The following is a 55389-nucleotide window of genomic DNA, read 5'->3' on the forward strand; positions in this document are numbered from 1 at the left end:
ACGACGCCCTCGCTGCGGGGCGGCCCTTGCTCGGCATCCCTGGCATCGGCCGCGCCCCGTCTCACAGAATACTGACGAGGAAGCGACATGCTTTATCTTTCCACGCGCGGCCACGCGGACCGCAAGCGCTTTTGCGACATCCTGCTCGAGGGCCTGGCGCCCGATGGCGGGCTGTACCTGCCCGAGCACTATCCGCAGATCGATGCCGCCCGCCTGGGCGAGCTGCGCAGCATCTACAAGGAGCAGGGCTACGCGGCGCTGGCCTTCGAGATCCTGAGCCTGTACATCGACGACATCCCGGCCGAGGATCTGCGCGCCCTGTGCGCCAAGACCTATACGCAGCAGGTGTTCGGCACGGCCGAGATCACGCCGCTGCGCCCGCTGGAAGACGGCCTGTGGCTCGAAGCCCTGTCCAACGGCCCCACGCTGGCCTTCAAGGACATGGCCATGCAGCTGCTGGGCAACCTGTTCGAGTACGAACTGGGCCGCCGTGGCGAGGAGCTGAACATCCTGGGCGCCACCAGCGGCGACACCGGCAGCGCCGCCGAGTACGCCATGCGCGGCAAAAAAGGCGTGCGCGTGTTCATGACCAGCCCGCGCGGCCGCATGAGCCCCTTCCAGCAGGCCCAGATGTTCAGCCTGCAGGATGCCAACATCCACAACATCGCCATCGAAGGCGTGTTCGACGACTGCCAGGACATCGTCAAGGCCGTCTCCAACGACCACGCCTTCAAGGCGAAGTACAAGATCGGCACGGTCAACTCGATCAACTGGGCCCGCCTGCTGGCCCAGGTCGTCTACTACTTTGCCGGCTACCTGCAGGCCACGCAGAGCAATGACCAGAAGGTCAGCTTCACGGTGCCCAGCGGCAACTTCGGCAACATCTGCGCCGGCCATGTGGCGCGCCAGATGGGCCTGCCGATCGAACGCCTGGTGGTGGCGACCAACGAGAACGACGTGCTCGACGAGTTCTTCCGCACGGGCGCCTACGTGGTGCGCGGCAGCGAGCACACCTACGAGACATCGAGCCCCTCGATGGACATCTCCAAGGCCAGCAACTTCGAGCGCTTCGTGTTCGACCTGCTGGGTCGCGATGGACAGGCCACGCGCGAATTGTTCGCCGAGGGCGTGGCACGCCAGGGCCGCTTCGACCTGGGCGGCAACCCGCTGTTCCAGGAAGCTGCTGCCCGCTACGGCTTCGTCAGCGGCAAGAGCACGCATGCCGACCGCCTGGCCACCATCCGGGATACCTTCGAGCGCTTCGGCACCATGATCGACACGCACACGGCCGACGGCGTCAAGGTGGCGCGCGAGCAGCTGCAGGCCGGCGTGCCCATGATCGTGCTGGAGACGGCACTGCCCATCAAGTTCGCCGCCACCATCGAGGAGGCCCTGGGCCGCCTGCCCGATCGCCCGGCCAAGTTCGAAGGCATCGAGGACCTGCCCAAGCGCGTGACCGACTTGCCGGCCGACGCCGAGCAGGTCAAGGCCTACATCGCCCGGCATTGCGACTGATGCCACGGCCGGGCTGTCCGCAGGTCCGCAGCTGGAGTGCATGGCGATGAAGGTCATCGGCTTTGCCGGCTACTCCGGCTCGGGCAAGACCAGCCTGGTGGAGCTCCTGATCACGCTGATGCGTGCGCAGGGGCTCAGCGTTTCGGTGGTCAAGCATGCCCACCACCATTTCGATGTCGATCACGAGGGCAAGGACAGCTGGCGCCACCGCAAGGCGGGTGCCTATGAGGTGGTGCTGGCTTCCGATCGCCGTCTGGCGCTGATGCGCGAATTCCCCCGGCCCACGGAGCTGTCGGTGCACGACATGCTGGCCGAGCTGGACCCCCTCGTGGACTGGGTGCTGGTAGAGGGTTTCAAGCACGCCGACCTGCCCAAGATAGAAATCTGGCGCGAGCAGCCCGAGCGCACCAGCGCCGGCAAGACCCAGGCGCCTTTGTTCCCGCACGATCCCCATGTGCTGGCCGTGGCAACCGATGCGCCGGCCCGCCTGCCCGAGCCGCCGCGCCAGCCCGTGCTGGACCTCAACGCGCCAGTGCAGATACTGCAATGGCTGCTGGATCAGGGGGAGCGCCTGCGCTACCGTGCACCTGACAGCGGCCAAGACTAGGAGAAAAACCATGCGAGCCCCGCTCAAGCCCCTCGATGAAGCGCTGGCCGAACTGCTGGCCCAGGCACTGCCGCTGGCTGGCGATGACACCGTGGACTGCTTTGACGCCGATGGCCGCGTGCTGCGGGCCGACGCCGTCTCGCCGCTGCAGGTGCCGCCCCAGGACAACAGCGCCATGGACGGCTACGCCGTTCGCAGCGCCGAATGCACGCAGGGCAATGCCGAGCTGCCCGTCTCGCAGCGCATCCCCGCAGGCGCCGTGGGCCAGCCGCTGGCCGTGGGCACGGTGGCGCGCATCTTCACGGGGGCTCCGGTGCCCGAAGGTGCCGATGCCATCGTCATGCAGGAAGACTGCGAAGTCCTGGAAGACGGTCGCGTGCGCATCAAGGCGCGGCCCGAGGCCGGGCAATGGATACGCCGCTCGGGCGAGGACATCCGGCGCGGCGCCACCGTCATCGCGGCCGGCACGCGCCTGTCGCCGGCCGAGCTGGGCCTGGCCGCCAGCATCGGCCTGGCCTCTTTGCGCGTGGCATGCAAGCCGCGCGTGGCCCTGTTCTCCACAGGTGACGAACTGGTCATGCCGGGCACCGTGGCGCCCGAGCAGATGCCGCCCGGCAGCATCTACAACAGCAACCGATTCTTCCTTCGCGCCCTGCTGCAGCGCATGGGCTGCGAGGTCACCGACTTCGGCATCGTCCCCGACCGGCGCGAGGCCACTGTGGATGCTTTGCGCGAGGCGGCCCGCGCGCATGACCTGATCCTGACCAGCGGCGGGGTGTCTGTCGGCGAGGAAGACCATGTCAAGCCCGCCGTGCAGGCGCTGGGCCAGCTCGACCTCTGGCAGATCGCCGTCAAGCCCGGCAAGCCCTTCGCCTATGGCCGCGTGAACCGCGAGGGCGAAGGCTTTGCCCACTTCATCGGCCTGCCCGGCAACCCGGTCTCCAGCTTCGTCACCTTCCTTTTGCTGGTGCGCCCCTTCGTGCTGCGCCTGCAGGGCGTGCAGCAGGCGCTGCCGCGCTCGGTCGAGGTGCGCGCCGACTTCCATTGGCCGCGCGGGGACAAGCGCCGCGAATTCCTGCGCGTGCGCTACAACGAGGGCGGTGGCCTGGAGCTGTTCCGCAACCAGAGTTCGGGCGTGCTGACCTCGGCAGCCTGGGGAGATGGCGTGGTGGACAACCCGCCAGGCCAGGCCATAGCGCCGGGCGACCGGGTGCGCTTCATCGCCTTTTCGGAGCTGCTGTCATGAGCCAGGCCGTCCCCATCGCCATCACCATCACCGTGCGCTATTTCGCCTCCATCCGCGAAGCCCTGGGCACGGGCAGCGAAACCCTGTCCACCGAGGCCGCCACCGTGGGCGCGCTGCGTGAGGAACTGATTGCGCGTGGCGGTGCAGCCGCCGAAGCGCTTGCCCCTGGCAAGGCCGTGCGCATGGCGCTGAACCAGGTCCTGTGCGATGCCGGTGCCGCCATTCGCCAGGGGGACGAGGTGGCTTTCTTCCCTCCCGTGACCGGAGGTTGACCCAAATGACCACCGACAAGCCCGTGGACCAGGCCATCAGCGCGCGCACGCGCAAGGCCCTGTCCGAGGCCAAGGCGCGCGGCGTGCAACTGGGCCGCGCAGGCGCAGACAACCTGCGCGCCACCGTGGAAAAGCGCAAATCCACGGCCGATGCCTTCGCCCAGCAGCATGAGGCGCTGTTCGCCGAACTGCAGGCGCGCGGCCTGACGCACCGCGCCATGGCCGCCGAACTCAATGCGCGCGGCATTGCCGCGGCCCGGGGTGGCGAGTGGACGCACGGTCAGGTGCAGCGCATCCTGAACCGCTACGCCGACCTGCGTTCGGCAACACTGTCTGCGGACGGCAGCAGCGGCAGCTGAATCCCGGCCAGCCGCTGCGCCAGCGCGGCCGATGCCGGCTGCATGGGCGCCCGCAGCGTTGCCCGCATTCGGCCCTGCTGCGCCAGCAAGGCCTTGATGGGGGCGGGGTTGGGCTCGGCAAAGCAGGCGGCGATGTGCGGCTGCAGCGGCTGCCACAGCGCACGGGCAGCGGGCAGGTCGCCGCGCTCCAGGCATTGCATCAGCTCGACGAAGTGCCCTGTATGCGCGTGCGCGCTGGCAGCAATCGCTCCCGCGCCGCCCAGGGCCAGCGTGGAAAAGATCTGCGCGTCTTCGCCGGCCAGCACCTGCAGTTGCCCATCGGCGATCAGTGCCTGGGTCTTGGCGGCATCGCCCCCGCAATCCTTGATGGCCACGATGCGCTCATGGGCGGCCAGCGCACGCAGCGTGGACAGTTCCAGCACCACGCCGGTGCGGTAGGGAATGTCGTAGACGATGACCGGATGGGCGCTGCGCTCGGCAATCGCCGTGAACCACTGCAGCAGGCCTGCCTGCGACGGGCGTATGTAATGCGGCGCAGGCACCAGAATGCCGGCCAGCGGCAGGGCGTTCAGTGCCTGAACGCGGGCCAGCGCATGCCCCAGGTGGCAGTCCGAAACTCCCATGACCACGGGCATGCCATGGGCCGCTGAGAGGATGGTGGACAGGGCGGCATCGTGCTCCGCTTCGCTCAGCGCGGCGGCCTCGGCGGTCGAGCCGCAGGCCACGTAGCCGGCGATGCCGGTGGCGTTGTAGTGCTGCACCAGGGCGCGCAGCGCCCCGTGGTCCACCGCCGCCTCATCTCCAGGAAGAAAGGGCGTGACCAGCGGAAGCCACAGCCCCTGGAATCGGGCCTGCGGCGAGGTGGTGGAAGGCAAAGACATGGAAGATCCCTTCGGGTGATTCAAACAATGAACGACCGGACGCAGCCACCGGCCAGACCGAGGGCGGAAAGGCAGGCGCCTGAAGGGATGCGGGAAGGGGGGATGGAGGCTGCCGGGCCGGTTCCGTCGCTCATCTGGACGGAACCTCAGCTCCGGTCAGACGAGCTGGGGTTTGCAGGCTTTGCCCAGGCACAGGCACACGGCATCGCCGTGGCATGTGGGGAAGGCAAAGATTGCAGGCATGGCGCGCAGTGTAGCGCGCCTGAGCGCCTGGGTGGTGGCCTTCAGGCTGCGCCTTCGGCGCCGGTAGGGGGTGATGCATCGGGCAGCAGCGGTGCCTGCCACTCCAGCAGCTCGGCCAGGCGCTGCACGATCCAGCGTGCCTCGCCGGGGCTGACGATGGAGCCTTCGGCCGCCAGGCCGGCGTGCATGCCCAGCAGCACGCCTTGCTCCGAAGAATTGCCCGAGTGGTAAAGCGTCTGTGCCTGCTCGACCAGGTGGCTGGCCAGGTCCTCGCACAGTTCATAGCGCCCGACCACGTCTGCAATGGATGCCTTGAGCCGGCCGTGCCGGTCGGCATACAGGGCGGCAAAGCTCGGCGGCGGCTGTATCTGGCTGGTGTCGTCCATGGCGCGCCTCAATCGGGTTCGAACAGGCGTTCGAAGCGTGCGATGTCTTCGGCCAGCTCGCAGCTCACCAACTGGCCCATCTTGCCGTCGCCCAGCCGGTGGGCTGCAAACAGCGTGGCCTTGCCGCGAAAGCCGTAGTCGGGCAGGTGGATGATGGTGTAGGGATGGGGCACGAACAGCTGGTGCTCGTAGACCACGCGCTGCTCGTTGCGCGGCGAGGGATAGAGCGTGTATTCGGGGGTGGTGATCGTGAGTGTGGCCATGCGTGGCCCGCCGCAGCAAAAAAGCGCTGGGGGCGGGGGAGGGCAATGCTACCGCGTTCATCGCCTTCTGGCGCGCCGCCGCCCTGCGACAATGCGGGCATGCAAGCAGCCCGTGTATCCATCCAGACCGAGGATTTCGACGTATCGGCCGAACTCGCCGCCCTGCGCTCCGGCGACGCCCGCGTGGGGGCGGTCTGCAGCTTCATAGGCACCGTGCGCGACCGCAACGAGGGCGCCACCGTGGCCAGCATGGAGCTGGAGCACTATCCGGGCATGACCGAGAAATCCATCGAGGCCATCATCGACGAGGCCGTGCAGCGCTTCGGCATCCATGGCGCGCGCGTCATCCACCGCATCGGCCCGCTGCAGCCCATGGACCAGATCGTGCTCGTGGCCGTCACCGCATCGCACCGGGGCATGGCCTTCCAAGCCTGCGAATACATCATGGACTACCTCAAGTCGCTGGCGCCTTTCTGGAAGAAGGAACAGACGCCCGAGGGCGCGCGCTGGGTGGACGCGCGCGTCAGCGACGAAGAGGCGCTGGCGCGCTGGCGCCAGTGAGCTGACGCTTCAGGCCCTGCGCAGTGCGGCACCCCGCAACCATTGCGGCGGCCGGAACACCAGCAGGTTGCCGAACATCACCAGCAGCAGGCCACCCACGGCCAGCGGCGTCCACACATAGCCTTCGAAAAGTGCCGAGATACTGAGCGCAACGATGGGGAACAGCACCGTCGCATACGCCGCCTTCTCGGGGCCCAGGCGTCCGACCAGGGTCAGGTAGGCCGTGAACGCGATCACCGAGCCCGGAATGGCCAGGTACAGCCAGGAGCCCACATAGGTCCAGCTGGCATCGAAGCGCCAGGGCAGGCCTGCCACCAGCGCATAGCCTGTCAGCAGCAGCGTGCCGGCCAGCATGCCCCAGGCATTGGTCTGTGCGGGCCGCCAGCCCATGGACTGCAGCGAGGCCGACAGCATGTTCCCGCAGGAAAAGCACAGCGTGCCCAGCACCGCCCAGGCCAGGCCGGGCAGGCTGGCATGCCGGCCTGCGCGCAGCTCGGGCCAGAACAGCGCCACCAGGCCTGCAAGGCCGAAGAGGCTGCCGGCCAGCACATGGGGCGCCAGCCTGCGGCCGTGGATGATGCGCGCCAGCAGCGCGTTCCAGAGATTGGCGCTGGAGAACACCACGGCGGCCAGGCCGCTGGCCAGCGTCTCGCTGGCATGCATGAAGCACACGAAGTTGAAGCTGAACAGGCACAGGCCCTGGGCCAGCACGCGCGGCAGCGCCGGGCCGCGTGGGACGCGCAGCTGGCGCGACCAGGCCAGCCAGGCGAACATCAGCACGGCGGCCAGCGCAAAGCGGTAGGCAATGGACAGCTCCACGGGCACGGCGCCCAGCTGCAGTTTCAGGGCGATCCAGGTCGAACCCCAGATCAGCACGACCAGGGCATAGAGGGTGGCAGTCATGGCCGGTGATGATGGCGCCGCAGGCTGGGCGGGCATGGCAGATTCCTGCGGTTTGATGGCCTGGCGCCATGCGTCGGTATGGCCGCGGGACCACAATCGCTGCCATGACGCCCACGCCGCTGCCCGAGCTGCCATCCAGCCACCTGTGCCAGGTGCTGTCACGCTCCAAGGCCCGGCTGCAGCGGCGCGTGCGCCTGAGCGAGGGGGTGGAGCTGGCCGTCTGGGCCAATGTGGACGACGAGGTGCGCTACTGCCAGCCAGGCCACCACACCTTGTCGGTCTACCTGGCCGGCGGCGAGGGCTCGCAACTCAAGGCGCGGCCCGAGGCCATGGGGGCGCCGGGGCGCATCTGCATCTTCACGCCAGAGGACGAATCGCACTGGCTGGTGCGATCGCCCGTGCAGTTCCTGCACCTGTATGTGTCCGACCTGGCTTGGGCGGGGCGCGTGGTCCGCATGCTGGATGCCGAGCCCCGCTCGCGCACCTTGCGTGCGCAGATCTACGGGGACGATCAGGCCTTCCACGCCGGTGCCCGTGCGCTGATGCAACTGGACTGGCAGGACCCGCAGCAGCAACTGGCGGCCGATGCCATTGGCCAGCAACTGGTGGACCGGCTGGTGCTGCAGTCCGCCACGCCGCGCCAGGTGCAGGCGCTGCAGCGGCCGCTGGGCGGGCTCTCTGCGGCCGTGCGGCGCAGGGTGCTTGCCCATATCGAGGCGCATCTGCATGACTCCAAGGCCGTGTCGCTGCCGGCACTGGCGAGACAGGCCTGCCTTTCGGAATTCCATTTCGCACGCATGTTCCGCCAGAGCATGGGCTGCACGGTGCACGAATGGGTGCTGCAGCAGCGCCTGGCCCGGGCACGGCGCGCCCTGTCTGCGCGCAACGTGCCGCCGCTGGCCGAGCTGGCGCTGGATTGCGGCTTTTCCAGCGCCAGCCACCTGGTGCGCAGCTTCCGGGCGCATTTGGGCGTTACGCCTACGCAGTTCTCGATCTTTCAGCGCAATGCTTGAGAAGGATGGCCGGCCTCGCCGGCCTTGATCTGGCGCAAGCGTCTGTCCTTGCGGGCCGGGCATGGCTTGAAATTTGCCCTGCCGGTATCAGATAAATCGCAATGACCCTGTTTCAGGAGCGAAAAGAAACACCATGCGAATCGACAAACTGACAACCAAGTTCCAGGAAGCCCTGGCCGACGCGCAAACGCTGGCCCTGGGCGGTGACCAATCCAATATCGAACCCCTGCACCTGCTCGTGGCGCTGCTGCGCCAGGACGACGGTCCGCGCTCGCTCTTGCAGCGCGCCGGCGCCAACGTGGGCCAGCTGCAGGCCGCGGCCGAGAAGGCCCTGGCAGACCTGCCGCGCGTGCAGCACCAGGACCAGGTGCAGGTCGGCTCCGAGCTGGGCCGCCTGCTGCAGGTGACCGAGAAGGAAGCCCTCAAGCGGGGCGACCAGTTCATTGCCAGCGAGCTGTTCCTGCTGGCGCTGACCGATAGCAGCGGCGCCTCCACGCGTGCGGGCCAATTGCTCAAGGAAAGCGGCGTGACGCGCTCCACGCTGGAGTCCGCTATCAACGCCGTGCGCGGCGGCCAGACCATGGACAGCGCCGAAGGCGAAGGCCAGCGCGAGGCCCTCAAGAAATACACCATGGACCTGACCGAGCGCGCGCGCATCGGCAAGCTCGATCCGGTGATCGGCCGCGACGACGAAATCCGCCGCTCCATCCAGGTGCTGCAGCGCCGCAGCAAGAACAACCCCGTGCTCATCGGCGAGCCCGGCGTGGGCAAGACCGCCATCGTCGAGGGCCTGGCCCAGCGCATCGTGGCCGGCGAGGTGCCCGAAAGCCTCAAGAACAAGCGCGTGCTGTCGCTGGACATGGCGGGCCTGCTGGCCGGCGCCAAGTACCGCGGCGACTTCGAGGAACGCCTGAAGTCCGTGCTCAAGGAAGTGGCCCAGGAAGAGGGGCGCATCATCCTGTTCATCGACGAGATCCACACCATGGTCGGCGCCGGCAAGGCCGATGGCGCCATGGACGCGGGCAACATGCTCAAGCCTGCGCTGGCGCGCGGCGAGCTGCACTGCATCGGCGCGACCACGCTCGATGAATACCGCAAGTACATCGAAAAGGATGCGGCGCTGGAGCGGCGCTTCCAGAAGGTGCTGGTCGAGGAGCCCTCGGTCGAGGACACCATCGCCATCCTGCGCGGCCTGCAGGTGCGCTACGAGGCCCACCACGGCGTGGACATCACCGACCCGGCCATTGTGGCCGCGGCCGAGCTGAGCCACCGCTACATCACCGACCGCTTCCTGCCCGACAAGGCCATCGACCTGATCGACGAGGCTGCGGCCAAGATCAAGATCGAGATCGACTCCAAGCCCGAGGTCATGGACAAGCTCGAGCGCCGCATGATCCAGCTCAAGATCGAGCGCGAGGCCATGAAGAAGGAAAAGGACGAGGCCTCGCAAAAGCGCCTGCAACTGATCGAGGAGGAACTCGGCAGCCTGGAGCGCGAGTACGCCGACCTCGAAGACGTGTGGAAGAGCGAGAAGGCCAGCGCCCAGGGCTCCGAGCAGATCCGCAAGGAGATCGACCAGATCCGTATCCAGATCGACGAGCTCAAGCGCAAGGGCGACTTCAACAAGGTGGCCGAGCTGCAGTACGGCAAGCTGCCCTCGCTGGAAAAGCAGCTCAATGAAGCCCAGGCCAGCGAGCAAGGGCAGGGCGGTGCGCCCGCCCACAGATTGCTGCGCACCCATGTGGGCGCCGAGGAGATTGCCGAGGTGGTCAGCCGTGCCACGGGCATTCCCGTGGCCAAGATGATGCAGGGCGAGAAGGACAAGCTGCTGCGCATGGAAGACCGGCTGCATGACCGCGTCGTCGGCCAGGACGAGGCCATCTCGGCCGTGGCCAACGCCATCCGCCGTTCGCGCTCGGGCCTGTCCGATCCCAACCGGCCCACCGGTTCCTTCCTGTTCCTGGGCCCCACGGGCGTTGGCAAGACGGAACTGTGCAAGGCGCTGGCCGGCTTCCTGTTCGACAGCGAAGACCATCTGGTGCGCATCGACATGAGCGAGTTCATGGAAAAGCATTCCGTGGCCCGCCTGATCGGCGCGCCGCCCGGCTATGTGGGCTACGAGGAAGGCGGCTACCTGACCGAGGCCGTTCGCCGCAAGCCCTACAGCGTGCTGCTGCTCGACGAGGTGGAGAAGGCCCATCCCGACGTCTTCAACGTGCTGCTGCAGGTACTGGACGACGGCCGGCTGACCGACGGCCAGGGCCGCACCGTGGACTTCAAGAATACGGTCATCGTGATGACGAGCAACATAGGCTCTTTGCTGATCCAGGCCATGGTCGGCGAGGATTACGATGATGTGAAAGACGCGGTCTGGGGGGAACTCAAGAACCATTTCCGACCCGAATTCCTCAACCGCATCGACGAGACCGTGGTGTTCCACGCGCTCGACGCGAAGAATATCGAGTCGATCGCAAGGATTCAGCTCAAGCTGCTGGAGCGGCGTTTGGAGAAAATGGACCTTGCGCTGCAGGTGTCCGACCAGGCACTGGCCGAACTGGCCAAGGTGGGCTTCGATCCCGTTTTCGGGGCCCGGCCGCTCAAGCGCGCGATACAGCAGCGGATCGAGAATCCGTTGTCGAAACTGCTGCTTGAAGGGCGCTTCCCGCCCAAGAGCACGATTGCGGTGCATGTGGACCCGGTACAGGAACCGGGCGTATTCCGGTTCGATGCGGCAGACTCCGCCTGACGCACCGGGCCAGCCAAGAAAGGCTTTGCTTTGAACGATTTCGTCGCCACCCTGACCCGCTGGGCCGTTCGCATCCTGCTGATGCTTGTGGGCCTGGTCTTCTTTGTCAGCCTGCTCACCGCAGCGGCGCTGCTGGCCCTGGTCTGGGCCGTGCGGGCGCTGTGGGCCAGGCTCACCGGCCAGCCGGTCATGCCCTGGGCCATGCGCATGAGCCCGCGGGCTGGCTGGCAGACCGTCTACCGCTCCGGCTCCGAGTGGATGGCCCAGCGCCCGCAGCGCGCCTACGGCGCGGCTGAAGGCGGTGGCCGTCGCGCAGGTGCAGGCGCAGGCGTGCTGCCGGGAGCGGGCGAGGTGACCGACGTTCAGCCCCGTGAAGTGCGCGAGCCCTGAAGCGTCTTGCTGCAGCCTTTACGCGGCCTGCGCATCTTCGCGCCCAGGCCGCGCATATCGGCCCGTATAGTCTGTAACCCTCGGGAGCCCGTGCAAGGCTCCCTTTTTTTTCTCCGAGCCGTTCTGGCTGCTTGCCGCCGTATCCAGCCAACCCGCAGGCGGCCTGTGCAGCATGAGAGCGTCTGCCGCGTCTTCTTACCATTGAGCCCTATGACCCAGATGGATCTTCATCGCGTCTTCGAACTTCAGTACCAGGCCAGCCGGGCGCAGGTGGACGTGCCGCTGCTGGTGCGCCGCGAGAGGCTGCTGCGCATGCAAAAGCTGCTGGACGAGCACGGCCCCGTGCTGGCTGCCGCAGTGCAGGCCGACTTCGGCATGCGCTCGCCACGGTTGACCGAGATGGTGGAGCTGTTCGTGCTGCGCAACCTGCTCAAGCACACGCTGCGCCATCTGGCGCGCTGGTCGGGGCGCCAGCGGGTGCGCACGCCGCTGATGCTCATGCCGGGCCGTGGGTGGATAGAGCGCCAGCCGCTGGGCGTGGTGGGGGTGATCTCTCCGTGGAACTATCCGGTGCAGCTGGCGCTGGGGCCTGCCATCACGGCCCTGGCCGCGGGCAACCGCGTCATGCTCAAGCCCAGCGAACTCACGCCGCACACGTCGGCGCAACTGGCCGCGCTGGTGGGGCAGTTCTTTGCGCCCGAGGAGTTCGCCGTGATCGAGGGCGATGTGAGCGTGGCCACGCAGTTTTCGGGCCTGCACTTCGACCATTTGCTGTTCACCGGATCGACGGCCGTGGGCCGGCGCGTGGCCCAGGCGGCCGCAGCGCACCTGACGCCGACCACGCTGGAGCTGGGCGGCAAGTCGCCCTGCATCGTCTCCACCGACTGCGACCTGAAGGAGGCGGCGCTCAAGATCGCACATGGCAAGCTCGTCAACGCAGGCCAGACCTGCATTGCCCCCGACTACGTGCTGCTGCCGCGTGGACAGGAGGCCGAATTCGCCGAGGCCTTTCGCGCCGCCGCGCAGCGGCTGTTCCCGCGCTTTGCCGGCAACCCGGACTATGCCGCCATCCTCACCAAGCGCCACCTGGCCCGCCTGCGGCAGATGCTGCGCCAGGCCCAGGGCATGGGCGCCCATGTCGAATGGATGGAGGACGGCGGCGCCAGCCAGGAGGGGGCGGACATGGCCTGGGGTGATGCCGTGGAGCGCCAGATGGCACCGGCCCTGGTCTTCAATGCCACCAGCCAGATGCAGCTCATGCAGGAGGAGATCTTCGGCCCCATCCTGCCCGTGATCAGCTACGACAGGCTGGACGACGTGGTCTCGGCCATCAATGCCGGGCCCAGGCCGCTGGCGCTGTACTGGTTCGGCCGCGACGAGAAGGTGCGTGATGCGGTGCTGTCACGCACCATCAGCGGCGGGGTGACGGTCAATGACACCCTGCTGCACTTCGCGCACGAGAACCTGCCCTTCGGTGGCGTGGGCGACAGCGGTTGGGGTGCCTATCATTCGGAGCAGGGCTTTGCGCGGCTGAGCCATCAGAAGGCGGTGTTCGTGCAGTCGCGCTGGTCAGGGGCCGCCATGCTGTATCCGCCCTATGGTGCGAAGTTCGATCGCATCATGGAACTGATGCGCCGCTGGCTGTGAGCAAGGGCTCGATCGGGCGTGTTGCCGGGCATGCCTGCATCGTGAGGAATTGTCAACTGATTCCTTGGCGAGCCTTGTGTTGCATGCACTAGCTGCTCTTTTTTGAAGAGCACATAGCACATCCGATAGCCGAGGGCAAGAAAACGAGCACAGCCGTACTTGCGTGCATGGCTAAGGGGCTCGATGCACGCAAAAAGCGCGATTCCGGTGAAAATCACGCCCTTCTATTTTCACCTGTTTTCGTTTCGGTTTTTCCATGTCTAGTATCCAGGTTCGTCCAGCCACTCTCCGCGATGCAAAAGCGATTGCCCAGATCCATACTGCTTCCGCCATGGAGGCTTACCGAGGTCTGGTTCCCGATGACCAGCTCAAGAGCATGTCGTCGGTAGAAAAACGCCAGGCCTATTGGCGCGAAGCCATTGAATTTTGCGAGCCCCAGGTTCAGGTCGCCATCGATGGCGACAAGATCGTCGGCTTCGTCGGCTTCGACCGCTCGCGCGATGAGAAGTCGCGCCAGACCACCGGTGAAATCTGGGCCATCTATGCTGCACCTACCCACTGGAATCAGGGTGTGGGCGTGGCCCTGTGGGACGCCGCACGCGACGGCCTGCTTGAAGAAGGCTGCACCAATGTCACGTCGTGGGTGCCGCTGCGCAATGAACGCGCGCTGCGCTTTCACGAGCTCGCCGGCTTCAAGCGCGAAATGTCCACCGCCAAGACGGCCCAGGTGGGTGGTCTCAAGATCGAGGAAGTGCGGCTCAAGCGCGCACTGAACTGATCGGGTCTCCGACCCGCTTTCCCCCTAAATCACTCACGGAGCAGCAGGCCTTGTCCTCTTCCCAGAACTGGTCCCTGCTGCAATGGCAGGAGAACGAGGCCACGCAGGCAGCGCTGTGGCGCGCGGACAGCACCATGACCGCACCGCGCCGCATCGTCATCGCCGACGACAGCCTGTCTGCCGACAGCGCCTACCGCCTGGCCTGCGAAGGCCAGGCGATGCTGTGGCGCGGCGATTTCCAGAATGCCAGGCAATTGCTGTCGGCGCTGGGCCGCCGCCTGGACAAGCCTGCACGTGAGACGTCCGCCAAGGCTCGCCATCGGCGGGCCGGCAAGGAAGACGCCAAGCCTGTCTTTCCCCATGCCTTCCACCTGCACCGCCAAGCGCTGGCGCAGCGGGCACGCATTCTGTCCAGCGTGATGATCGAGCTCGATGCCAGCTGGCATTGCGCCCTGCGCCGCGCACCGGACTGGAGCGAGGCCTGCCGCGAGGCCTGGGGCGACATTCCCGCCGATCAGGGTGCGCGCAGCGTCATCGTTCCCTTGCGTGAACTGCTGGGCGCGCTGGGCGCGCATGAGTGGCGCAAGAAGGGCGTGGCCCTGGCTGTGCCGGGCATGCCGGAGTTCAGCATTCATCCGCACTACGGCGTGTTCTCCCCGGTGCGCGGCGAGTACCTGGATCTGGTGGCGCAGGCGCCCCTGCCGGCCGCAGCCCAGCAGGCCGATGCCGCAGTCTGGGATATCGGCACGGGCACGGGTGTGCTTTCCGCTCTCTTGCTGCACCGTGGCGTGCGGCAGGTGGTGGCCACCGACCTGAGCGACCGGGCCCTGGCCTGTGCGCAGGACAACCTGCAGCGACTGGGATTGGCGCAGCGCGTGAGCCTGCGCAAGGCAGACCTGTTCCCCGAAGGCCGGGCCGCTCTGGTGGTCTGCAATCCACCGTGGTTGCCGGGCAAGGCCAGCTCCCTGCTGGAGCAGGCCATCTACGACGAAGGCAGCCGCATGCTGCGCGGCTTTGTGCAAGGCCTTGCAGCGCATCTGCTGCCGGGCGGCGAAGGCTGGCTGATCCTGTCGGATCTGGCCGAGCATCTGCAACTGCGCTCGCGCGAGCAATTGCTGGAGTGGATCGAGGCCGCTGGCCTGCAGGTCCTGGGCCGAGAGGACATCCGCCCGCGCCATGGGAAGGCTGCGGACGCTGCCGATCCGCTGCACGCCGCACGCGCTGCCGAAGTCACCTCGCTGTGGCGCCTGGCGCCTCGCTGATCGCCGGCACCCACGCTTTCATCCCGGTCAGGCGCCTTGCGCTGCCATTGACTCGTTTGCCTCCTGGGGCAGCAGATGCTGCAGCCGCTCGCGCAGCGCATCCGCGCGCTCGTTGCCGGCATGCTCCTGCACGGTCTGCAGCAGCTGTAAGGCGGCGGCCTGCAGAGCCGCCAGGTCGCGCGCTTCGCGCAGCAGATGGCGCAGCACCTGGGCCTTGTCCTCATGACGGTTGGCGAACATGCGCTCGCACAGGTCGAACAGATACATGCGTGTGCCGGCCAGATTCAGCGTGGCGGCAGGGCCTGGTGAAGCGGGTTGCCTGGCAGCGGCTGGCGCCATCGCGGGGGGCTGCGGCTGGGGCGATGTTTCGATGGCATTGCCGGCCAGGCGCTGAAGATGGCCGCTGTCTATCAGCTGCTGTACCAGCTCCCTGGCCTGGGCACCCAGCACCTGCTGCAGCTGCTCCTCGGTGCGGCCATCGGCCATCAGCAGCACCGAGCGCTCGCGCAGCGGCAGGCTGCGCCGGCCTGGCTGCAGCTCTTCAAGGGCCTTGGCGGTTTTTTGCAGCAGCATGGTTGGGGCGGGGGAGTCGACAAGCCCCGATTGCACGTTACATGAATGACCGTGGCGTGAAAAAGCCATGACAACTGGTCCGGTGCAACTTGCTGCGGCAAGGGCACAATCGCCTGCCGCCGCCTTGATGATGGGCGATTCGAAGGGGCAGGCGGCCAATACGGGCCGCAGGAATATTGTTTGATCTGTAACAGGAAGACGGGGCTGCAGGCCCCGGAACACAGCTGATGAGACTGTTGCTGGCGCCCATGGAGGGCTTGCTTGATTTCGTGCTGCGCGATGTGCTCACGCGCGTGGGCGGTGCGGACCGCTGCGTCTCTGAGTTCATCCGCGTCACGGGGACGCTGCTGCCCGACAAGGTATTCCTGCGCACCATGCCGGAATTGAACAATGGCAGCCGGACGCTGGCGGGGGTGCCCGTGCGGGCCCAGTTGCTGGGATCGGACCCGGACAGCATGGCGGCCAACGCGGCCAATCTGGCGCGCCTGGGGCCGGAGGGCATCGACCTGAACTTCGGCTGCCCGGCCAAGGTCGTCAACCGCCACGGCGGCGGCGCTGCGCTGCTGCAGGACCCGGAACAGATTGCGCGCGTGGTGGGCGCAGTGCGTGCCGCCGTGCCAGCGGCCATGCCCGTGTCGGCCAAGATGCGGCTGGGCTTCAACGACACCGCCCTGATGACCGAATGCGCCCAGGCCATGCAGGCCGGCGGTGCCTGCGAAATCGTCGTTCATGCCCGCACCAAGCTCGATGGCTACCGCCCGCCCGCCTACTGGGAGATGATCCCGCGCATCCGCGAATCCGTGACCGTGCCCGTGGTGGCCAACGGCGAGATATGGACGGTGCAGGAGGCGCTGCGCTGCCGCGAGCAATCGGGTTGCAGCGACCTGATGCTGGGGCGGGGAATCGTTGCCGACCCGGGCCTGGCGCTGGCCATTCGCGCCGCCGTTGAAGGTGAGCAGACCCCGGCCGCCGAGGTGTGCTGGAGCGACCTCGTGCCCCAGGTTCAGCGCTTCTGGGACATGGTCTGCGAGGACTTGGAGCCGCGCCAGCGCGCAGGCCGTCTCAAGCAATGGCTGAACCTGCTGCGCCGCCGCTTTCCCGAGGCCGAGCAGGCCTATCAGGAGGTGCGCACCCAGACCGATCAGCGCGAGATCACCCTCTGGGTCCAGGCGCTGGCTCGGCGCCAGGAGTGGGCGGGGTTGTAGCGCTGTCGTCCGCCTACAGCAGGTGGTCCGGCGCCAGCGGGCCCAGGAGCTTGAGCATCAGGCGCAGGCCCCAGCTGGCATCGGGCTCGCTGTGCTCGTCGGCGCGGTCGCTGTCTTCCGAGGCCCGCCAGACCAGTCCTCCATCCTTGTCGATCTCCACGCGCCAGCTGCCGTCCTGCAGGCCCTCGTCAATACTTTGCGTGGCCAGCCGGCCGAACTCGCGGCTGGCGATGAGCAGGGCGATCTCGGTGTTCTGCAGTTGCGAGCGCAGGTCCAGATTCATCGAGCCGACTGCCACCAGGTGACCATCCACCACCAGCAGCTTGGAGTGCAGCATGGCGCGCGAGGCACCCGTGGCGCCTGAAGGACCTCCACCGCCACTGCTGCCCGAGCCAAACGCAGAGCGGACACTGGCCGCCGTGCTGCGCATCTCATAGAGTTCAACGCCCATCTCCAGCAGCGCCTTGCGGTGGCGCGCATAGCCGGCATGGGCCAGGGGCGCGTCATTGGAGGCCAGCGAATTGGTCAGGATGCGCACGCGCACCCCGCGTTGCCGCGCGCCGCGAAACGCCTCCATCATGTCCGGACCGGGCACGAAATAGGGCGAGACCACCAGCAGATCGCGCCGCGTCTTGCGGACCAGGGCCAGCAGGCCGTCCACTACCGAATCGGCCTCCAGCACTGGGCGCGCCGCCTGGCGCAAGGCCGGAGTTGGCTGGCCCATGGGCAGCGTGCCAGCAGGCTTGGCCTGCGGGCTGTGCGGGGCGGGTGTGGCTGGCGCAGACGCGTCCGCACTGGTGCTCGGGCTGTCATCCCTGTCCAGCGGGATCTTGGCCGGCTGGTCCACCAGCACGGCGGCCGAGGCCCAGGTCCATGGCGCCTTGCGCAAATCCATGGGCTGCTGGTCCCAGATGATGCGGCTGTGTGCGGCGGCCTGCTCAGCCGTCTTTGCCTCTTTGGCGGCAACGGCAGGCGTAGGGTCCTCGTCCTGCGCCTGATCGCCATCATCGGCAAAGCGCTCGCGCAGCTGCTTGAGCTCCTTGAGACTGATGAGCGATTGAACCGGATAGGCGCGCGGGTTGTTCCAATAGCTGTCGAAGCTGCGTGACAGATCGCCGACCACCGGCCCCGCAGCCAGCACGTCGAGGTCCACGAAATTGCTGGCGCTGTCCGCGTCGAAATACGCATCGCCCAGATTGCGCCCCCCGATCACGCCCATGGCGTTGTCGGCAATGAAGAGCTTGTTGTGCATGCGCTGCTGCGCCCGCTGGAAATCCGTCAACAGCGTATAGGCCCGCCCCAGCACGGAACTGCGTGCGCCCGCCAGCGGGTTGAACATGCGCATCTCTATGCCCGGCACAAAGGCCAGCCGCATGACCTGCGCATTCGCACCCGTGCTGTGGAAGTCGTCCAGCAACACCCGCACCCGCACGCCACGCCGCGCCGCCTCCACCACGCCGCGCAGCAGGCGCTGCGTGCTCTCGTCGGCATGGATGGCGTAGTACTGCAGGTCCAGCGTCTGCTGCGCTCCCTCGACCAGGGCCAGCCGTGCGCCGTAGGCGGCCTGGGCGCCGGACAGGAGGGTGAAGGCAGAGGTTTGAGGCCTGACGCTGGCTGGCCGCAATTGCTGCACCAAAGAGCCCAATGGCGTGCTTTGCGGAGCTTCCAAGGCGGCAGTGACGGGGCGATCGACCTGAGAGGGCAAGCTGCTGGCGCAGCCGCAGACCACGGCGGACACCAGCAGGACAAGCGTGGTCCGCAGGCCTCGGAAGAGGCTGACGGATGGAAGAGGCTGTAGGTTGCGAGCGCCGGACATGATTCGAAGATTTGGCCCAAGGATCGGTCAATCGGGTGTCGGACGGCTGCGCCAGCCGCTGGTCCAGGAAGCTGCTGTCCGCGTCAGAAGCTGGCGCGCCCTTCAACACGAGCGACAACGCGCAGATCCGGCCCTATACGCTGCACATCGTGCAACTCCAGCGCAAGGGCCTCGGACAGCGCGTCCAGCGGCCCGAAACTGGCAATGCCCATGCCACCCGTGCCCAGCAGCTTGGGGGCCAGGTACAGCAGCAGTTCATCGACCAGCCCTTCGCGTATCAGCGAGCCATTGAGCTTGAAGCCTGCTTCCACATGCAGCTCGTTCGTACCGCGCGCGGCCAGGTCACGCAGCATGGCGGCCAAGTCCACCTTGCCGTGCGCGTTGGGCATGTGGATGATCGTCGCGCCAGCCGCCTGCAAATCTTCGGACCGCAAAGTATCCTGACTGCTGGTGTAGATAAGGCAGCCGCCGGGCGTCTTCAGTACCTGGGCGGTGAGCGGCGTGTCCAGCCGGCTATCCACCACCGCGATGCGCGGTTGGCGCTGGGTAGGCACTTCACGCACGTTCAGACGCGGATCGTCTTCCAGCACCGTGCCTATGCCCGTCAGCAGGGTGCAGGCTCTCGCACGCCAGGCATGGCCGTCAGCACGTGCCTCGGGCGAGGTGATCCATTGGCTGACACCGTTGTGCAATGCGGTTGCGCCGTCAAGGGAACTGGCGGCCTTCATGCGCACCCACGGTATGCCGCGCAGCATGCGGCTGAAGAAGCCGATGTTCAGTTCGCGCGATTCGGCTGCACCTGGTCCCACCTCCACCTGTACACCTGCAGCACGCAGCCGCGCAAAACCTTGGCCAGCTACCTGGGGATTGGGGTCGGTGAGTGCGCCTACCACCTTGGCAACGCCTGCAGCGATCAGGGCATCGCAGCAGGGACCTGTACGGCCCTGGTGCGAGCAAGGCTCCAGCGTCACATAGGCGGTTGCTCCGCGCACATCCTCGCCCTGTGCTGCGGCATCGCGCAGCGCCATCACTTCGGCATGTGGGCCACCAGCCTGCTGGGTGAACCCCTGGCCAACGACCCGGCCATCAGGTGCCACCAGTACGCAGCCTACGCGCGGATTGGGGGAGGAAAGAAAAAGCGCCTGGGCGGCGAGCCCAAGCGCTTGGTGCATGTGTGGCACGGTGTTTGTCATGGTGCCTGGGATGGTAACAAGCCTGGGCTCGATCAGCGCCTGGCGGATTGGCATCTACCCGGTGCTCACTTGCCCCAGCAGTCGGTAACGATGGTGCCTGTCGTGGCTCCGTTGGCTCCACGCAGGCCGCTTTGCGTCAAGGTGTAGTTGCCGCACTTGTCGTTGGCTTGGGCTCCCTTGGGTGTGGCTGTCACGGTGAACGTGCTTCCATCCGTGGAGTTCAGTGAAATATCGTAGCGATTGGAGGGAACTGTCTTCAAGGAGGCCGGGAAACTGGCGGTGAGCGGATAGGTTCCGTTGGAAGTTGCCGCCCGCTCAAGCCATTGCGCCGCTTGCAAAAGGCCGGCCCGGGCTTCCGCCCGATGCCCACGCCGAATATATTCGTTGTAGCTTGGCATGGCGATGGCTGAAAGTATGCCGACCACAGCGACTACGATCATCAACTCAATCAACGTGAATCCAGAAGATCTTTTCATCATGATTTTATTTTCCAGGTGCATCAGTTCAATTGCCTCCAATTGGGGCGCAGCATCAACTCCGGAATTTTTGAAAGCTTATCTTCACGTCCACTATTGCCTTTTCTGACCTGAAGAGATTTGTTGCTGAATCGAAGTTCCTTGGGGTCAGAGGTCATCCTGTTCACTGATTTGTCCTCGCCGTTGTATAGGCCATCTCCATTCAGGTCAAGAATCTGCGTTCTAGGTTTTGATCCCTGTTCGATAGTCAACAAAGTGCGAAATGGCTTTGCGGATTTAGGCGTTGGTTCACAGCTTTCTTCCGTGCCTGTCGTGGCGCCTCCGGACGCAGGGACTTCACTCATGATTTCCAGAACGTTGCTGCCGTCATAGAATTCAATGGCATTGAGTACACGCTCACCAGCTTCCGGAAGGTCAAAATACCACCCTTTGACTGCGGTGCAATTTGATTTGCCTTGGCAGTCATAGATGGCGCTGTTGTTGCTCACGGCCCAGAAATCCCGGTTAGAGCTTGCACCTTCCCCGGGCTTCTTGGCGCCCTCAATCGCTTGGCTCATCAATTGGGTCCGTGAAACTGTGGCAGGTGTCGGATCTGATGTTTCCAAAACAACTTTGCCTTTGCTTGTGGCATCCTTGCTGATCGTGTAGCGTGTATTGTCAATAATGGAATAAACAGTCTGTTTGGAGTCTGTGTCTGTACGATCTCCCTCGGTCAGGCTGCGTCCTGTTCCGAAAGCCACCATGAGGCCGCCGACCTGTCTGTTGGGCCTCAATACAGGAGGTGTCGTGATGGGCTGGCGGCTTGTGGCGCTGCCAGTCACTCCCGTGGAATAGGTGGCAGTGAATAATGGTCTTCCGTCAAAGGCAACATTCCAGTTGGAGGCATTGTTGCTGGAGATATCAAATTTCCAAAGATTACCGCGCAAATCTCCTGCATATACAATATCTGGAACACCATCGCTGTTGATGTCGAGAAACTGTGGGGTTGACAGCCCATTTTGATCGGCCTCTGCGTTTTTGGGTGTGGTTACGGGTACTGCCGAAATTTTCTTGAGCTCCCTGTTTTCATCCAGATATTGAATGAGTAGAACAGGCCTCTCGTTCGTGCTGTTGTAACCGTTACCCATGATTACCGCCCAGCGGCCATCATTGGTTTTTGTTATTTGCAAGGCTCTTTGTGGATTTGCCTCTTCAACGACAGGGGCACCAAAGATGTGGCCAATATCCGCATCGGAACCATCTGTCTTGTCCATGATGACCAGGCTGCTCGCATTGGCCTTGCTGAAGTCGGTGGCAATCACGCCATCTGTGGTGCCGGGATTTGTGGTATTGAGCACAAAATAACCTTTGCCGCCAGCGCCCAATGTTCCTACCAGATAGGTGGCCCAGTTCGGGGAATCCTTGGTTCCCAGATTGAGGTCACCTGTGAAAGGTGAGCCATCTACATAATATCTATGTGTGTAGCCGGTGTTGGAGAAATCTGGAAGATTTTTAATGACTCCCTGGGGAACGTATGCTATTTTTTCAGAGCCATCAATGGCCGAGAATCCATGAAGCATGCCGTCGTTTCCTCCTACATAAAGCATTGGGATGCGTTTGCTGTGGGTGGCTATATAGCGGGTGTAGCTGGCAATATTATATGTGAGTGATGGAGGTCCCGCATACCAGATGCTGGAGTTGACAATATCGGCCTGGCGGGATTTTCTTTGACGAAATACTCCTCCAGTTTGATTTTCCTCCTTGCTGCGGTCCCCGCGGATATAGTTGACTCTGTCCTTGCCGCGGCCATCGCTGGGCGTCAAGTTCAAGAGCGCCTGCTGTGTGGTACTCAGCTGCGTGGTGGTCCCCCATTCAAAGGATATTCCCGTGCTTCCATTGTGTGACAGGATAAGCCTGGATGTGATGTCCGTAGCAGATAAAGCATCCAGCTTATCCGCTGTTGTCATATGATTATTGGGGGCTGTCTTATTGGGGTTGAGGCCCCAGGCTGGATTGGGTGTCGTCTTCCAGGTGATATTTTGTGAATTCTGTGGATCAACGACGGAGATTATTTTCTCGGATGCGACAAAGCCACTCCAACGATTCTTGTTGGAATTAAGGTCTTCTGCAGCGACATACCCCGATTGGAAAGATTCGGTGTTGTTGCGGCTGATGGAGTTGGATGCGCTGGTGAATCCTGTCAGTGGGCTTGTATTGTCGGCAACAATGGAGCTGAAAATCTCATCAAATGCTTTTTCCAGATCGGCGCCAGTTTGCACAGGAAAGAATTTCCCTCTGCTGTTGATCGCCATATGCCATAGCTCTTCTGGACGCACATAGTCGGTGATGGCCTGTCCTTTGCGTATTCCACTGGTATAGTTACCGTCATAATCGTCGTCGGTTGCATCGGTCCACTTCTTGATACCTAGTATTGCATCCGTGAAACCATCTCCGTACATTCCATTGGTGAAAATGGGGTTTTTGTTTGTGTCATCCCAATTGCTTGCGCGTGCTCCGTAGCCAATGGTGTGGGTGACTAAGTGCTGCCAGGTTGCAGGGTCATTCTTAGGATTCCACTCTGGCTTTATGGTTACGGAGCTGTTCCCGGATTTGAAGGTTTCGTCGGTCGATTTTTTGGGTTCAAAAGGTATCTCATTCTTGATGGTGGGCTGCAAGTCTGTGGACCAATAGTGAAATGCCATATCGGCAAGCGTAGGATATGCGAAGTAATAGTCTTTCTTGTTGACTCTTTGTTTTTTTGTGCCGGAGCCGTAATTGTCGCGATATATTTTTGTCTGATCACTTGTGATGTCGTAAGTCAAAGTGGGGCCGTATTTTGGCGCTTCTGGCGTGGGGAGTGATTTCGTAGTTCCATCGGAATTGCCTATGGCTTCAGCGTGGGAGCTGACCATCTTGGTCTGGAAATCAAAAGAATCGAAGTTGGTTGATGGTAGATAGGTATTCCAGCCACCGTCTGTCATGAAAACGTGATACGCCCTGCGGCAAGAGATGGGCTTGGTGTCAGCAACGCCGGGAGTGGCATTCCAGGGGCTATCGACGCCCGTGGTTTTCATATACTGGCCTGCGTTCCACATCATCGTATGAGAAGGAGTTCCGTCCTTTGCACTGATGGAGTCCACCCAGGCTGAGAAATTGTCCTTGTGGGCACCTGAAAAGTTTGCCATGGCATTGTTGCCGTCGCAACCTGACTGGTTGCTGGGGATATTGTTGCACCGCCACATCGACTGCCATGCCAGCCTAAACTGATTGTCATATTTGCTGGTGTTGACCAGTACATTCTTCAGACCAATTTTTAGCGACGTAATACGGGCTGGCTTGCTGCTGCTTGCCGAGCCTCCGTCATCATTCCAGGCCATGCTGCCCGAGTCATCGACGGACAAGACCACATTGGGAATCGGCATCTTGTGTGCGGAACCAGCGGGATACTGGGCAAAAGGTATTTCTGCCGAAATTGCCTGTGTACCTGCGAATGCGGAGAGTACGGCGCAGGCCAGTGTGCGTTGCTGAAATGAAGGCTTTTTCATGATTTTCTCCGTATTTATTCGGCCAGACTCAAAGACAGGGTGGATTGGAGGACCACCTCAGTACCGGGCTTGAGTCCCCGGGCGAGTGCCGTGATGCGATATACCCATCTTTTTTTTCGGGAAGGTGCAAAAATTTCCACATTGGCTCCTGGTGGAACGCCTTTGAGAAGTGAAATATTGGGATCCACATAAGGCAGAACCTCTACCCAGTACCATGCGCCACGACGATCCTTCAGAGCGCTTGGTGTGGCAGTTACGTTGAGTATGGGGTTTCCACCGGTTCCAGTTTTCGCTCCGGTGAACTGTCCGTATCGTGCACCTACGTTTTCTGCGGTCATTTCTGCAAGGCGCGTGGGGTCGTGCCAAAAATCCTGTGGGTCTGCAAATTTCTGACAAATTCCTTTGTAGCACTTAGAGTCGTGAGTGCCCAACGTGTTGATGAGATTGGGTAGATCCTTTGTCTCAATGTCGAAATAGATGGTAGTCAATCTTCGACACACATCGCCTTTATCTGCATCCGGCGTGCAGTAACTTCCGTTGGTGTTGACTCCACGTATATCCATTTCGGCATCTTGCAGCATAGCCTGCGCGGCTTCGAAGGCGCGGCGATAGTCTGCATCATTGCCTACAATCATTTCGTTGAGCAGCGCCGTTCTCGATGCCCATAATGCCAAAAGCATTGAGAGTAGAACCAGAATGATAATCACGTAAAGTGATATCCCTCGCTGTTTTTGTCGACGAGCCAAATGGTGTGCTGTCTTGTAAATGCTTGGATTTTTCATGATAGCGCTTGGCCTTGGCTACGGATTTGAAAGGTATTCCTGAATACCATGCGCAAGCGGTTGCCACGCTTTACAGATGAGCCATCGCATTTTTTATATGTGGCTCCCGCTGTATCTATTGATTCGGATCCCTCCAGTTCCAGGCAAACTTCGATAGCATACACATCACGCCATCCATTTGGCGAAGAGGATGCTGTGCTTGCACTGGCATAGTTGGTTTTAGGTAAACCTGTTTTTGTGCTATCCGGATCCTGTGTCAAATACTTGATTTTCATGTCCTTGACGTTGCGTATGATCGGTTTGGGTGTGCCGCTGACCCCCGTACAAATCAGTTCGTCATTGCTTGATAGCCTGAACTTGCTTTCTATGATGTATGCAGTTGCAGATCCACTATTTTCACCCAAGCAGTCGCGCAGTTGATTGCCTGCTGCATTGGCTGTGGCAGGTGGAGTCGGGGTTAGTATCTCTTCATAGTTTTGATATCCGATGCTTAGGGTGTATTCGCTGCTGCTTGGACTATCTATGCCGGCCAGCATGCTTGTGCGCCTATCGAACATTGGGCGCTTTCCTGCCGGATCCGGTGGATCAAATGCAACCGGCGTCATGGGTCGGAGTGCTTCTGAAGAACCAAAAGAATCGAAGTTCAACTCCAGTTGAATGGTGCCCGCTTGGCGTATTTGCTGGCCCATGACCCGAAATGCGTAAGCGGCTTGTTGTTGCAGGTTGCTGGCATCACTGACGGTTCCGGAAACACCGCGAGATATCATCAGTGCACCTATGCCTACCGCGACTGTCAAAAGGCCGATGGTGATCCCTATCATCAATTCGAGAAGGGTTGCCCCTTCCTGAATTTTCGAGGGTTTAATTGCCGAATGATTTATAATTTTGGTCATCGCTGTCTCTCGGAGAGTGAATTTTATCCAGGGCAATATAGTGGTGTTGTGCCGCTTGCTTTCCCCAGAAGAAATGGTGTGCAGCGCTGATTGGGTTGTATATATTGAATGTGGCATATCAGGCCGGTGGGACAGCTGACTTTGGCAGATCCTGTATCTGCTGGAGTGAATGGCTCCGTGTATTTGTCATCATTACTCCCGTCTGACGCCTTGTGCTCTTTCTCATTGGCTTTCCAGCCAATCATGACTCCTAGTTGACGCCGGTTTTCTGTAGCACTATCCACTGCACTGACGAAAATGGCAGCATCTCCTTTTGGTAAGGTTGATTTTACTGTGTCTTTCCACTGGGCAATATCATAGGCGCCCATTTCAGAGGGGGTGCACCCTTCTGGTTTGCAGCTGCCGGTGGGGGAATCTTTCCAATCACTTTGGTAAGCCTCAAGATTTCCAAGTCCATTAGGGTTGGCTTGAATTTTCTCGCTCAAATCCTCTATCAGTCGAATGGCTTGGGCGCGGTTGAGGCTGGTTTGGGTATCTGCGAGATTTCGCAGTTGCAAGCCGAGAATCCCAAGAATTCCCAACGACATCACGACAATGGCAACAAGAGATTCGATCAGGCTGATGCCGGATTGAATATTGGCCGCACGTATTGTTTTCATGGTGGTTCTTGGTACTGGTGCTGCATCGCAGATCTGCAAGCCATGATGGATATTCATGGAAAGCAAAGGAGGTAGCCTGATTTTGGCAACGCGGGATTGAAAGAAGGATTTTTTGGGATTCAGCATGTGCCATCCCCCGTGTTCAATCGGCGGATCATTCCTCCTGCTGCCACGCAAAGCGTTGCAGCGGCCGAGTTGGTGGCATTTGAGCCTTGGGGGAAGAGGCGGAAATTGAAACTGCTGCTTCCGGCGCTGGCAAGCTGGCCCCAACGGTCCACCGTGATATATCCGTTGCTGCTTGCGAGATTGATTTCCAGCTTGGTAGGGGCAGAAGATGTCTGAAGCGTCAGTTCACCGGCGTCCTGGGTGGCGTTGTTGTTGGCATCGATAAAGACAGTCCAGCCGCAACCCCACTGTGTATTGGCGTCGGCCGCGGTGCAGCCATTGCCACTGGCGATCTTTTTGAGGACGATCTTTCCACCGCGCTTGATGGCTTCTGAGCGTGCGTAATAGAGGATGGACTGAAGGTCTTCGGTCGCTGCGCGTACACGCCATCGTTCGATGAGTGGCCGAAAGCTGGGTGCTGCCAACGCAGCCAGTATGGTGATGATGGCGATCACAACCATCAGTTCGATTGTGGTGAAGCCACGTGTGGCCAGCCTTAGTTGTTGGCTGGACAGGCTGGATGTGGGAGGGGCAGCGTACATTGGCGCATCCTAGATTTCTGGATGCGCGTTGGGAGTTCATTCCGGATGGATGGCTCAGGCAGCGGGATGAGTGGTGCGCTTTGTAAACCTCCGCTCAGTTCGTCTGGCAGTCACTTGCCGATTGCTGAGCGAGAGGGAGTGAAGGGGCGTAAATCTCCCAGTTAGACGCACTTGCTCGGATCTCCTTGGATCCTTGTGTCGCGGATGCGCAGCAACAGGTCAAGAAGCTGGCACTCTGAACTTGTAAGACTACCGCCCCCAGCACTCCACCGCAGTGGTATTCACACCCAGGCCGAGCGCATCACGCTCGCCCGTATGGGTCAGCGTGAAATCGCCACATCGGTCACCGAACTGGGAGCCGCGGCGTGTGGCGATCAGGGTGTAGGTGTCGTCGTCGTGGCCGCTGGTTGACAGGAAGTCGATGGTGTAGCGCTTGCTGGAGTCGTGGGCCCAGGTCAGGTCTGCAGGCAGCTCGGTGGGGTAGGTGCCGTTGGCGGTGGCGGCGCGCTCCAGCCATTGCTGGGCCTGGAGCAGGCCGGCGCGGGCGTCGGCGCGGTGGACTGCGCGGATGTACTCGTTGTAGCTGGGGACGGCGACCGTGCCGAGGATGACGATGACGGCCACGACGATCATGAGTTCGATGAGCGTGAATCCTGGGGATCGAGGGCGGCGCATGTGGTGCCTCATTTCATTTGGCGCCAGCTGGGGCGCAGGGATTGCTCCGGCATGCGGGCGAGTACATTGCGACGGCCTTCGGCGTCGTAGCCGATGGCGTGATGGCCCTTGTGGAGCAAGGCCTGGGATCCCCTGGCGACGCTTGCGCGCGAGACCTCCTCATCTGCCGTGCCGTAGACCCCATCGCCGTTGCTGTCCATCAACGGAACGCCGGGTCGCTTGCCATCCATGATGTTCACGAATGTCAGGAATTGGCGCTCCTCGCTCGCATTGCAGGCGTCGGGCGGGCTTGCGCTTTCGCCGGGGCGCCTGGGGGATCCGGCAGGTATCTGGCTGTAGATCGCGAGGATGTTGCTGCCGTCGTAGAAGCCCATTGGCTTGAGCAGGCGCTCGCCCGGCAGGGGCAGGTCCATGTACCAGCCTTTGTGCCGCGTCCAGTCGAGGTCGGTCGTGGAGTCAACGCGCCAGAAGCCTTGGCCGGCCGCCCCTGCCGGCTGATGGTTCACCGAGCGCCTGGCCAGTTCTCCGATGCCTGAAACGGGTGCCGGTCGCTGTCCGTCAGGCTGCCTGCAGTCCGAATCCTTGCCATCGAGGCAAGCTTGCACTCTGCCGTCCGCGAGCAGCCTGTAGCGGGTGCTGTCGAGGATGGAATAGATGCTCTGGACCGCTGTGTTGCCAGAATCCTGCCGCGTGATGTGGCGTCCGGTACCGAATGCCACCAGCATGCCGCCTGCCGTCAAGCGCTCGCGCCCTTCTTTGGCATTTTTGCTGGCCCTGCGCCGGTCATTGGCGCGTACGGAAGGAGGGGCGGTGATGGCTTGACGCAGGTTGCGAGTGGCCGATGGAGAACTGCCCCCCCAGGCTGTATACAGCGGCCGGCCGTCGAAGGCCACGCCCCAGCGGGAGGAGGCACCGCTGGCGATGAGGAATTTCCACAGATTGCCCTGGATGTCACCTGCGTAGACCACATCGGGCAGGCCGTCTCCATTGATGTCCACAAGGCGCGGGGCGGAGAGTCCGTTGTGGGTGGTCTCGGGGGTGGTGCCGGTTGGGGTATTGCCCGTGGCAACGAGGCGCAACAGCTCCTGGTTGCCATCGAGATACTGGATCAGCAACACGGGCCGCTGGTTGGTGCTGTGGTAGCCGTTGCCCGTCACCAGTGCCCAGCGGTTGTTGTTCAACTGCGTGATCTGAGTGCTGCGTTGCGGGTTGGCATCGTCCAGCACGGGCGCCGCAAAAATATGGCCCAGGTCCTTGTTTTCCTGGCAAGTGGCGCGCTGGCGCATCTCATCCAGGCTGGCGCAGTCGCCGGGATCGCTGTTGCGTGTCTGGGTTCGGTCGAGCAGGACCAGCGAGCTGGCACCGGACTCGCTGAAAGCCTCCGGATGGGTGATGTCCAGCACGAAGTAGCCCTTGGCTCCGGCGCCTGCCATGCCAGCCAGCACAGTGCGCCACTGCGAGGACGCAACGCTGCCCGAGGGGATGTCGCCGCTCATGACTGAGCCGTCCACAAAGTAGCGATGCCGGGCGTCATAGTCGGGGTCGGAAAGTCTTGCCAGTCCGGAGATCACGCCTCGTGGGATGTAGGCGATCTTTTCCCTGCCGTCGGTGGCCGAAAAGCCATGCAGCATGCCGTCATTGCCGCCTGCATAGATCATGGGCTGGCGGTTCTGCTGGGCGAGGGTATAGGCGGCATAGCCCGGCAGGGGCCAGTTGTCCACGGGATGACCGGTATGCCAGATCTGGGAGTTGACGATGTCGCCCTGGCGCGAGCTGCGCTGGCGAAAAGGACGGGTGGGGCCAACGCGCGGCGGTTGTCCCGGCGCTTCCATGCGGCGGTCGCCGCGTATGAAGTTGAGCCTGTGCTTGCCCAGGTTGTCTGCTCTTCCTTCGACATCGATGCCCAGGGAGGCTTTCTGCCGGTGGTCGAGTTCATTCCACTTGAAGGACACGCCTCTTTGCAGTCTGTCGCTCCAGGTCAGGATCAGACGGTCATTGATTGCCTGTTCGTCGCTGAGTGCATCCAGGTGGCCGGCCGTGGTTTTGCCTTGCCAGCCGGCTGTTGCGGTGAGGCTGCCATCGGCCTGGACGGTTTCTGCGCTGATCCAGCCGCTCCAGGCCGCTTTTGCGCTGTAGCGGGCGCTGAATATGTCCACGCCGGCCCGCGTAATCACGCTGCCGCTGGAGGCCATGGAGCTGCTGCGGCCCTTGGCATCTGCCTGTTGTCCGGCCGGGCAGTCTTCAATGGGCGCGGCGAATTCGGTGCCATCTGCCTGAACCCTGGCAACTGGAGTGTCTGCCTCCGAGATCTGCTGGACCTGGATGGGTGCCGGCAGGCCAGGCTTTATCGTGACCTTGACTCGGGGTCCAAGCGACGACTGGGTCATATCCATTGCCTGGCTGTTTTGCGCGGCCAGGACTGCAGCGACCATGGCTGCGGCTGTCGGCGCTGGCAGCAGGATGCGCCGGAGCCAGGGATGGCAGAGGTGGGGCATGTCAGGTGTCCTGAGTCAGTCGCGGCGTTTCTGCCGGGCGTAGGTCTGCTGCATCACCACCTGGGTGTTGCTCTTGCGGCCATGGGCAATGGCCGTGATGCGATAGATCACCTGAGGCTGCATGTAAAGGGCCAGTCGGGGTGAGCCGTTGGCGATGACGCCCGAGTTCCCTGCGTTGACGTCATAGGGCAGGATCTCTATCCAGTACCAGCCTCCCTTTCCTGCCTCACGATTTGCCAGGATGGAGTCGCTCTTTCCGCCAGCGATGGCGCCCGTGAACTGGCCGTAGCGTGCGCCGACGTCAGCGGCAGTCATCTGGCCCAGCGTGATCCCTTGGCCTTCGTCCGCGTTGTTCCAGAAGTCCTGAGGTCCCGTGCGCTTGGTGCACAGGCCATCGCGGCATCCAGTGGGTGTGGCCTCAGCGAGGCTGGCCAGCAGCAGGCCGACTTCCCCGGTTTCCCGGGGGAACTGTGCGATGCCTGCACCGCTGCGGCAGACGGATGGCTGGCTGCTGCTGGCGGCGCAGGCGGCGCCGCTGGCCTGTTCGCCCCGAATATCCAGTTCGGCATCCTGCAGCAAGGCCTGTGCAGCCTCCAGGGCACGCTGGTAGTCGGCATCGTTGCCCACGAACATTTCGTTGAACAGTGCGCTGCGCGACGCCCACAGGGCGAGCAGCATGGACAGCATGACCAGGACCACCACGATGAACAGGGCGATGCCTTTTTGGCGCTGCGCTGCGCAGGTGTGGGCATGTCGCATGCCTGCAGCCTTGTGCGTCATCCGGCCAACCCCTGGCTGCGCAACTGGTACACGCTGCGAAAGACCATGTGCAGGCGCCGCGTCCTGGGCGCAGGCAGCGTGACCATGTGGATGGATTCGGCCGTACCGTCGCTGTCGGCGCAGTCGGTATAGCTGCTGTTGGCGGGCATGTCGATGGCCTCGTTGCCGAAGAGCACCAGGCAGACCTCGGCGCCGACGACGCGAGGCCAGTCCTGGCCTACGGCGGCTGCGTTGACATACTGGATGCGGGCGGCGCCCCCCGGCGCCTGGAACAGGTAGCGCACCTGGAAGTTGGCGACGTTCCTGGCAAGGGGCTGGGCACCCGCGGAGGGCGCTCCGGCGCAGCGCAGGGTGTTTTTACTGGCGTCCAGGACAAAGCGGCTCAGGATGAGGCTGTCGCTGTTGGTTTGCCCCAGGCAATTGCGCTGCAGTGAGGTCTCGATGGCCGATGTGTGCAGCGGCTGCGTGTAGTTGCTGTAGCCCACGGCGAGCTTGTATTGGGAGCGCCCGGGTGCATCGAGGCCCTGGATGGTGTCGTGCACGGGGTTGAAGTCCAGTGCGCCCGCCTCGAATGCAACGGGGTCTGCCACGTCAATGGCTTCTGTTGCCTTCTTGTGTGATGCAAGAAGCAGCCGCAGGGACCCCGCCTGCCGGATCTGCCGGCCCATGACACGGAAGAGATGGGAAGCCTGCTGTTGCAACTGACTGGCATCGCTGATGGTGGCGGACACGGCGCGTGACGCCATGAGTGCGCCCATGGCCACGCCGATGATCAGCAGTCCCAGGAAAAGTCCGACCAGCAGTTCGACGAGGCTCAGCCCGCGTTGACGCGGTCTGGCCGCAATGGCGGTGGCGATGCGATGGGGTTTCATGGGCCTGCGCAGAAGAACTGGACTGCGTTGTTTGCAAGGTAGGGAGCACAGCGAGCGCTGAGTGGGATGTATTGCAGGTGGCAGGTTCTGCCTGCAGGACAGGCCATGGCCTGGTCGCCGTGCATGCGATCGCCATCGCCATCAAGTCCGATGGGGTCCTTGTAGTCGGCCTTGCCGGACTTTTCGTTCTCGCGCCAACTGATCATGATCCCCAGCTGGCGCCCATTGCCGGCGCTGGCGGCTGCCTCGTCTCCTGCGAGGAAGACCTTGGCGGCCCCGCCTGGCAGCAGTTGGCGAACGGATGCCTTCCATCGTGCGAGGTGGTAGCTGGCCATTGCGTCCGGGCCGCATGCGGCGGCACTGCAGTCGGCGACGGATTCGGGGGCGTGATTCCAGTCGGAAACGTAGCGGCCGATCTGTCCGAGGGAGTTGGGGTTGGCGTGCGTGCGCTCGCTGAGGTCCTCGATCAGCCGGATGGCCTGGGCGCGGCGCACGCCGCTTTGGTTGTCGGCCAGGGTGCGCATCTGCAGTCCCAGGATTCCCAGAACACCCAGGGCCGTGATGACGGTGGCGACCAGGGTTTCGATCAGGGTAAAGCCGTTGGGATGCCGATTGCGGGTACGAGTCAGGCGCATGGAATACCCTCCTGGCCGACCACCCGGATGCGTCCGCCGGACGAGACGCAAATGCCTTGGGTTGCGGCGGAAGTGATTCCGGCCGGAGATGGCGCAATGGCGAAACCCATGGCGGTGAGTCCGCCCAACTGACCCCAGCGGTCCACACTGATGATGGAGGCAGACCGGGAGCGGGTGACGAGGGTGCGGGCGGGCGTGTCGAAGCGCTGCAGCTCCTCCTTGGGATCCCAGTGCCTGTTGCCATTGCGGTCGACGAACACCACCCAGCCGCAGCCCCAGTCGGCGTGCTGCGCCGCCAGGGTGCAGCCCTTGGTGCCTTGGGGCAGTTTCTGGATGAAAACGCCGCCACCGCGCCGCACGGCTTCGGAGCGCGCGTACTGCAGCGTCGATTGCAGGGCCTCGACGGTCTGGCGAACACGCCAGCGCTCGATGATGAGGTTGAAGCTGGGAGCTGCCAGCGTGGTGAGCACGGCGAGGATGGCGACGACCACCATCAACTCGATGGCAGTGAAGCCTTCGGCGCCCGGGCGAGCCTGAGGCCTGGTCGATGACATGTCTTGAATCCCTCCCCGTCGATTGGCTTGCGCAACGCTGGTTGTTGCTGTTTGTTTCGTGCGCCGCTCAATCTATTGGGGTTGTTCGTGCATGTCTTTCAGACCAATCTGTTTCTTTGGTCAAAAAATAGGAGTTGTGCCGTGAATGGGGCTGAATTCAGGCGTGCAGAGGTGCGAAAAAATCCAATGATGGCAAGGACTTGCCAAATTTTTTGGTATTGGAGGCTGGCCTAGGACTGTTTCTGGGAGCGTGTCAGCGCTGGCGCCTGCCCGGCGGCTGCCCGGTGTATCCGGCGCATGCTCCGGCGTTGTGCCTGCCCTGGCATTCGCGGTAAAGCCGCTTGTCGCGTTGCTCGGGCGACTCGTCTGAGCTGCTGCGCTGCGTCGGCACCCGGACCCGCTGCCCGCCCTTTTTGCGCGTGGAGCCTTGCGCAGCCGATGCGTCGGCGCGATGGGACGCAGCCTGGGCAGGCAGGGCCAGGCCCAGGGCCGCGACCAGGCAGAGCAGGGCGCATTGCCGCAGCTGCGCTTGTCGGGTCGATGGAATGAATGAAAAACGCACTGCCATGGCGTGGCCCTCCCTTGGTGTATGGAATGCCTGCGCACCACATATCCGTGCTTCGTGACGGCATGCCTGTGGCGCGGGCTTTGCGGGATTCTGGGCGGGCAGCAGGCCGAAGTGGCAAAGGGCTGCAAATCAGGTGTGGATACCGGTCCGGGCGTGCTTGTTATAATCTCAGGGTTTTGCATGGTGCAAGACGCACGTCGGGGCCTTTCCAGTCCCGGCGCAAGTAACCAAGGCTGCCTCCTTGCTTTTGTCTTTGAGGCGCCAATTTCCAAGGAAAAAAAAATGATCGCATCTTCCGTGAAGGCTGAAGTCGTCAAGTCCAACGCACGCTCTGCCAACGACACTGGTAGCCCAGAAGTGCAAGTGGCCCTGCTGACCGCACGCATCAACGAGCTGACCCCTCACTTCAAGCAACACGCCAAGGACCACCACGGTCGTCGCGGCCTGCTGCGCATGGTGAGCCGCCGTCGCAAGCTGCTGGACTACCTCAAGTCCAAGGACGCTGATCGCTACACCGCACTGATCGCCAAGCTGGGCCTGCGCAAGTAAGCACGGTGGGAGATCGAAACGCCTGAGTTAGCCTGTCTAGCTCAGGCGTTTTTTACTTCGGAGAAAGCAAGACAGAGCGAAGCTGTGTCATTCCATTGCTGCGGATTTGATAGCAAGAAATCCAGCAATGGAATGGCATCGTGTTCTGAATTGCTCTCCATCATGGCCGGATGAGTGCATCTGGCCAACATTCCCTAGGAGCAACAATGTCCATCTTCAACAAAGTCACCAAGACCTTCCAGTGGGGCCAGCACACGGTCACCATGGAAACCGGCGAGATCGCCCGCCAGGCTTCCGGCGCCGTGCTGGTCAACATCGATGACACCGTGGTGCTGGCCACCGTGGTGGCGTCCAAGCAGGCCAAGTCCGGCCAGGACTTCTTCCCGCTGACCGTCGATTACATCGAGAAGACCTACGCCGCAGGCAAGATCCCCGGCAGCTTCTTCAAGCGCGAAGCCAAGCCCAGCGAACTCGAAACCCTGACCAGCCGCCTGATCGACCGTCCGATCCGCCCGCTGTTCCCCGAAGGCTTCTACAACGACGTGCATGTGGTCATCCACACCGTGTCGCTGAACCCCGAAGTCGATGCCGACATCGCCGCCCTGATCGCCACGTCGGCCGCCCTGTCCGTGTCGGGCATTCCGTTCAACGGTCCCATCGGTGCCGCCCGCGTGGGCTACATCAATGGCGAGTACGTGCTCAACCCCGGCCAGACCCAGCGCAAGGATTCGCAGATGGATCTGGTCGTGGCCGGTACTGAAGCTGCCGTGCTGATGGTGGAGTCCGAGGCGCAGCAACTGCCTGAAGATGTGATGCTGGGCGCCGTGGTCTTCGGCCACGAGCAAGGTCGCATCGCCATTGACGCCATCCATGAACTGGTGCGCGAAGCCGGCAAGCCCGTCTGGGACTGGGTCGCTCCCGCCAAGGATGAAGAGCTGATCGCCAAGGTGGCGGCACTGGGTGACGAAGCCCTGCGCGCGGCCTACCAGATCCGCAACAAGCAAAGCCGCACGCAGGCCTGCCGCGAAGCCTACGCCGCCGTGAAGGCCGGCCTGACGGCCCAGGGCGTGGAGTTCGACGGCGTCAAGGTCGAAGGCATGCTGTTCGACATCGAGGCACGCATCGTTCGCAGCCAGATCCTGGCCGGCGAGCCGCGCATCGACGGCCGCGACACGCGCACCGTGCGTCCCATCGAAATCCGCAACTCCGTGCTGCCCCGCACGCACGGCTCGGCCCTGTTCACGCGCGGTGAGACGCAGGCCCTGGTCGTGTCCACGCTGGGCACCGAGCGCGATGCACAACGCATCGACGCGCTGGCTGGCGAGTTCGAGGACCGCTTCCTGTTCCACTACAACATGCCTCCCTTTGCCACCGGCGAAGTGGGCCGCATGGGCTCGACCAAGCGCCGCGAAATCGGCCACGGCCGTCTGGCCAAGCGCGCCCTGGCGGCCTGCCTGCCCAGCAAGGAAGAATTCCCCTACACCATCCGCGTGGTGTCGGAAATCACCGAGTCCAACGGCTCCTCGTCCATGGCCTCGGTCTGCGGCGGCTGCCTGTCGATGATGGATGCAGGCGTTCCGATGAAGGCCCACGTGGCCGGTATCGCCATGGGCCTGATCAAGGAAGACAACCGCTTCGCCGTGCTGACCGACATCCTGGGTGATGAAGATCATCTGGGCGACATGGACTTCAAGGTGGCTGGCACCACCAGCGGCATCACTGCGCTGCAGATGGACATCAAGATCCAGGGCATCACCAAGGAAATCATGCAGGTCGCCCTGGCCCAGGCCAAGGAAGCGCGCATGCACATCCTGGGCAAGATGCAGGAAGCCATGGGTGAAGCCAAGGCCGAGATCTCGTCCTTCGCTCCCAAGCTGTACACGATGAAGATCAACCCCGAGAAGATCCGTGACGTGATCGGCAAGGGCGGCTCCACCATCCGTGCACTGACCGAAGAGACCGGCACGCAGATCGACATCGGCGAAGACGGCACCATCACCATCGCTTCCAGCGATGCCGCCAAGGCCGACGAAGCCAAGCGCCGCATCGAAGAGATCACGGCCGAAGTCGAAATCGGCAAGATCTACGAAGGCCCGGTCACCAAGATCCTGGACTTCGGTGCTCTCGTGAACCTGCTGCCCGGCAAGGACGGTCTGCTGCACATCAGCCAGATTGCCCACGAGCGCGTGGAGCGCGTCGCCGACTACCTGCAGGAAGGCCAGATCATCAAGGTCAAGGTCATGGAGACCGACGAAAAGGGTCGTGTCAAGTTGTCGCTGAAGGCGTTGACCGAGCGTCCTGCCGGCATGGAGCGCAGCGAGCGCCCCGCGCCTGCCGAGCGTGAGTTCCGCCAGCCGCGTGAGCCCCGCCAGCAACGCGAGTACCGCGAGCCGCGTGAACCTCGCGAGCCCCGTGAAGGCGGTCGTCCGGCTGCCGAGGGCGAGCAGCAACAGCAACAGCAGCAGTAATGCCCGGCAAGGCCGTTCCCCAAAAAGGGGGGGCCTTGCAGGTGCATGCGGTGACTGGAAAAAGCGCTGACCTGTTCAGCGCTTGTGGCATTTTTGACAGGGATTGCGAGGTCGAAAAATGGAAAAGCAAATCATGCGTGCCGTGGAACTCACGGACTTTGGTGGTCCCGATGTCTTGCGCCTGGGCGAGCGTCCGCTGCCCGTGGCCGGCGCGCAGGAGTTGCTGATCCAGGTCTCGGCCAGCGGTGTCAATCGCCCTGATGTGTTGCAGCGCAAGGGGCACTACGCCCCGCCGCCCGGTGCCTCGGATCTGCCTGGGCTGGAAGTGGCCGGGGTGATCGTGTCGGGTGACGACGACGCCATGCGGCTGGCAGGCCTGCGCGTGGGCGACCGCGTGTGCGCGCTGCTGGCCGGTGGTGGCTATGCGGAGTACTGCGTTGCGCCAGTGGCCCAGTGCCTGCCCATCCCGGCGGGGCTCAGCGAGGTGGAGGCTTCGGCATTGCCCGAAACCTTCTTCACCGTCTGGAGCAATGTGTTCGATCGCGGCGCCTTGCAGGCGGGCGAAACCCTGCTGGTGCAGGGCGGCAGCAGCGGCATTGGTGTGACGGCCATCCAGTTGGCCAAGGCGCGTGGCGCCACGGTCATCGTGACGGCTGGCTCCGATGCCAAATGCGCCGACTGCCTGAAGCTGGGCGCCGACCATGCCATCAACTACCGTACCCAGGACTTTGCCGCGGAGGTGCAGCGCATCACCGACGGCAAGGGCGTGGACGTGATCCTGGACATGGTGGCGGGCAGCTATGTTGCGCGCGAAGTGCAGAGCCTGGCCGAGGATGGCCGTCTGGTCATCATTGCGGTGCAGGGCGGCATCAAGGCGGAGTTCGATGCGGGCCTGGTCCTGCGCCGTCGCCTGCTGGTGACGGGCTCCACGCTGCGTCCGCGTCCTGTCGCCTTCAAGGCGGCCATCGCCCAGGCGCTGCGGCGCGAGGTCTGGCCGCTCATCGAGGCAGGCGGTATCCGCCCTGTGATTCACAGCACCTTTGCTGCCGCTGATGCCGACAAGGCGCACGCGCTGATGGAGTCGAGTCAGCACACCGGCAAAATCGTTTTGACGTGGTAACCATGAAGAAGAAACTCATCGTCGGCAACTGGAAGATGAATGGCAGCCTGGCTGCCAATGCCGTGTTGCTCAAGGCCCTCAAGCAGGGGCTGCCCGAAGGTGGAAATGCGGGTGTGGCGGTGGCCGTGCCGGCCGCCTATCTGGCCCAGGCCCAGGCCGAGCTTGCAGGTTCGTCCATTGGCGTGGCTGCGCAGGATGTGTCGCAGCATGACTCGGGCGCCTACACGGGCGAGCTTTCGGCTGCCATGCTCCAGGATTTTGACGTGCGCTACACCTTGGTGGGGCACTCGGAGCGTCGCCAATACCATGGCGAAACCGATGCCGTGGTGGCCTTGAAGGCGCAGGCTGCGCTGGCCAAGGGCGTCACGCCCATCGTCTGTGTGGGCGAAACGTTGGCAGAGCGCGAGGCGGGGCAGACCGAGGAAGTCGTCAAGCGCCAGCTGGCAGCCGTGATCCATCAGGTGGGTCAGTGCATCAGTGAGCTGGTCGTGGCCTACGAGCCTGTCTGGGCCATCGGCACCGGCAGGACCGCAACACCCGAGCAGGCGCAGCAGGTGCATGCCGTGCTGCGCGCCCAGCTGGCGGCTGCCAGCCGGCAGGCTGACCGCATCCCCTTGCTCTACGGCGGCAGCATGAACGCCTCCAATGCAGCCCAGCTTCTGGCCCAGGCCGACATTGACGGTGGTCTTGTGGGCGGGGCGTCGCTCAAGGCGCCGGATTTCCTGACCATCATCGCTGCGGCCCAGTGAGCCGGAGCAGTTTCTCCATTCGCTTTTTTAGCTCTCGCGTTACTAGCAGGTACAACCAATGAATGCATTCGCAAGCGTGATCCTCGCCGTCCAGATGCTGTCGGCACTCGGCATGATCGGCCTGATCCTGATCCAGCACGGAAAGGGCGCCGACATGGGCGCCTCGTTCGGCAGCGGCAGCTCCGGCAGCCTGTTCGGTGCCTCGGGCAGCGCGAACTTTCTGTCGCGCTCCACGGCAGGCCTGGCCACGGTGTTCTTCGTGACCACGCTGGCGCTGGCCTATCTGAGCAATGCGCGCCCCGTCAGCTCGGGCAGCGTGCTGGAAGGCGCGGCCCCCATCACGGCACCGGCTCCCGCCGTCCCTGGCGCTGCTGGCGAAGTGCCTGCTCCTGCGGCAGGTCAGGCGCCTGCTGCCGGTGCAGAAGGTGCGGCCCAGATCCCCACGAAATAATTTCGAACAAAGCCCTCGGTCCTCCTGGTCCGAGGGTTTTTCAGAGTAGAATCTAGAGATTGTTCGGTAGGCGGAATCTTTGCAACGAAGATAAAGAGCCAGCCGAAATCGAGACGTAGCCGTCGTGGTGAAATTGGTAGACACGCTATCTTGAGGGGGTAGTGGCGAAAGCTGTGCGAGTTCGAGTCTCGCCGACGGCACCAAGATATAACTAAGAGCCTGCCCTGCTGATCAGGCTGATCGGTGCGGGCATGCCTTTCAAGGTAGCCGCACACGATGAACATCGACCAGTATCTTCCCGTTCTCTTGTTCATTCTCGTCGGCATGGGTGTCGGCGTAGTCCCCCTGGTACTGGGGTATGTGCTGGGTCCGAACCGGCCCGATGCCGCCAAGAACTCTCCCTACGAATGTGGCTTCGAGGCCTTCGAAGACGCGCGCATGAAATTCGATGTGCGCTACTACCTCGTCGCCATCCTGTTCATCCTATTTGATTTGGAAATCGCCTTTCTGCTGCCCTGGGCCGTTGCGCTTCGGGACGTGGGTGGGGCTGGTTTCGCCGCTGTCCTGATTTTCCTGACCGTTCTCGTCGTGGGCTTTGTCTACGAATGGAAGAAGGGTGCGTTGGACTGGGACTGATGCGGGTTCACTAAGGAAACACGATGATCGAAGGCGTGATGAAGGAAGGCTTCATCACCACGAGTTACGACTCGGTGGTGAATTGGGCCAAGACGGGCTCGCTGTGGCCCATGACATTTGGTCTGGCCTGCTGCGCGGTCGAGATGATGCACGCTGCGGCGGCGCGTTACGACATTGGCCGCTTTGGCTCGGAGGTCTTCCGTGCCAGCCCCCGCCAGTCGGACCTGATGATTGTGGCCGGCACCCTGTGCAACAAGATGGCGCCCGCCATGCGCAAGGTCTATGACCAGATGTCCGAGCCGCGCTGGGTCATCTCCATGGGCTCGTGCGCCAATGGCGGCGGCTACTACCACTACAGCTATTCCGTGGTGCGTGGCTGCGACCGCATCGTGCCGGTCGATGTCTATGTGCCTGGCTGCCCCCCCACGGCGGAAGCCCTGATCTACGGCATCATCCAGCTGCAGCAGAAGATCCGCCGCACCCATACCATCGCTCGCGTCTAAGGGCTAGATGATGACTGCTATTGCGATTCACCCCGAAGTGCTTCGGGATGTGGTGGCTGCTGCCTTGGGCGACAAGGCGCGCAGCGTGACCGTGGCCCTGGGCGAGGTGACGGTCGAAGTATCCGCTGCCAACTATCTGGAGGCCATGCAGGTTCTGCACAGCGCCCCGGATTGCCGGTTCGAGGTCCTGGTGGACCTGTGTGGCGTGGACTATTCCACCTATGCAGAAGTCGGCCGCGAAGGGCCGCGCTTTGCCGTGGTGTCCCACCTGCTGTCGATCAGCCTGAACCAGCGCCTGCGCGTTCGCGTCTTCTGCACCGACGACGATTTTCCGGTGGTGGCTTCGGTCACTCCCATCTGGGCTGGCGCCAACTGGTTCGAGCGCGAGGCGTTCGACCTGTTCGGCATCGTCTTCGATGGCCATGACGACCTGCGCCGCATCCTGACCGACTACGGCTTCATCGGCCATCCCTTCCGCAAGGACTTCCCGCTGTCGGGCCATGTGGAGATGCGCTATGACCCCGAACAGCAGCGCGTGGTGTACCAGCCGGTCACCATCGAGCCCCGCGAGATCACGCCGCGGATCATCCGCGAAGACAACTACGGGGGCCTGCACTGAAGGCGCTGCAGGCGCCTTTTTGATGGACGACCATGGCTGAAATCAAGAACTATTCCCTGAACTTTGGTCCGCAGCACCCGGCAGCGCACGGCGTGCTGCGCCTGGTGCTGGAGCTCGACGGTGAAGTGGTGCAGCGTGCAGACCCGCACATCGGTCTGCTGCACCGCGCGACGGAAAAACTGGCAGAGAGCAAGACCTACATCCAGTCGCTGCCCTATATGGACCGGCTGGACTACGTGTCCATGATGTGCAACGAGCACGCCTACTGCCTGGCCATCGAGAAGCTGCTGGGCATCGAAGTGCCCATTCGCGCCCAGTACATCCGCGTGATGTATTCGGAGATCACCCGCATCATGAATCACCTGATGTGGCTGGGCTCCAGCGGCAACGATGCAGGCAGCTCCACGACGCTGATCTATACCTTCCGTGAGCGCGAAGACCTCATGGACATGTACGAGGCGGTCTCCGGCGCGCGCATGCACGCGGCCTATTTCCGTCCGGGCGGCGTCTACCGCGACCTGCCCGACACCATGCCGCAGTACAAGGCCAGCAAGGTGCGCAATGCGCGCTCGGTCGAGGCCATGAACCGCAACCGCCAGGGCTCGCTGCTGGACTTCATCGACGACTTCACGCAGCGCTTCCCCAAGTGCGCCGACGAGTACGAGACCCTGCTGACCGACAACCGCATCTGGAAGCAGCGCAACGTGGACATCGGCGTGGTGACGGCCGAGCGTGCCATGAACCTGGGCCTGACCGGCCCCATGCTGCGTGCCTCCGGCGTGGCCTGGGACATGCGCAAGTCGCAGCCCTACGAGGTCTATGACCGCATGGACTTCGACGTGCCCGTGGGCAAGACCGGCGACTGCTACGACCGCTATCTGGTGCGCGTGGCCGAAATGCGCCAGTCCAACCGCATCATCAAGCAGTGCGTGGACTGGCTGCGTGCCAACCCGGGCCCGGTGATCGTGGACAACCACAAGATCGCCCCGCCGCCGCGCGAAGGCATGAAGTCCAACATGGAAGAGCTGATCCACCACTTCAAGCTCTTCACCGAAGGTTTCCGCGTGCCCGAAGGCGAGGCTTACGCGGCCATCGAACACCCCAAGGGGGAGTTCGGCATCTACATCGTGAGCGACGGGGCCAACAAGCCCTACCGCCTGAAGATCCGTCCGCCGGGATTCGCCAATCTGTCCGCCATGGACGAACTGTGCCGAGGCCACATGCTGGCCGACGCCGTGATGGTGCTGAGTACCCTGGACATCGTGTTTGGAGACGTTGACCGATGATTACCGAAGCGACCAAGGAGCGCTTTGCGCGCGAGGTGGCCAAGTACCCGGCCGACCAGAAGCAGTCGGCCGTGATGGCCTGCCTGTCCATCGTGCAGCAGGAACAGGGCTGGGTCAGTCCCGAGAGCGAGGCCGTGATCGCCGAGTTCCTGGGCATGGCCGAGATCGCGGTGCACGAAGTCACCACGTTCTACAACATGTACAACCAGCGGCCGGTGGGCAAGTTCAAGCTGAACGTCTGCACCAACCTGCCCTGCCAGCTGCGCGACGGCTACAAGGCGCTGCACCATCTGGAATCCCGCCTGGGCATCAAGATGGGCGAGACCACGCCCGACGGCATGTTCACGCTGCAGCAGTCCGAGTGCCTGGGTGCCTGCGCGGATTCGCCGGTGATGCTGGTGAACGACCGCTGCATGTGCAGCTTCATGAGCAACGAAAAGCTCGACGAACTGATCGACGGCCTGCGCGCCGCGGAGGGCAAGGCATGAACGCCGCCGCACAATCGGTCCTGGCCAGGTTTGCCGCCTCGGGCAGCGAGACCTGCTTCCACGACCGCCACATCAATCCCCAGATCTATGCCGATCTGACCGGCGCCAACTGGTCCATCAAGGACTACGAGGCACGCGGCGGCTACCAGGCGCTGCGCAAGATCCTGGGCAAGGACGGCAGCGAAGGCCTGACGCAGGACCAGGTGATCGCCACCGTCAAGGAGTCGGGGCTGCGCGGCCGCGGCGGCGCAGGTTTCCCCACGGGCCTGAAGTGGAGCTTCATGCCCCGCCAGTTCCCGGGCCAGAAGCACCTGGTGTGCAACTCGGACGAAGGCGAGCCGGGCACCTGCAAGGACCGGGACATCCTGGTGCACAACCCCCACATCGTGATCGAGGGCATGATCATCGCGGCCTACGCGATGGGCATCTCCCTGGGCTACAACTACATCCACGGCGAAATCTTCGAGGCCTATGAGCGCTTCGAGGCCGCGCTGGAGGAAGCCCGCGCTGCCGGCTACCTGGGCGACAACATCATGGGCAGCAGCTTCAGCTTCCAGCTGCACGCGCACCATGGCTTCGGCGCCTACATCTGCGGCGAAGAGACTGCGCTGCTGGAGTCGCTGGAAGGCAAGAAGGGCCAGCCGCGCTTCAAGCCGCCGTTCCCGGCCAGCTTCGGCCTGTACGGCAAGCCCACCACCATCAACAACACCGAAACCTTTGCGGCCGTTCCCTGGATCATCCGCAACGGCGGTGCTGCGTACCTGGAGTGCGGCAAGCCCAACAATGGCGGCACCAAGATCTTCTCGGTCAGCGGCGACGTCAACCTGCCCGGCAACTACGAAGTGCCGCTGGGCACGCCCTTCAGCAAGCTGCTGGAGCTGGCGGGCGGCGTGCGCACGGGCCGCAAGCTCAAGGCCGTGATCCCCGGTGGATCGTCCTCGCCCGTGCTGCCGGCCGACATCATCATGGAATGCACGATGGACTACGACTCCATCGCCAAGGCCGGCTCCATGCTGGGCTCGGGCGCCGTGATCGTGATGGACGACTCGCGCGACATGGTCGAGAGCCTGCTGCGCCTGTCCTACTTCTACCAGCACGAGTCCTGCGGCCAGTGCACTCCCTGCCGCGAAGGCACGGGCTGGCTGTGGCGCGTGGTCAACCGAATCGAGCACGGCGAAGGCCGTCCTGAAGACATCGAGCTGTTGGACTCGGTGTCCGTGAACATCATGGGGCGCACGATCTGTGCGCTGGGCGATGCGGCAGCGATGCCGGTGCGCGCCATGATCAAGCACTTCCGCCACGAGTTTGAAGCGAAGATCCAGAACGCTTCCAAGCAGACGGTCCACGCCGCCTGATCGCGAGAAAAGCATATGGTTGAAATTGAACTGGACGGAAAGAAGGTGGAGGTCGCCGAGGGCTGCATGGTCATGCATGCAGCCGAGAAGGCAGGCACCTACATCCCGCATTTCTGCTACCACAAGAAACTTTCCATCGCCGCCAACTGCCGCATGTGCCTGGTGGACGTGGAAAAGGCCCCCAAGCCCATGCCCGCCTGCGCCACGCCCGTGACGCAGGGCATGATCGTGCGCACCAAGAGCGAGAAGGCGATCAAGGCACAGCAATCGGTGATGGAGTTCCTGCTCATCAATCACCCGCTGGACTGCCCGATCTGCGACCAGGGCGGCGAATGCCAGCTGCAGGATCTGGCCGTGGGCTACGGCAGCTCCGCCTCGCGCTACGAGGAAGAAAAGCGCGTGGTCTTCCACAAGGACGTGGGCCCGCTGATCTCCATGCAGGAGATGAGCCGCTGCATCCACTGCACCCGCTGCGTGCGCTTCGGACAGGAAGTGTCCGGCGTGATGGAGCTGGGCATGATCAACCGCGGCGAGCACTCCGAGATCACCACGGTGGTGGGCGATACGGTGGACTCCGAGCTGTCGGGCAACATGATCGACATCTGCCCCGTGGGCGCGCTGACCAGCAAGCCCTTCCGCTACAGCGCCCGCACCTGGGAGCTGTCGCGCCGCAAGTCGGTCTCGCCCCATGACTCCACGGGTGCCAACCTCATCGTCCAGGTCAAGAACCACAAGGTCCTGCGCGTCGTGCCCTTCGAGAACGAAGAGGTCAACGAGTGCTGGATCGCCGACCGCGACCGCTTCTCCTACGAAGCCCTGAACAGTGACGAACGCCTGACCCGCCCCATGCTCAAGCAGGGCGGTGAGTGGAAGGAAGTCGACTGGCAGACGGCCCTCGAATACGTGGCCAACGGCCTGCGCCAGATCAAGAACGACCATGGCGCCTCCGCCATCGGCGCGCTGGTCAGCCCGCACAGCACGCTGGAAGAGCTGTTCCTGGCAGGCAAGCTGGTGCGCGGCCTGGGCAGCGAGAACATCGACCATCGCCTGCGCAATGCCGAGTTCACCGCCGCCCAGGGCGTGCAGTGGCTGGGCACGCCCATCGCCTCGCTTTCCAAGCTGCAAGGCGTCCTGGTGCTCGGCTCCAACCTGCGCAAGGACCATCCGCTGTTCGCGCAGCGCATCCGCCAGGCGGCAAAGCAGGGCTGCACCGTGCTCGCCATCAATGAGCGTGTCTACGACTGGGCCATGCCGGTGACGGCGTCCATCGTGGCAGCCCCGGACTGGGCCCAGGCGCTGGCCGATGTGGCCGCCGCCGTGGCGCAGGAAAAGGGTGTTGCCGCTCCCGTGGCCGCCGCCGACGTGCATGCCGAGGCCCAGGCCATTGCCACCGCGCTGCTGCGCGGCGAGCGCAAGGCCATCTTGCTGGGCAATGCCGCTGCGCACCACGCACAGGCATCGACCCTGCTGTCGCTGGCCAACTGGATTGCCGAGCAGACCGGCGCCTCGGTCGGCTACCTGACCGAAGCCGCCAACACGGTGGGCGCGCAGTGGGTGGGCTCACAGCCTGCCGCTTCGGGCCTGAACGCAGGCCAGATGCTGGCCGGCGGCCTCAAGGCCGTGCTGCTGCTGAACAACGAACCCGTGTTCGACTCCGCTGCCGGCGCCCGCGCCGCAGAGGCACTGGGCAAGGCCGAGATGGTCGTGACCCTGAGCCCGTTCAAGGCCAACATGGAATTCAGCGACGTGCTGCTGCCCATCGCCCCGTTCACGGAAACCTCGGGCAGCTTCGTCAACGCCGAAGGCCGCCTGCAGAGCTTCCATGCCGTGGTCAAGCCGCTGGCCGAAGCCCGTCCGGGCTGGAAGGTGCTGCGCGTTCTGGCCAACCTGCTGGGCGTGCAGGGCGTGGACTACGAGACGTCGCAGGATGTGCTCGCAGCCGCCACCGCCGGCGCCACCAGCGTGCCGGCCAACCTGCTGGGCAATGGTGCGCCTGCCGTGAATTCCATCGCCAACGGCGCCGGCCATGCCGCGCCCGTGGTGGCCAGCATTTATCAGCTCGACAGCATCGTGCGCCGCGCGACGTCGCTGCAACTGACGGCAGATGCACGTCAGGCTCGTGAGGGAGGCGCCGCATGATTGACGCACTCAAGACGGCCGGTGCCGGCCTGATCGCCGCCCCCTGGTGGACCGACGTGGCCTGGCCCGTGCTCTGGATCCTGCTGGGCATCGTCGCCATCGTCGCCCCGCTGATGGGCGCCGTGGCCTACCTGACGCTGTGGGAGCGCAAGCTGCTGGGCTTCATGCAGGTTCGCATGGGTCCCAACCGCGTGGGTCCCTTCGGCCTGCTGCAGCCCCTGGCCGATGGCCTGAAGCTGCTGACCAAGGAACTGATCCAGCCCACGGCTGCCGCCAAGGGCCTGTTCTACGTGGGTCCCGTGATGGCCATCATGCCCGCCCTGGCGGCATGGGTGGCGATCCCCTTCGGCCCCGAAGTGGCGCTGGCCAACGTCAACGCCGGCCTGCTGCTGATCATGGCCATCACGTCCATCGAAGTCTATGGCGTGATCATTGCCGGCTGGGCCTCCAACTCCAAGTACGCCTTCCTGGGCGCGCTGCGCGCCTCGGCGCAGATGGTCAGCTACGAGATCGCGCTGGGCTTCTGCTTCCTGGTGGTGATCATGGTCACGGGCAGCATGAATCTGACGCAGATCGTGCTGAGCCAGGGCCAGGGCCAGTTCGCCAGCATGGGTGCCAGCGTCCTGTCGTGGAACTGGCTGCCGCTGCTGCCGATCTTCGTGGTGTACCTGATCTCGGCCGTGGCCGAGACCAACCGCCACCCCTTCGACGTGGTCGAAGGCGAAGCCGAAATCGTGGCCGGCCACATGGTCGAGTACTCGGGCATGGGCTTTGCCATCTTCTTCCTGGCCGAGTACGCCAGCATGTGGCTGGTGTCCATCCTGGCCGTGATCATGTTCCTGGGCGGCTGGCTGCCTCCGTTCGACTTCCTGTCGTTCATCCCCGGATGGATCTGGCTGGCGGCGAAGACTTTCCTGGTCGTGTCCATGTTCATCTGGATCCGTGCCACCTTCCCGCGCTTTCGCTATGACCAGATCATGCGTCTGGGCTGGAAGATCTTCATTCCCGTCACCCTGGTGTGGCTGGTCATCGTGGGTGGCTGGATGCACTCGCCTTGGAACATCTGGAACTGAGCGGAGCAAGAATGTCTGCGGTTGCTGCTACCCCATTTTCGATCAAAGATTTCTTCAAGAGCTTCATGCTCTGGGAACTGGCCAAGGGCATGGCCCTGACTGGCCGCTACACCTTCCGCCGCAAGGTCACGGTGCAGTTCCCCGAAGAAAAGACACCTCTGTCGCCGCGTTTTCGCGGACTGCACGCCCTGCGCCGTTATGACAACGGCGAAGAGCGCTGCATCGCCTGCAAGCTGTGCGAAGCGGTCTGCCCGGCCATGGCCATCACCATCGAGTCCGATGTGCGTGACGACGGCTCGCGCCGCACCACGCGCTACGACATCGACCTGACCAAGTGCATCTTCTGCGGCTTCTGCGAGGAAAGCTGCCCGGTGGATTCCATCGTCGAGACGCATATCTTCGAATACCACGGAGAAAAGCGCGGCGACCTGTACTTCACCAAGGACATGCTGCTGGCCGTTGGCGATCGCTACGAACCCGAGATTGCCGCCGCCAAGGCTGCGGACGCCAAGTACCGCTGAAGCGGCTCCTTGATCACTTGAAAAGATTCGATCCATGGACGCCAAAACTGGTTTCTTCTATCTGTTCTCGGTCGTGCTGCTGTTTGCAGCCTTCCGGGTCGTCACGGCGCGCAACCCCGTGCACGCCGTGCTCAACCTGATCCTGGCCTTCTCGCAGGCTGCCGGCATCTGGCTTTTGCTCAAGGCCGAGTTCCTGGGCGTGACCCTGGTGCTGGTCTACCTGGGCGCCGTGATGGTGCTGTTCCTGTTCGTGGTGATGATGCTGGACATCCGCATCGACGCCGTGCGCCAGGGCTTCTGGAAGCATTTCCCCTTCGCTGCCCTGATCGGCGCACTGATCGCCTTTGAAATGGGCATGGTGCTGATGGGCGGCTTCAGCGGTGTCGAGGAGCCCAAGGCCATTGCGGCCACGGTCAACGCTGCCGGCCAGACCGTGCAGTACTCCAACACCCAGGCCCTGGGCAAGCTGCTGTACACCGAATACCTGTACCCCGTCGAGATCGCTGCCGTGATCCTGCTGGTGGCGATGATCGCCGCCATCGCCCTGACCCTGCGCAAGCGCAAGGACAGCAAGGCAGTGAACCCGGCCCAGCAGATCCGCGTGCGCGCAAAGGATCGCCTCGAGCTGGTCAAGGTGCCGGTCACCCAGGCGCCGCAGGCACCGGCCGCCGAGGCAACCCCCGCCGTGGAGACAAAAGCATGACGCTGACTTTGGGCCATTACTTGACGCTGGGCGCCATGCTGTTCGCGCTCTCCGTCGTTGGCATTTTTCTGAACCGCAAGAACCTGATCGTGCTGCTGATGGCCATCGAGCTGATGCTCCTGGCCGTCAACATGAACTTCGTGGCCTTCTCCAGCTATCTGGGTGACATGCACGGACAGGTGTTCGTGTTCTTCATCCTGACAGTGGCAGCGGCCGAGTCGGCCATCGGTCTGGCGATCCTGGTGCTTCTGTTCCGCAACAAGACCAGCATCAATGCGGAAGATCTCAACTCCCTCAAGGGTTGAGTCCGCCGTAACTTGCAAGGTTCTTAAGAATGAGTCAAACACTCTCTGCATCCATGCTCCTGGCGGTGCCGCTGGCACCGCTGGCGGGTTCCGCGCTCGCGGGTATCTGGGGCACGGCCTTCGGCGGCAACAAGATCGGTCGCGGCGGCAGCCATTCCCTCACGATTTTGGGCGTGCTGATCGCCTTCATCCTGTCGGCCATCACCTTCAACAGCGTGATCTTCGACGGGGCGCGCTTCGACCAGTCCATCTACACCTGGATGGAAATCGGCGGGCTGAAGATGGAAGTCGGTTTCCTGATCGACAGCATCACGGCCATGATGATGTGCGTGGTGACCTTCGTGTCGCTGATGGTGCACATCTACACCATCGGCTACATGCAGGAAGATGACGGCTACAACCGTTTCTTCTCCTACATCTCGCTGTTCACCTTCTCCATGTTGATGCTCGTCATGAGCAACAACCTGCTGCAGCTGTTCTTCGGCTGGGAAGCCGTGGGCCTGGTGTCGTACCTGCTGATCGGCTTCTACTACAACAAGCCCTCGGCCATCTTCGCCAACATGAAGGCCTTCCTGGTCAACCGCGTGGGCGACTTCGGCTTCATCCTGGGCATCGGCCTGATCGCTGCCTACACGGGCACCATGAACTATGGCGAGATCTTCGCCAAGCTGCCCGAGATCCAGAACACCCTGCTGCCGGGCACCGGCTGGCTGCTGGTGACGGTGACGGCCATCTGCCTGTTCATCGGCGCCATGGGCAAGTCGGCCCAGTTCCCGCTGCATGCCTGGCTGCCCGATTCGATGGAAGGCCCGACCCCCATCTCGGCACTGATCCACGCCGCCACCATGGTGACGGCCGGCATCTTCATGGTCTCGCGCATGTCGCCGCTGTACGAGCTGTCGGACACCGCGCTGAGCTTCATCCTGGTGATCGGCTCCATCACGGCGCTGTTCATGGGCGTGCTGGGCATCATCCAGAACGACATCAAGCGCGTGATCGCGTACTCCACGCTGTCGCAGCTGGGCTACATGACCGTGGCCCTGGGCGCCTCGGCCTACTCGGTGGCCGTGTTCCACCTGATGACCCACGCCTTCTTCAAGGCCCTGCTGTTCCTTGGCGCCGGCTCGGTGATCATGGGCATGCACCACAACCAGGACATCCGCTGGATGGGCGGCGTGCGCAAGTACATGCCCATCACCTGGATCACGTTCCTGCTGGGCAACCTGGCGCTGATCGGCACGCCGTTCTTCTCGGGCTTCTACTCGAAGGACGCCATCATCGAGGCCGTGCATGCCACCAACCTGCCGGGTGCTGGCTTCGCCAATTTCGCGGTGCTGGCCGGCGTGTTCATCACGGCCTTCTACTCCTTCCGCCTGTACTTCATCGTCTTCCACGGCAAGGAGCGCTACGACCAGAATCCCGATGCGCACCACCATGGCCACGATGACCACCACGCCCATGACGACCACCACGGCCATGGCCACGATGCCAAGCCGCATGAGTCGCCACTGGTCGTGACCGGCCCGCTGATGCTGCTGGCCATCCCCTCGGTGGTGATCGGTGCCCTGGCACTGATGCCCATGCTGTTCGGTGATTTCTTCAAGGGCGTGATCCACGTCGATGGCAGCAAGCACGGCGCCATGGCCGAGCTGGCCGAGAAGATCCACGGCTGGGTGCCCATGGCGCTGCACGGCTTCACGGCCGCGCCGTTCTGGCTGGCACTGGCAGGCGTCGTCGTCTCCTACCTGTTCTACATGGTCAAGCCCGAAGTGCCTGCCGCCATCAAGTCGTCCATGCAGAAGATCGGTGTCTACCAGGCACTGGAAGGCAAGTACGGCGTGGACTGGGTCTACGAGAACATCTTCGCCCGCGGCGCACGCGCCTTCGGCAGCTTCTTCTGGAAGGTCGGCGACCAGGCCATCATCGATGGCGGCATCGTCAACGGCTCGTGGAAGCTCATCGGCCGCATCGGCCAGTGGGTGCGCAAGCTGCAGTCGGGCTATCTCTATCACTACGCGTTGGTCATGCTGCTGGGCGTGTTCGCTCTCATGACGTATTTCGTGTGGCTCAACAAGTAGTAGGGGAAGAACAAAAATGCATTGGTTGAGTCTTTCAATCTGGGTGCCGATCGCCTTCGGCGCCCTCCTGCTGGCCCTGGGCCGCGAGGATCAGGTCAAGGCAGTGCGCTGGCTGGCCCTGGTCGGCGCGCTGGCAGGCCTGGCCGTCACGCTGCCGCTGATACAGCAGTTCGACAACAGCACGGCTGCCATGCAGTTCGTGGAGAAGGCGCTGTGGATCGAGCGCTTCAACATCCACTACCACCTGGGCGTGGATGGCATCTCGTTCTGGTTCGTGCCGCTGACCGCCTTCATCACCGTGATCGTCGTGATCGCGTCGTGGGAGAACATCACCGAGCGCGTGAACCAGTACATGGGCGCCTTCCTGATCCTGTCCGGCCTGATGGTCGGCGTGTTCAGCGCGCTGGACGGCCTGCTGTTCTACGTGTTCTTCGAGGCCACGCTGATCCCGATGTACCTGATCATCGGCATCTGGGGCGGTCCCAACCGCATCTATGCGGCCTTCAAGTTCTTCCTGTACACGCTGATGGGTTCGCTGCTGACCCTGGTCGCCGTGATCTACCTGTACACCCAGTCGGGTGGCAGCTTCGAGATCCTCGACTGGCACAAGCTGCCGCTGTCCATGACGGCCCAGACGCTGATCTTCTTCGCCTTCTTCGCGGCCTTTGCCGTGAAGGTGCCGATGTGGCCGGTCCACACCTGGCTGCCCGACGTGCACGTGGAAGCGCCCACCGGCGGCTCCGCCGTGCTGGCCGCCATCATGCTGAAGCTGGGCGCCTACGGTTTCCTGCGCTTTTCCATGCCCATCGCACCCGATGCCTCGCACAAGTGGGCCTGGCTGGTCATCGCCCTGTCGCTGATCGCCGTGATCTACGTGGGCGTGGTCGCCCTGGTGCAAAAGGACATGAAGAAGCTGGTGGCCTACTCGTCCGTGGCCCACATGGGCTTCGTGACCCTGGGCTTCTTCATCTTCAATCCGCTGGGCATTGCCGGCGGCATCGTGCAGATGATTGCCCACGGCTTCGTGTCGGGCGCCATGTTCCTGTGCATCGGCGTGCTCTACGACCGCGTGCACTCGCGTGAAATCGCTTCCTACGGCGGCGTGGTCAACACCATGCCCAAGTTCGCGGCCTTCGCGCTGCTGTTCGCCATGGCCAACTGCGGCCTGCCCGCGACGGCCGGCTTCGTCGGCGAGTGGATGGTGATCCTGGGCGCCGTGCAATACAACTTCTGGATCGGCCTGGGCGCTGCCACGGCGCTGATCTTCGGCGCAGCCTATACGCTGTGGATGTACAAGCGCGTCTACCTGGGTCCTGTCACCAATGACAATGTGCGCGGCCTGACCGACATCGGCAACCGCGAGTTCCTGGTGCTGGGTCTGCTGGCCATCGCCGTGCTGTACATGGGCCTGTATCCCAGGCCCTTCACTGACGTGATGGATGTGTCCGTGGCCGAGCTGCTCAAGCATGTGGCCATGAGCAAGCTGCAGTGACCAGACTGAAACGAGAGAATCGAGATGATTGACAACATCAGCTGGCTGGCCATCTATCCGGAGATCCTTCTCCTGGTCATGGCCTGCGTGATCGCCCTGGTGGACCTGGGCGTCAAAAGCCCGCGCCGCACGGGCACCTATGTTCTGACACTGCTGACCCTGGGCGTGGTGGCCGTGCTGCAAGGCATGTATGCCTCCAGTGGCAACACGTTCTATGGCTGGGGCAACATGGTCGTCTCCGACGCCATGGGCAACTGGCTCAAGTGTTTCGCCACCGTGGCCATGATGGTCACCCTGGTCTACGGCCGACCCTATGCCGCCGACCGCGACATGCTGCGCGGCGGCGAGCTGTTCACGTTGGCCATGCTCGCGCTGCTGGGCATGTTCATCATGATCTCGGGCAACAACTTCCTGGTCATCTACCTGGGCCTGGAGCTGTTGACGCTGTCCAGCTACGCCCTGGTGGCGCTGCGCCGCGACCACACGGCTTCGGTCGAGGCCGCGATGAAGTACTTCGTGCTTGGCGCCATGGCCAGCGGCTTCCTGCTGTACGGCATGTCCATGCTCTACGGCGCGACCGGTTCGCTGGACATCGGCCAGGTGTTCAAGGCCATCAACTCGGGCGAAATCAAGCACCAGGTGCTGGTGTTCGGCCTGGTCTTCGTGGTCTCCGGCCTGGCCTTCAAGCTGGGCGTGGTTCCCTTCCACATGTGGGTCCCCGACGTGTACCAGGGCGCTCCCACGGCCATCACCACCATGATCGGTGGCGCGCCCAAGCTGGCGGCCTTCGCCATCGTCATCCGCCTGCTGGTGGACGGCCTGCTGCCGCTGGCCATCGACTGGCAGCAGATGCTGGCCGTGCTTGCCATTGCCTCTCTGCTGGTCGGCAACCTGGCCGGCCTGCAGCAGACCAACCTCAAGCGCATGCTGGCCTACTCGACCATCTCGCAGATGGGCTTCGTGCTGCTGGGCCTGATGTCGGGTGTGGTCGACGGCAAGGTCGATCCGGCCACCGTCGAGAACGCCTACAGCTCGGCCATGTTCTACGTGGTGACCTATGTGCTGACCACGCTGGCCGCCTTCGGCGTGATCCAGCTGCTGGCTCGCGAAGGCTTCGAGAGCGAAGAGGTCGCCGACTTTGCCGGCCTGAACCAGCGCAGCCCGCTGTATGCCGGCGTGATGGCGATCTGCCTGTTCTCCATGGCCGGCATTCCGCCCCTGGTCGGCTTCTACGCCAAGCTGTCGGTGCTGCAGGCGCTGGTGGCTTCGGGCCACAGCCTGTACATCGCCCTGGCCGTGTTCGCCGTGGTCATGTCGCTGATCGGTGCCTTCTACTACCTGCGCGTCGTCAAGGTCATGTACTTCGATGAGCCCATCACCGCCACCAGCGTTTCCGCTTCGCTGGACGTGCGCGTGGTGCTGACCCTCAATGGCGCCCTGGTGCTGGGTCTGGGCATCCTGCCCGGCGGCCTGATGGCCCTGTGCGCCGACGCCGTCGTGCGCGCCCTGGCTTCCTGATCCACTTTCCCTGTGCAGGGCCTTGCGCGCAAGGCCCTGCGGTGAGGACATCGGCTTGTCGCAAACCGCTTCGATCTGGCTCGTGATATTGGCTGCCCTTGTGGCAGCCAATTTGCCTTTCTTCAACCCCCGCTGGCTGCAGCTGGGGCCGCTGCGCACCCAGCGCAAGCCGCTGGCCCTGTGCCTGCTGGAGATGGTGCTGCTGTACTTCATCGTCGGCGGCGTGGCGCTGCTGCTGGAGCGCCGCGTGGGGCAGATTGCACCCCAGGGCTGGGAGTTCTATGCCATCACGGGGGCGTTGTTCCTGACACTGGCATTCCCGGGTTTCGTCTATCGTTTCCTGATTCACCGCCGCGGCTGAGGCCGCGGTGCCGGTTGCTTCATGGATGAGGGTGCGCGATGAAAGTGCTCGACCTCCATTGCCCGCAGGGCCACCTCTTCGAGGGCTGGTTCGCCTCGGAAGAGGATTTCCAGGGCCAGCTGCAGCGCCAGCTGGTGCTGTGCCCCGTCTGCGGCCACAGCGACATCACCAAGCGCCTGAGCGCCCCCCGCATCAATCTTGGCGCCAAGCCTGCAAGCTTGCCCCCGGCGGCGGCGGCAGAGCCTGCTGCAGCCGCCTCGGCCGCCAGCGCGGCAGCCGCTGCTTCAACGGCCATGCCGCCCCAGGCGCGTGAGCAATTGCAGGCCATGCAGGCCGCCTGGCTGCAGTGGTCGCGCAAGGTCGCGCAGCAGACCGAGGACGTGGGCGAACGCTTTGCCGATGAAGCCCGCCGCATGCACTATGGCGAGACCGAAGAGCGCGCCATCCGCGGCAAGGCGAGTCCCGAGCAGGCCATGCAATTGCTGGACGAAGGCATTGCCGTGGTTCCATTGGCCTTGCCGCAAGGCAGCAAGGAAACGCTGCAGTAACTTGCTCCGGGCACATGCTGTCTTGGCGGCGACAATTGCGCTCATGGCGATCGATCGCCAATTCCCATGCCAGGCAATCACCTGGTGCTATTAATTGAATAGCGCTTTGAGTCGCTTTGTCGCCATTCAATTGATGGGGCGACAAACCCAAGCATATCCGCGGCTTTTCGCATAGTGACTGAGCAGGCCACAGGGAGATTGCCCACCTGGGTGTTTCCCGTAAGGCAGCAGACATTGGTCGCTGTCTGCCAAGCCGCAAAAAGGGTAGTTTGCTATCTCTTTGGAAGCGCTCTGGCCTTCCGCGTGGGCGTCGCCGGGCCGAGGTGATGGAGAACCCTAGGGCCCGCCTGCAGCCGCGGCGCCTTGCAGCCCCGTGACTGCTTGATTATTTCAAGTGTGAGTGGTTGCTTCTTGTTTTTGCGGCGACTCGTCTTGATGCGCCATGCTGCAGTGCGGGGCAGGGCCTGTGCTTAGGAGCACCTACGTAGGCGTTTTCCCGCTGCGGTGCACAACGTCGGCAAGCCTACGATGCGTCCGACCCTGCACAACGCCCACCAGAGCCTCTGGCGACGCGTTGGCGGCTGGCAGCATCAACGGAGCAGGCGAAGCGCACATGAGCGACGTTATTCTCGAAACCCGGAACCTGACCAAAGAGTTCAAGGGATTTACGGCGGTGAGCAAGGTGGACCTTTCGGTGCGCCGCGGCTCCATCCATGCCTTGATCGGCCCCAATGGCGCAGGCAAGACCACCTGCTTCAATCTGCTGACCAAGTTCCTGGAGCCCACTTCCGGCACCATCCGTTTCAACGGCGAGGACATCACGCAGGAGGCGCCGGCGCAGATCGCGCGCCGTGGCGTGATCCGGTCCTTCCAGATCTCGGCCGTCTTCCCGCATTGCACGCTGCTGGAGAACGTGCGCATCGGCCTGCAGCGCAAGCTGGGCACCGA

Annotated in this window: 55 protein-coding genes and 1 tRNA gene (1 of these 56 only partly in view); 36 read left to right on the forward strand and 20 right to left on the reverse strand. The window is 63.3% G+C overall.

Features of this window, described 5'->3' with window-relative positions; translation table 11 throughout:
• The first annotated feature begins 87 nt into the window (after window positions 1-87).
• Genes thrC through DTS01S_RS05350 form a run of 5 tightly spaced genes read left to right on the forward strand, consistent with a single transcriptional unit; the run spans window position 88 to window position 3999 of the window.
• Entirely contained in the window at window positions 88-1515 is a 1428-nt protein-coding gene (gene thrC, locus DTS01S_RS05330) for a threonine synthase (RefSeq protein WP_016451195.1), read from the forward strand.
• A 46-nt stretch (window positions 1516-1561) separates the two neighbouring features.
• A complete protein-coding gene (gene mobB / locus DTS01S_RS05335; RefSeq protein ID WP_017404075.1) occupies window positions 1562-2122 on the forward strand; it encodes a molybdopterin-guanine dinucleotide biosynthesis protein B in 561 nt (186 codons plus the stop codon).
• A 10-nt stretch (window positions 2123-2132) separates the two neighbouring features.
• Complete coding sequence (locus DTS01S_RS05340) at window positions 2133-3368, forward strand: molybdopterin molybdotransferase MoeA (protein WP_017404076.1); 1236 nt, start codon at window positions 2133-2135, stop codon at window positions 3366-3368.
• Window positions 3365-3640 (forward strand): molybdopterin converting factor subunit 1, encoded by a 276-nt coding sequence (gene moaD, locus DTS01S_RS05345; RefSeq protein ID WP_013801032.1) that lies wholly within the window; start codon window positions 3365-3367, stop codon window positions 3638-3640. The genes DTS01S_RS05340 and moaD overlap by 4 nt, the downstream gene beginning before the upstream one ends.
• Window positions 3641-3645: 5 nt before the next feature.
• Window positions 3646-3999: a recombinase family protein gene (locus DTS01S_RS05350; protein WP_017404077.1), complete on the forward strand. Its 354-nt coding sequence runs from the start codon at window positions 3646-3648 to the stop codon at window positions 3997-3999.
• On the opposite strand, the gene dapA is transcribed toward DTS01S_RS05350, so the two are convergent.
• From dapA to DTS01S_RS05365, 3 genes are all read right to left on the reverse strand, one after another.
• A complete protein-coding gene (gene dapA, locus DTS01S_RS05355) occupies window positions 3945-4880 on the reverse strand; it encodes a 4-hydroxy-tetrahydrodipicolinate synthase (protein ID WP_017404078.1) in 936 nt (311 codons plus the stop codon). The two genes, DTS01S_RS05350 and dapA, sit on opposite strands and share 55 nt — an antisense overlap.
• 284 nt (window positions 4881-5164) lie before the next feature.
• Window positions 5165-5509: a hypothetical protein gene (locus tag DTS01S_RS05360; RefSeq protein ID WP_017404079.1), complete on the reverse strand. Its 345-nt coding sequence runs from the start codon at window positions 5507-5509 to the stop codon at window positions 5165-5167.
• An 8-nt stretch (window positions 5510-5517) separates the two neighbouring features.
• Entirely contained in the window at window positions 5518-5772 is a 255-nt protein-coding gene (locus DTS01S_RS05365; RefSeq protein WP_016447741.1) for a hypothetical protein, read from the reverse strand.
• Between the two features lie 99 nt (window positions 5773-5871).
• Here DTS01S_RS05365 and moaE point away from each other — a divergent pair, with 99 nt between their 5' ends.
• Window positions 5872-6333, forward strand: a complete 462-nt coding sequence (moaE, locus tag DTS01S_RS05370; RefSeq protein ID WP_017404080.1) for a molybdopterin synthase catalytic subunit MoaE — start codon at window positions 5872-5874, stop codon at window positions 6331-6333.
• A 9-nt stretch (window positions 6334-6342) separates the two neighbouring features.
• Here the strand turns inward: moaE and DTS01S_RS05375 are convergent, their stop codons facing one another.
• Entirely contained in the window at window positions 6343-7236 is an 894-nt protein-coding gene (locus DTS01S_RS05375; protein ID WP_026062041.1) for a DMT family transporter, read from the reverse strand.
• A 104-nt stretch (window positions 7237-7340) separates the two neighbouring features.
• On the opposite strand from DTS01S_RS05375, the gene DTS01S_RS05380 reads away from it, so the two are divergent.
• The 6 genes from DTS01S_RS05380 (at window position 7341) to DTS01S_RS05405 (ending at window position 15072) form a co-directional block, all read left to right on the forward strand.
• Window positions 7341-8249, forward strand: a complete 909-nt coding sequence (locus DTS01S_RS05380; RefSeq protein WP_017404082.1) for an AraC family transcriptional regulator — start codon at window positions 7341-7343, stop codon at window positions 8247-8249.
• 133 nt (window positions 8250-8382) lie between these two features.
• Complete coding sequence (clpB, locus tag DTS01S_RS05385) at window positions 8383-10995, forward strand: ATP-dependent chaperone ClpB (protein ID WP_017404083.1); 2613 nt, start codon at window positions 8383-8385, stop codon at window positions 10993-10995.
• A gap of 30 nt (window positions 10996-11025) precedes the next feature.
• The gene (locus DTS01S_RS05390) at window positions 11026-11385 is read left to right on the forward strand and encodes a hypothetical protein (RefSeq protein WP_016447736.1); all 360 of its coding nucleotides are present in this window, start codon (window positions 11026-11028) and stop codon (window positions 11383-11385) included.
• 210 nt (window positions 11386-11595) lie between these two features.
• Window positions 11596-13032, forward strand: a complete 1437-nt coding sequence (locus DTS01S_RS05395) for an aldehyde dehydrogenase family protein (protein WP_016447735.1) — start codon at window positions 11596-11598, stop codon at window positions 13030-13032.
• Between the two features lie 256 nt (window positions 13033-13288).
• A complete protein-coding gene (locus DTS01S_RS05400; protein WP_026062042.1) occupies window positions 13289-13810 on the forward strand; it encodes a GNAT family N-acetyltransferase in 522 nt (173 codons plus the stop codon).
• Window positions 13811-13860: 50 nt separating this feature from the next.
• Window positions 13861-15072 (forward strand): N5-glutamine methyltransferase family protein, encoded by a 1212-nt coding sequence (locus DTS01S_RS05405; protein ID WP_017404084.1) that lies wholly within the window; start codon window positions 13861-13863, stop codon window positions 15070-15072.
• Window positions 15073-15099: 27 nt separating this feature from the next.
• Here DTS01S_RS05405 and DTS01S_RS05410 read toward each other — a convergent pair whose 3' ends face one another.
• Window positions 15100-15645: a hypothetical protein gene (locus tag DTS01S_RS05410; RefSeq protein ID WP_017404085.1), complete on the reverse strand. Its 546-nt coding sequence runs from the start codon at window positions 15643-15645 to the stop codon at window positions 15100-15102.
• 227 nt (window positions 15646-15872) lie between these two features.
• On the opposite strand from DTS01S_RS05410, the gene DTS01S_RS05415 reads away from it, so the two are divergent.
• Complete coding sequence (locus DTS01S_RS05415) at window positions 15873-16850, forward strand: tRNA dihydrouridine synthase (protein WP_016447731.1); 978 nt, start codon at window positions 15873-15875, stop codon at window positions 16848-16850.
• Between the two features lie 13 nt (window positions 16851-16863).
• Here the strand turns inward: DTS01S_RS05415 and DTS01S_RS05420 are convergent, their stop codons facing one another.
• From DTS01S_RS05420 to DTS01S_RS31470, 15 genes are all read right to left on the reverse strand, one after another.
• A complete protein-coding gene (locus DTS01S_RS05420) occupies window positions 16864-18666 on the reverse strand; it encodes a phospholipase D family protein (protein ID WP_026062044.1) in 1803 nt (600 codons plus the stop codon).
• Between the two features lie 83 nt (window positions 18667-18749).
• Entirely contained in the window at window positions 18750-19838 is a 1089-nt protein-coding gene (gene ribD / locus DTS01S_RS05425; RefSeq protein WP_235434591.1) for a bifunctional diaminohydroxyphosphoribosylaminopyrimidine deaminase/5-amino-6-(5-phosphoribosylamino)uracil reductase RibD, read from the reverse strand.
• An 86-nt stretch (window positions 19839-19924) separates the two neighbouring features.
• Window positions 19925-20338, reverse strand: coding sequence for a type IV pilin protein (locus DTS01S_RS05430; protein ID WP_026062046.1), 414 nt, complete (start codon window positions 20336-20338; stop codon window positions 19925-19927).
• A 20-nt stretch (window positions 20339-20358) separates the two neighbouring features.
• Window positions 20359-23859: a pilus assembly protein gene (locus tag DTS01S_RS29425; RefSeq protein WP_082774883.1), complete on the reverse strand. Its 3501-nt coding sequence runs from the start codon at window positions 23857-23859 to the stop codon at window positions 20359-20361.
• A gap of 14 nt (window positions 23860-23873) precedes the next feature.
• Window positions 23874-24641, reverse strand: a complete 768-nt coding sequence (locus tag DTS01S_RS05435; RefSeq protein WP_046239131.1) for a pilus assembly PilX family protein — start codon at window positions 24639-24641, stop codon at window positions 23874-23876.
• Entirely contained in the window at window positions 24638-25534 is an 897-nt protein-coding gene (locus tag DTS01S_RS29430; protein ID WP_046239130.1) for a PilW family protein, read from the reverse strand. The genes DTS01S_RS05435 and DTS01S_RS29430 overlap by 4 nt, the downstream gene beginning before the upstream one ends.
• Before the next feature lie 23 nt (window positions 25535-25557).
• Window positions 25558-26319 (reverse strand): type IV pilus modification protein PilV, encoded by a 762-nt coding sequence (pilV, locus tag DTS01S_RS05440; protein WP_052013874.1) that lies wholly within the window; start codon window positions 26317-26319, stop codon window positions 25558-25560.
• The gene (locus tag DTS01S_RS05445; protein WP_052013875.1) at window positions 26313-26900 is read right to left on the reverse strand and encodes a GspH/FimT family pseudopilin; all 588 of its coding nucleotides are present in this window, start codon (window positions 26898-26900) and stop codon (window positions 26313-26315) included. Before DTS01S_RS05445 ends, pilV (DTS01S_RS05440) begins: the two co-directional genes overlap by 7 nt.
• A gap of 249 nt (window positions 26901-27149) precedes the next feature.
• Entirely contained in the window at window positions 27150-27575 is a 426-nt protein-coding gene (locus DTS01S_RS05450) for a type IV pilin protein (RefSeq protein WP_026062047.1), read from the reverse strand.
• A gap of 8 nt (window positions 27576-27583) precedes the next feature.
• A complete protein-coding gene (locus tag DTS01S_RS05455; protein ID WP_026062048.1) occupies window positions 27584-30070 on the reverse strand; it encodes a pilus assembly protein in 2487 nt (828 codons plus the stop codon).
• 15 nt (window positions 30071-30085) lie between these two features.
• Entirely contained in the window at window positions 30086-30850 is a 765-nt protein-coding gene (locus DTS01S_RS05460) for a pilus assembly PilX family protein (protein WP_016447720.1), read from the reverse strand.
• Window positions 30847-31722, reverse strand: coding sequence for a type IV pilus assembly protein (locus DTS01S_RS05465; protein WP_061287420.1), 876 nt, complete (start codon window positions 31720-31722; stop codon window positions 30847-30849). The genes DTS01S_RS05460 and DTS01S_RS05465 overlap by 4 nt, the downstream gene beginning before the upstream one ends.
• Window positions 31719-32357, reverse strand: a complete 639-nt coding sequence (gene pilV / locus DTS01S_RS05470; RefSeq protein WP_016451208.1) for a type IV pilus modification protein PilV — start codon at window positions 32355-32357, stop codon at window positions 31719-31721. The genes DTS01S_RS05465 and pilV (DTS01S_RS05470) overlap by 4 nt, the downstream gene beginning before the upstream one ends.
• Window positions 32348-32911, reverse strand: a complete 564-nt coding sequence (locus DTS01S_RS05475) for a GspH/FimT family pseudopilin (RefSeq protein ID WP_016451209.1) — start codon at window positions 32909-32911, stop codon at window positions 32348-32350. Before DTS01S_RS05475 ends, pilV (DTS01S_RS05470) begins: the two co-directional genes overlap by 10 nt.
• Window positions 32912-33164: 253 nt before the next feature.
• Window positions 33165-33479, reverse strand: coding sequence for a hypothetical protein (locus DTS01S_RS31470; RefSeq protein ID WP_016451210.1), 315 nt, complete (start codon window positions 33477-33479; stop codon window positions 33165-33167).
• Between the two features lie 282 nt (window positions 33480-33761).
• On the opposite strand from DTS01S_RS31470, the gene rpsO reads away from it, so the two are divergent.
• The 23 genes from rpsO to DTS01S_RS05595 all read left to right on the forward strand — a co-directional run.
• Window positions 33762-34028, forward strand: coding sequence for a 30S ribosomal protein S15 (gene rpsO / locus DTS01S_RS05485; protein ID WP_012206984.1), 267 nt, complete (start codon window positions 33762-33764; stop codon window positions 34026-34028).
• A gap of 206 nt (window positions 34029-34234) precedes the next feature.
• Window positions 34235-36496 carry a polyribonucleotide nucleotidyltransferase gene (gene pnp, locus DTS01S_RS05490; RefSeq protein ID WP_017404092.1) on the forward strand — a complete coding sequence of 754 codons (2262 nt, stop codon included), beginning with the start codon at window positions 34235-34237 and terminating at the stop codon, window positions 36494-36496.
• Between the two features lie 118 nt (window positions 36497-36614).
• Entirely contained in the window at window positions 36615-37616 is a 1002-nt protein-coding gene (locus DTS01S_RS05495) for an NAD(P)H-quinone oxidoreductase (RefSeq protein WP_017404093.1), read from the forward strand.
• Between the two features lie 2 nt (window positions 37617-37618).
• A complete protein-coding gene (tpiA, locus tag DTS01S_RS05500) occupies window positions 37619-38365 on the forward strand; it encodes a triose-phosphate isomerase (RefSeq protein WP_017404094.1) in 747 nt (248 codons plus the stop codon).
• Between the two features lie 58 nt (window positions 38366-38423).
• Entirely contained in the window at window positions 38424-38816 is a 393-nt protein-coding gene (gene secG / locus DTS01S_RS05505; protein ID WP_016447712.1) for a preprotein translocase subunit SecG, read from the forward strand.
• A gap of 118 nt (window positions 38817-38934) precedes the next feature.
• Window positions 38935-39019 (forward strand) — tRNA-Leu (locus DTS01S_RS05510).
• A gap of 73 nt (window positions 39020-39092) precedes the next feature.
• On the forward strand, window positions 39093-39452 hold the full coding sequence (locus DTS01S_RS05515; RefSeq protein ID WP_012206979.1) for an NADH-quinone oxidoreductase subunit A: 360 nt from the start codon (window positions 39093-39095) through the stop codon (window positions 39450-39452).
• Window positions 39453-39475: 23 nt separating this feature from the next.
• Window positions 39476-39955 (forward strand): NuoB/complex I 20 kDa subunit family protein, encoded by a 480-nt coding sequence (locus DTS01S_RS05520; RefSeq protein ID WP_012206978.1) that lies wholly within the window; start codon window positions 39476-39478, stop codon window positions 39953-39955.
• A 10-nt stretch (window positions 39956-39965) separates the two neighbouring features.
• Window positions 39966-40574, forward strand: coding sequence for an NADH-quinone oxidoreductase subunit C (locus DTS01S_RS05525; protein WP_026062051.1), 609 nt, complete (start codon window positions 39966-39968; stop codon window positions 40572-40574).
• 32 nt (window positions 40575-40606) lie between these two features.
• Complete coding sequence (locus DTS01S_RS05530; protein WP_017404096.1) at window positions 40607-41860, forward strand: NADH-quinone oxidoreductase subunit D; 1254 nt, start codon at window positions 40607-40609, stop codon at window positions 41858-41860.
• Window positions 41857-42348 (forward strand): NADH-quinone oxidoreductase subunit NuoE, encoded by a 492-nt coding sequence (gene nuoE / locus DTS01S_RS05535; RefSeq protein ID WP_016447709.1) that lies wholly within the window; start codon window positions 41857-41859, stop codon window positions 42346-42348. Before DTS01S_RS05530 ends, nuoE begins: the two co-directional genes overlap by 4 nt.
• Window positions 42345-43703, forward strand: a complete 1359-nt coding sequence (gene nuoF, locus DTS01S_RS05540) for an NADH-quinone oxidoreductase subunit NuoF (protein ID WP_016447708.1) — start codon at window positions 42345-42347, stop codon at window positions 43701-43703. Before nuoE ends, nuoF begins: the two co-directional genes overlap by 4 nt.
• 15 nt (window positions 43704-43718) lie before the next feature.
• Window positions 43719-45842 carry an NADH-quinone oxidoreductase subunit NuoG gene (gene nuoG / locus DTS01S_RS05545; protein WP_017404097.1) on the forward strand — a complete coding sequence of 708 codons (2124 nt, stop codon included), beginning with the start codon at window positions 43719-43721 and terminating at the stop codon, window positions 45840-45842.
• Window positions 45839-46915, forward strand: a complete 1077-nt coding sequence (nuoH, locus tag DTS01S_RS05550) for an NADH-quinone oxidoreductase subunit NuoH (protein ID WP_016447706.1) — start codon at window positions 45839-45841, stop codon at window positions 46913-46915. Before nuoG ends, nuoH begins: the two co-directional genes overlap by 4 nt.
• A gap of 11 nt (window positions 46916-46926) precedes the next feature.
• Entirely contained in the window at window positions 46927-47436 is a 510-nt protein-coding gene (nuoI, locus tag DTS01S_RS05555; RefSeq protein WP_016447705.1) for an NADH-quinone oxidoreductase subunit NuoI, read from the forward strand.
• Between the two features lie 34 nt (window positions 47437-47470).
• Entirely contained in the window at window positions 47471-48139 is a 669-nt protein-coding gene (locus tag DTS01S_RS05560; RefSeq protein WP_012206970.1) for an NADH-quinone oxidoreductase subunit J, read from the forward strand.
• Entirely contained in the window at window positions 48136-48444 is a 309-nt protein-coding gene (nuoK, locus tag DTS01S_RS05565) for an NADH-quinone oxidoreductase subunit NuoK (protein ID WP_016447704.1), read from the forward strand. Before DTS01S_RS05560 ends, nuoK begins: the two co-directional genes overlap by 4 nt.
• A gap of 29 nt (window positions 48445-48473) precedes the next feature.
• A complete protein-coding gene (gene nuoL, locus DTS01S_RS05570; protein WP_026062052.1) occupies window positions 48474-50522 on the forward strand; it encodes an NADH-quinone oxidoreductase subunit L in 2049 nt (682 codons plus the stop codon).
• A gap of 16 nt (window positions 50523-50538) precedes the next feature.
• Complete coding sequence (locus DTS01S_RS05575; RefSeq protein ID WP_026062053.1) at window positions 50539-52014, forward strand: NADH-quinone oxidoreductase subunit M; 1476 nt, start codon at window positions 50539-50541, stop codon at window positions 52012-52014.
• A gap of 24 nt (window positions 52015-52038) precedes the next feature.
• Entirely contained in the window at window positions 52039-53532 is a 1494-nt protein-coding gene (gene nuoN, locus DTS01S_RS05580) for an NADH-quinone oxidoreductase subunit NuoN (protein ID WP_016447701.1), read from the forward strand.
• A 55-nt stretch (window positions 53533-53587) separates the two neighbouring features.
• Window positions 53588-53893, forward strand: a complete 306-nt coding sequence (locus DTS01S_RS05585; protein WP_016447700.1) for a DUF2818 family protein — start codon at window positions 53588-53590, stop codon at window positions 53891-53893.
• A gap of 38 nt (window positions 53894-53931) precedes the next feature.
• On the forward strand, window positions 53932-54441 hold the full coding sequence (locus tag DTS01S_RS05590; protein ID WP_017404101.1) for a DUF1178 family protein: 510 nt from the start codon (window positions 53932-53934) through the stop codon (window positions 54439-54441).
• A 613-nt stretch (window positions 54442-55054) separates the two neighbouring features.
• Window positions 55055-55389, forward strand: partial view of an ABC transporter ATP-binding protein gene (locus DTS01S_RS05595; RefSeq protein ID WP_016447698.1) — the start only. The gene runs 436 nt beyond the window's last position; 335 of the gene's 771 nt are visible here — the first part of the coding sequence; the start codon lies at window positions 55055-55057; the stop codon falls past the right edge of the window.

It is taken from the genome of Delftia tsuruhatensis NBRC 16741 (assembly GCF_001571325.1).
Taxonomy (GTDB): Bacteria; Pseudomonadota; Gammaproteobacteria; order Burkholderiales; family Burkholderiaceae_C; genus Comamonas; species Comamonas tsuruhatensis.

Excerpts from the sequence above, each read along its gene's own strand:
- tpiA (WP_017404094.1), top strand. The coding sequence starts at position 37,619 with ATGAAGAAGAAACTCATCGTCGGCAACTGGAAGATGAATGGCAGCCTG.
- DTS01S_RS29430 (WP_046239130.1), bottom strand. The coding sequence starts at position 25,534 with ATGACCAAAATTATAAATCATTCGGCAATTAAACCCTCGAAAATTCAG.
- moaD (WP_013801032.1), top strand. The coding sequence starts at position 3,365 with ATGAGCCAGGCCGTCCCCATCGCCATCACCATCACCGTGCGCTATTTC.
- dapA (WP_017404078.1), bottom strand. The coding sequence starts at position 4,880 with ATGTCTTTGCCTTCCACCACCTCGCCGCAGGCCCGATTCCAGGGGCTG.
- mobB (WP_017404075.1), top strand. The coding sequence starts at position 1,562 with ATGAAGGTCATCGGCTTTGCCGGCTACTCCGGCTCGGGCAAGACCAGC.
- DTS01S_RS05520 (WP_012206978.1), top strand. The coding sequence starts at position 39,476 with ATGATCGAAGGCGTGATGAAGGAAGGCTTCATCACCACGAGTTACGAC.
- nuoK (WP_016447704.1), top strand. The coding sequence starts at position 48,136 with ATGACGCTGACTTTGGGCCATTACTTGACGCTGGGCGCCATGCTGTTC.
- rpsO (WP_012206984.1), top strand. The coding sequence starts at position 33,762 with ATGATCGCATCTTCCGTGAAGGCTGAAGTCGTCAAGTCCAACGCACGC.
- clpB (WP_017404083.1), top strand. The coding sequence starts at position 8,383 with ATGCGAATCGACAAACTGACAACCAAGTTCCAGGAAGCCCTGGCCGAC.
- DTS01S_RS05410 (WP_017404085.1), bottom strand. The coding sequence starts at position 15,645 with ATGCTGCTGCAAAAAACCGCCAAGGCCCTTGAAGAGCTGCAGCCAGGC.
- DTS01S_RS05375 (WP_026062041.1), bottom strand. The coding sequence starts at position 7,236 with ATGACTGCCACCCTCTATGCCCTGGTCGTGCTGATCTGGGGTTCGACC.
- DTS01S_RS05360 (WP_017404079.1), bottom strand. The coding sequence starts at position 5,509 with ATGGACGACACCAGCCAGATACAGCCGCCGCCGAGCTTTGCCGCCCTG.
- DTS01S_RS05465 (WP_061287420.1), bottom strand. The coding sequence starts at position 31,722 with ATGAAACCCCATCGCATCGCCACCGCCATTGCGGCCAGACCGCGTCAA.
- secG (WP_016447712.1), top strand. The coding sequence starts at position 38,424 with ATGAATGCATTCGCAAGCGTGATCCTCGCCGTCCAGATGCTGTCGGCA.
- DTS01S_RS05525 (WP_026062051.1), top strand. The coding sequence starts at position 39,966 with ATGACTGCTATTGCGATTCACCCCGAAGTGCTTCGGGATGTGGTGGCT.
- DTS01S_RS05420 (WP_026062044.1), bottom strand. The coding sequence starts at position 18,666 with ATGTCCGGCGCTCGCAACCTACAGCCTCTTCCATCCGTCAGCCTCTTC.
- pilV (WP_016451208.1), bottom strand. The coding sequence starts at position 32,357 with ATGCGCCTGACTCGTACCCGCAATCGGCATCCCAACGGCTTTACCCTG.
- pilV (WP_052013874.1), bottom strand. The coding sequence starts at position 26,319 with ATGCTGAATCCCAAAAAATCCTTCTTTCAATCCCGCGTTGCCAAAATC.
- DTS01S_RS05400 (WP_026062042.1), top strand. The coding sequence starts at position 13,289 with ATGTCTAGTATCCAGGTTCGTCCAGCCACTCTCCGCGATGCAAAAGCG.
- nuoG (WP_017404097.1), top strand. The coding sequence starts at position 43,719 with ATGGTTGAAATTGAACTGGACGGAAAGAAGGTGGAGGTCGCCGAGGGC.
- DTS01S_RS05340 (WP_017404076.1), top strand. The coding sequence starts at position 2,133 with ATGCGAGCCCCGCTCAAGCCCCTCGATGAAGCGCTGGCCGAACTGCTG.
- DTS01S_RS05350 (WP_017404077.1), top strand. The coding sequence starts at position 3,646 with ATGACCACCGACAAGCCCGTGGACCAGGCCATCAGCGCGCGCACGCGC.
- DTS01S_RS29425 (WP_082774883.1), bottom strand. The coding sequence starts at position 23,859 with ATGAAAAAGCCTTCATTTCAGCAACGCACACTGGCCTGCGCCGTACTC.
- DTS01S_RS05575 (WP_026062053.1), top strand. The coding sequence starts at position 50,539 with ATGCATTGGTTGAGTCTTTCAATCTGGGTGCCGATCGCCTTCGGCGCC.
- DTS01S_RS05365 (WP_016447741.1), bottom strand. The coding sequence starts at position 5,772 with ATGGCCACACTCACGATCACCACCCCCGAATACACGCTCTATCCCTCG.
- DTS01S_RS05495 (WP_017404093.1), top strand. The coding sequence starts at position 36,615 with ATGGAAAAGCAAATCATGCGTGCCGTGGAACTCACGGACTTTGGTGGT.
- ribD (WP_235434591.1), bottom strand. The coding sequence starts at position 19,838 with ATGCACCAAGCGCTTGGGCTCGCCGCCCAGGCGCTTTTTCTTTCCTCC.
- DTS01S_RS31470 (WP_016451210.1), bottom strand. The coding sequence starts at position 33,479 with ATGGCAGTGCGTTTTTCATTCATTCCATCGACCCGACAAGCGCAGCTG.
- nuoE (WP_016447709.1), top strand. The coding sequence starts at position 41,857 with ATGATTACCGAAGCGACCAAGGAGCGCTTTGCGCGCGAGGTGGCCAAG.
- pnp (WP_017404092.1), top strand. The coding sequence starts at position 34,235 with ATGTCCATCTTCAACAAAGTCACCAAGACCTTCCAGTGGGGCCAGCAC.
- nuoN (WP_016447701.1), top strand. The coding sequence starts at position 52,039 with ATGATTGACAACATCAGCTGGCTGGCCATCTATCCGGAGATCCTTCTC.
- DTS01S_RS05430 (WP_026062046.1), bottom strand. The coding sequence starts at position 20,338 with ATGATGAAAAGATCTTCTGGATTCACGTTGATTGAGTTGATGATCGTA.
- nuoI (WP_016447705.1), top strand. The coding sequence starts at position 46,927 with ATGTCTGCGGTTGCTGCTACCCCATTTTCGATCAAAGATTTCTTCAAG.
- DTS01S_RS05450 (WP_026062047.1), bottom strand. The coding sequence starts at position 27,575 with ATGCGCCGCCCTCGATCCCCAGGATTCACGCTCATCGAACTCATGATC.
- nuoH (WP_016447706.1), top strand. The coding sequence starts at position 45,839 with ATGATTGACGCACTCAAGACGGCCGGTGCCGGCCTGATCGCCGCCCCC.
- thrC (WP_016451195.1), top strand. The coding sequence starts at position 88 with ATGCTTTATCTTTCCACGCGCGGCCACGCGGACCGCAAGCGCTTTTGC.
- DTS01S_RS05395 (WP_016447735.1), top strand. The coding sequence starts at position 11,596 with ATGACCCAGATGGATCTTCATCGCGTCTTCGAACTTCAGTACCAGGCC.
- DTS01S_RS05435 (WP_046239131.1), bottom strand. The coding sequence starts at position 24,641 with ATGAAAAATCCAAGCATTTACAAGACAGCACACCATTTGGCTCGTCGA.
- nuoL (WP_026062052.1), top strand. The coding sequence starts at position 48,474 with ATGAGTCAAACACTCTCTGCATCCATGCTCCTGGCGGTGCCGCTGGCA.
- DTS01S_RS05590 (WP_017404101.1), top strand. The coding sequence starts at position 53,932 with ATGAAAGTGCTCGACCTCCATTGCCCGCAGGGCCACCTCTTCGAGGGC.
- DTS01S_RS05460 (WP_016447720.1), bottom strand. The coding sequence starts at position 30,850 with ATGACGCACAAGGCTGCAGGCATGCGACATGCCCACACCTGCGCAGCG.
- DTS01S_RS05445 (WP_052013875.1), bottom strand. The coding sequence starts at position 26,900 with ATGTACGCTGCCCCTCCCACATCCAGCCTGTCCAGCCAACAACTAAGG.
- nuoF (WP_016447708.1), top strand. The coding sequence starts at position 42,345 with ATGAACGCCGCCGCACAATCGGTCCTGGCCAGGTTTGCCGCCTCGGGC.
- DTS01S_RS05380 (WP_017404082.1), top strand. The coding sequence starts at position 7,341 with ATGACGCCCACGCCGCTGCCCGAGCTGCCATCCAGCCACCTGTGCCAG.
- DTS01S_RS05515 (WP_012206979.1), top strand. The coding sequence starts at position 39,093 with ATGAACATCGACCAGTATCTTCCCGTTCTCTTGTTCATTCTCGTCGGC.
- DTS01S_RS05455 (WP_026062048.1), bottom strand. The coding sequence starts at position 30,070 with ATGCCCCACCTCTGCCATCCCTGGCTCCGGCGCATCCTGCTGCCAGCG.
- DTS01S_RS05560 (WP_012206970.1), top strand. The coding sequence starts at position 47,471 with ATGGACGCCAAAACTGGTTTCTTCTATCTGTTCTCGGTCGTGCTGCTG.
- moaE (WP_017404080.1), top strand. The coding sequence starts at position 5,872 with ATGCAAGCAGCCCGTGTATCCATCCAGACCGAGGATTTCGACGTATCG.
- DTS01S_RS05530 (WP_017404096.1), top strand. The coding sequence starts at position 40,607 with ATGGCTGAAATCAAGAACTATTCCCTGAACTTTGGTCCGCAGCACCCG.
- DTS01S_RS05415 (WP_016447731.1), top strand. The coding sequence starts at position 15,873 with ATGAGACTGTTGCTGGCGCCCATGGAGGGCTTGCTTGATTTCGTGCTG.
- DTS01S_RS05475 (WP_016451209.1), bottom strand. The coding sequence starts at position 32,911 with ATGTCATCGACCAGGCCTCAGGCTCGCCCGGGCGCCGAAGGCTTCACT.